Genomic DNA, 56886 nt, shown 5'->3' on the forward strand with positions numbered 1-56886 from the left:
GTGGGAGCCAACTGTCTTTCACCTACCACCGACCAGCGCTTCATCAACGCTCCAGCAACGCCACCATCTCGGCATACCCGAGTGCCCGCGCATGCTCCAGCGCCGTCACGCCATCCTTGTCGGCAATCGCAGGGTCCGCGCCTGCCGCCAGCAGCCGACGCACGATGTCCACATGGCGCGGGCCGCCGTCGCCAAGGATCACTGCCTCCAGCAAGGCGGTCCAGTGCAACCGGTTGAGGTGGTTCACGTCCACGCCCGCGTCGATCAGTATCTGCACCGTTTCCACATGACCACGCTCGGCCGCCGGGATCAGCGCGGTGCCGCCGTAGCGGTTGGTGCTGGCGAGGTCGGCGCCGTGGGCCAGGGTCAGGCGCAGGATCTCGTTCAGGCCGCGGGCACCGGCATACAGGTAGGGGCTGTCGTGGATGTTGTCCTTGGCGTTGACGTCGGCGCCGGCTTCGATCAGCACTTTGGCCGCGTCGATATGGTTGCCGTGGGTCGCCGCCAGCAGGGGCGTGCGCCCTTGGCCATCGCGGCTGTCGAGCGCCAGCGGTTCCTTGAGCAAGCGACGGATGGCAGGTGCATCGCCGCGCTGGGCGGCATAAAGCAGGCGGGTATCCATGGAGGTGGTCTCGGCGTGGGCGGCAAGGCAGGTGAAGGCCAGCAGGCAGGCGGCGAGGATGTGGCGCATGCGTGGGGCTCCTGAGGCAAAACCTCATCCTAGGGAAAAAGTTGCCGGCGACTGAAACGAATTATCTGGATGACCGGTAGTGGATTTCCGAATGCATCAGCGTTGCCCGGCGTGAAGGGCCATGCTAGAAGTCAAGCTCGTCATTTGAAAACCGAATACCCTCATGTCCATCAGCGTAAAACCGAATAGGGCTCTGTTCGACCTCGACCTGTTGCGCGCCATCGTCGTGGTCGCCGATTGCGGCAGCTTCACCACGGCTGCCGCGCGCCTGCATTCGACCCAGTCGACCATCAGCCAGAAGGTGCGACGCCTCGAGGAGATGGTCGGCCATCGCCTGCTGGTGCGTGGCAATCGCGACGTGCTGCCCACCGACGCCGGGCAGACGCTGCTTGGCTATGCCAGGCACATGCTGGCGCTGAACGACCAGATGCTCGAGGCCCTGGCCGGGGCCATGGTTGGCGTCACCGTGCGCCTTGGCGTGCCCGAAGATTTCGTCGGCGGGCGAACCACCAATGCGCTGTCGGCGTTCAGCCGCCTGCACCCGCAGGTCAAGCTGGAAGTCACCAGCGGTCTGTGCCGCGACCTGAGCCAGGCCTACGACAATGGCGAACTCGACCTGGTGCTGCTCAAGCAGCGGCGCAACAGCCGCGAGGGCGTGTCCTGCTGGCCCGAGCGTCTGCAATGGATCGACAGCGTACGCATGCCGGCCTTCGAGCTTGACCCGGTGCCCTTGGTCACCTTTCCGCCGCGCGGGCTGTACCGCGAAGACATGATCCATGCCATCGAAGGCATGGGCCGCCGCTGGCGAATCAGCTTCACCAGCTCCAGCCTGTCCGGGATCCAGGCCGCGGTGGCCGACGGCATGGGCGTGAGCCTGCTGCCGCCGCGCGCGGCCACCGCCGAGCACCGGGTGCTGGGGGCGGCGCAAGGTTTGCCGGAGGTGGACAGCTACGAGATCGTCATCGTCCACCGGCCAACGGCCGACGTGATGGTCAAGGCCCTGGCGCAGGTGCTGACCGAGCTGCTGGCCGGGGATGGCATCTGAAGGCTCCGATCAGCGTCAGACGGTTGACCACCTGCGCACCACTGCGTAGCCTTGCCGCTTCGAGGTTCTCCGGCGCTGCCGGAGCTAAGACGGGAACGCGGTACAAGCCGCGGCTGCCCCCGCAACTGTAAGCACTGAACAGGTTCGACACAGCCACTGCGCCCACGCGCGGGAAGGCGTCGCCCTGACGGCTGGACGTCGTGCAGTGCAAGCCAGGAGACCTGCCTCGCAACGTTTTCGACTTTCAACCGGGCGGGGTGATCCGGTGGCGAGCGAGTCCGGCCGGTCGGCCGCGGCTTTCGTCCCGCATGCCCGCACCATTGCTGCCAAGGGCATCGCCACATGAAAACACTGGCCAAACTTCCCGTCACCATCGTCACCGGCTTCCTCGGCTCGGGCAAGACCACCTTGCTTCGCCACATGCTCGACAACGCCCAGGGGCGACGCATCGCGGTCATCGTCAACGAGTTTGGCGAGTTGGGTATCGACGGCGAGATCCTCAAGCAGTGCAGCATCGGCTGCACCGAGGAAGAGGCCAACGGCCGCGTCTATGAGCTGGCCAACGGCTGCCTGTGCTGCACCGTGCAGGAAGAGTTCTTCCCGGTGATGCGTGAGCTGGTCGCCCGTCGCGGTGACCTGGACCACATTCTCATCGAGACCAGTGGCCTGGCCCTGCCCAAACCGCTGGTGCAAGCCTTCCAGTGGCCGGAAATCCGCAATGCCTGCACCGTCGATGCGGTGATCACCGTGGTCGACAGTCCGGCCGTGGCCGCCGGCACCTTCGCCGCCTACCCGGACCAGGTCGACGCCCAGCGCAAGCTGGACCCCAACCTGGACCACGAATCCCCGCTGCACGAGCTGTTCGCCGACCAGCTGGCCAGTGCCGATCTGGTGGTGCTGAACAAGGCTGACCTGATCGACGCCGAGGGCCTGGCCAAGGTCCGCGCCGAAGTCGCCGAAGAACTGCCGCCGGCCGTCAAGGTGATCGAGGCCAGCAGCGGTCGCCTGCCGCTGGATGTGTTGCTGGGCGTAGGGGCCGAGTCCGAAGTGCATATCGATGGCCGTCGCACCCACCACGATTCGCACCACGACGGCGACGATCATGACGATCATGATCATGACGCCTTCGACTCCATCTCCATCGACCTGCCTGAAGCGGACGAAAGCCTGCTGCTCGATGCCCTGACGCAGTTGGTCACCGAGTTCGGCATCCTGCGTGCCAAAGGTTTTGCCGCGATCCCCGGCAAGCCGATGCGCCTGTTGATCCAAGGTGTGGGCACGCGCTTCGACAAGCACTTCGACCGCGCCTGGCGCAGCGACGAGCCGCGCATCACCCGCCTGGTGCTGATCGGCCAGGACCTCGACGCGGCACAGTTGGAAGCGCGCCTGCGCCAGGCCCTGGGCGCCTGATCCATGCACCTGCTGCGGACCCAGCCCGGCGGCTTCGTGCCGGACGACAGCATTGCCGACCTCGGCCAGACGCCCGCCGAGCTGGTGATTCTCTGCAGCGGTGACTCTCACCTGGCACTGCTCGCCGAAACCGCCGAGCAGCTGCCGGACGATTTCCCCAGCCTGCGCCTGGCCAACCCCATGCAGGTGCAGAACCACGCCTCCGTCGACCTGTACATCGATGAGGTGTTGCGTCACGCCAAGGTGATCCTGGTGTCGCTGCACGGCGGTGTCGGCTACTGGCGCTATGGCGTAGAACAGTTGGTCGAACTCGCGGCGCGTGGCGTGCAGTTGATCCTGGTGCCCGGCGATGACCGCCCCGACCCTGAGCTGACGCAGTTGGGCACGGTGCCGACCGAGCAGGCCGAGCGGCTCTGGCACTACCTGCGCCAGGGCGGCAAGGCCAATGCGGTCAACCTGTTCAATTGCCTGGCCAGCCAGTGGCTGGGGCGCGACTATGCCTGGGACGAACCCCAGCCGCTGCCGCGCACCACGGTCTACCACCCCGGCAAGCCCAGTGCAGGGCTTGAAGACTGGTTCCCCGAGTGGCACCCGGAGCATCCGGTGGCGCCGATCCTGTTCTACCGCTCGCACCTGCAGGCCGCCAACACCGCGTTCATCGATGTGTTCTGCCAGCGCGTGCAGGCGGCCGGGCTGAACCCATTGCCGATCGCAGTCGCCAGCCTCAAGGAGTCGGCCTGTCTGGAACAGGTCGAGGCGTGGCTCGACGAGGTCGGCGCCGAGGTGGTGATCAACACCACAGGCTTTGCCTTGTCCAGCCCGGAGCGGCCCAATCTGCGCCCGCTGCGCCGCGACGTGCCGGTGTTGCAGGCGATCTGCGCCCAGGACAACCAGCCCGGCTGGGAAGCCAGCGAGCAGGGCTTGGGCGCGCGCGACCTGGCGATGCACATCGCCTTGCCGGAGCTGGACGGGCGCATCATCACCCGGCCGGTCAGCTTCAAGGACCTGGCCTGGCGCAGCGAGCGCAGCCAGTCCGATGTGGTCTGCTACAAGGCCCATCCCGAACGCATGGATTTCGTCGCCGAACTGGCGCGGCGCTGGGTCGAGCTGGCGCGACTGCCCAATGCCCAGAAGCGTGTGGCGCTGGTGCTGGCCAACTATCCGACCCGCGACGGGCGTATCGGCAATGGCGTAGGGCTCGACACGCCGGGCGCCGCGCTCAACATCCTGCATGCCCTGCAGGCCGAGGGCTACCCGGTTGCGGGCCTGCCGCAGACGGGCACGGCGCTGATCCACGAACTGCTCGGCGGCGTGACCAACGACCTGGACCACCTCGACCAGCGTCCCTGTGCCCAGAGCCTGTCCCTGGGCGACTACCTCGCGGCCTTCGCCTGCCTGCCCGAGGCCAACCAGCAGGCAGTGCGCGAACGCTGGGGCTCGCCCGAGCAAGACCCGATGTTCCGCAACGGCCGGATGATGATCGCCGGTCTGCGCTACGGCCTGACCTTCGTCGGCATCCAGCCGGCCCGGGGCTACCAGGTAGACCCGAGCGCGGTGTATCACGACCCGGACCTGGTGCCGCCGCACGGCTACCTGGCGTTCCATTTCTGGTTGCGCAACGGCTTTGCCGCCGATGCGCTGATCCATGTCGGCAAGCACGGCAACCTGGAGTGGCTGCCCGGCAAGGGCGTCGGACTGTCCGCCGAGTGCTGGCCGGATGCGCTGCTCGGCCCACTGCCGAACATCTACCCGTTCATCGTCAACGACCCCGGTGAAGGTGCCCAGGCCAAGCGCCGCACCCAGGCGGTGATCATCGATCACCTGATGCCGCCGCTGACCCGCGCCGAAACCTACGGGCCGCTGCGGCATCTGGAGCAGTTGGCCGACGAATACTACGAGGCGCAACTGCTCGACCCGCGCCGCGCCCGCGAGCTGCAGCGCGACATTCTCGAACTGGTCAAGGCCAACCATATCGACCGTGACCTGCAGCTCGAAGGGCAACTGGACGATGCGGCTGTCTGGCTGCCGCGCCTGGACACTTATTTATGCGACTTGAAAGAGTCGCAGATTCGCGATGGCTTGCATGTCTTTGGTCAGTCGCCGCAAGGCCGCCTGCGCAGCGATACGCTGCTGGCGCTGCTGCGGGTCGATCGTGGTGACGGCCGCGGCGGCAACGCCAGCCTGCTGCGCGCACTGGCACGTGCTCTGGAACTGGCGTTCGACCCGCTGGACTGCGACCTTGGTCAGGCTTGGCAAGGGCCGCGTCCCGAGCTGCTGCAGGCGCTGGATGCTGCGTTGTGGCGCACCCAGGGTGATACCCGTGAACGTCTGGAGATGCTCGCCCTGGCCCTGATCGAAGGGCGCCTGGCAGCACCCGATACCGCGCAATGGCAGGCGGTGCATGCCGTGCTGCAGGCACTCGCCGACGAAGTCGCGCCGAACCTGGATGCTTGTGGCGCCGCCGAGATCGACGGCCTGCTCGCGGCCCTGGCCGGGCGTTTTGTGCCGGCAGGCCCCAGCGGCGCACCCAGTCGCGGGCGTCTGGACGTGCTGCCTACCGGACGCAACTTCTATACCGTGGATGTGCGCAACCTGCCCACCACCACCGCCTGGCGCCTGGGCTTTGCCTCGGCCAGCCTGATCCTCGAGCGCCACCTGCAGGAGCATGGTGATCACCTGCGTCAGCTCGGGCTGTCGGTCTGGGGCACGGCGACCATGCGCACCGGCGGTGACGATATCGCCCAGGCCATGGCGCTGATGGGGGTGAGGCCGGTATGGGCCACCGGCAGCCAGCGGGTCGATGACTTCGAAATCCTGCCCCTGAGCCTGCTCGATCGCCCGCGGGTCGATGTAACCTTGCGCGTGTCGGGGTTCTTCCGCGATGCCTTCGGCAACCTGATCCGCCTGTTCGACGCGGCGGTACAGGCCGTGGCGGCGCTGGATGAGCCGGACGACCTCAACCCGTTGGCTGCCCGTGTGCGTGCCGAGCGCGCGGCGCTGCTGGCGCAGGGTGTCGATGTCGAGCAGGCCTCGCGCCAGGCGGGTTGGCGGGTTTTCGGCGCCAAGCCGGGTGCCTATGGCGCGGGTGTGCAGAACGCCATCGACGGACGCCTCTGGCAGGGGCGCGCCGACTTGGCCGAGGTCTACCTCAATCATGGCGGCTATGCCTATGGTGCTGCCGATGAAGGCACGCCGGCACGGGCCCAGTTCGCCCAGCGCCTGGGGCAGGTCCAGGCGGTGTTGCAGAACCAGGACAACCACGAGCACGACCTGCTCGACTCCAACGACTACTACCAGTTCCAGGGCGGCATGCTCGCAGCTGCCGAAACCCTGGCCGGCGCCACGGTCGCCAGCTACCACGGCGACCACAGCCAGGTCGATCGCCCGCGTATCCGCACCCTCAAGGAGGAGCTGAACCGGGTGATCCGCGCGCGTGCGCTGAACCCGAAGTGGATCGACGGGGTCAAGCGTCACGGCTATAAAGGTGCCTTCGAACTGGCGGCGACGGTCGACAACCTGTTCGCCTTCGATGCCACCACTCACCTGATCGACGATCACCATTACCAGTCGCTGGCCGATGCCTACGTGCTCGATCCGGCGACCCGAGCATTCATGCGCGAGCATAACCCGCACGCCTTGCACGATCTGACCGAACGGTTGCTGGAAGCCCAGCAGCGCGGTCTGTGGCAGGCGCCGGGCGATTACCGCGAGGCCCTCGAGCAGCAGTTGCTCGACGGCGAGGAAGAGGCCTGAAATGACCGAACCCCTGCAGTTCCCCCTGGCCGCCGTGGTCGGTGCCGAAGACCTCAAGCTGGCGCTGTGCCTGACCGCCATCGACCCGAAGATCGGCGGTGTGCTGATCGAAGGTCCGCGTGGCATGGCCAAGAGCACCTTGGCCCGGGGCCTGGCCGACCTGCTCGGCGCAGGCCCTTTCGTCACCCTGCCGCTGGGCGCGACCGAAGAGCGGCTGGTCGGTACTCTGGATCTTGATGCTGCGCTGGGGCAGGGCAAGGCACGCTTCTCGGCGGGCGTGCTGGCCCAGGCGGATGGTGGGGTGCTCTATGTGGATGAGGTCAACCTGCTGCCCGACCCACTGGTGGACCTGCTGCTGGATGTGGCGGCCAGCGGCACCAACCGTGTCGAGCGCGACGGCATCTCGCACCGTCACGCCGCGCGTTTCGTGCTGATCGGCACCATGAATCCGGAAGAGGGCGAGCTGCGTCCGCAGTTGCTCGACCGTTTCGGCTTGAACATCGCCCTTGAAGGCGCGCCTGAGCCGAACGACCGTCAGCAGATCATCCGCCGCCGCCTGGCATTCGACAGCGACCCCGAGGCCTTCTGCGCGCAGTGGGCAGCGGCCCAGGCGCAGTTGCGCGACCGCTGCCAGCACGCGCGTGAGCGCCTGCCGGCCATTGCCCTGGACGACCAGGCGCTGGCCTGGATCACCGAGCGTTGTTTCGCTGCGGGTGTCGATGGCCTGCGTGCCGACCTGGTCTGGTTGCGGGCGGCACGCGCCCATGCCGCGTGGCGCGGTGCTGCGGCCATCGGCGAGGAAGATGTAGAGGCTGTGGCCGAATTTGCCTTGCGCCATCGCCGCCGTAGTGCAGAGCCGCCCGCTGGCTCGAACACGCCACCTCAGGGCGGCCAGCAGTCGCAAGACCCGAGTGGACAAGGTGACTGGGGGGCAATGGAGGCACAACCGGTGAGCGCAGGTGCCCGGCGCGAGGTGCCGAACTGGGCAAAAAAGCCCTGAGCATCCGCGCACGAAGTGGTTCAGCGGCGGATGCCAGGCCCCGTGCCGGAAAACTGACAGGTGCCAGCCGTGGACGCGCCCGTGCAGCCGCTGACGGTCGGGTCGCCTGGCTGCCGACCCTGCTCAAGGGGCGGCCGCGCCGTGTCGAGGACCTGTGCTGGCAGCAACGCCGTGGGCAAGCGCCGGAACTGTGGTTGGTGATCGTCGATGCGTCGGCGTCAACCCGCCGCCACCAATCCCTTGCGCAAGCCAAGGGGCTGCTGGAGACCTTCTTCGACCAGGCCTACCGCCAGCGTGCGCGCCTGGCGTTGCTGACCGCCAGCGGCAGCACGCCACAGTGGCAGCGTCATGGCCTGAAGGCTTCGGCTGCGCTTCAGCCCTGGCTGCGTGCGCTCGGGGCGGGGGGCGGCACGCCGTTGCTCGCGGCCCTGGAAGAGGCGCGCCAGTGGTTGCTGCGCCGTGGCAAAGCGCACCCCGGGGAGGTCCAGCGCTGCCTGGTGCTGACCGACGGGCGCCTGCAACGCTGGAAGCCTGTGCAGCCGATGCCCTGTGCCTGCGTGCTGGTCGATATCGAGACGGCGCCGGTGCGCCTGGGGCGGGCACGGCAACTCGCTGCGCAACTGCAGGCGGATTACCAGCATGTCGAGCAGTTCAACGTTGTTGAATAAAGTGGGCGCGCGACAATAAGTCGCACAAACTGAAAGTTGCCGAAGCGGCAGGGGGAAAGTTGCACAAGTGCGCGACAAGACGCGCACCTGTGCGACGGCAAGTTATGCCTTGGGCATGGACCAGGGTTGCAGGTCGTAGCCTTTTTCGAACAGCTCGGCGCGGACTTCCTCGATCAGGCTGGCCCATTGCGCAGGGTCCGAATAGATGCGCGAGGATACCTGCTTGCTGCCGATGCGGGTGCTGGTCCGGTCGATCACTGCCAGGCTCAGTTCACCAGTACCGTTGGGTGCATCCCAGGCAACGCACTGGAAGGGTTCGAAGGCGTGGTCGGCGATCAGCAGTGCTTCGTTGACACGGAGCGGGGCATTCATGGTTCGGTCTCTCTTGTAGTCCCAAACAGCAAATGTGTGTCCGCGCAGGGTAAAGAAATGAACGATTGCAGCGCGGGGTTATTGGTACTGATGCTCCGGGTCGTGGGTGAAGTCACATGGCAGTCGAAAATTTTTTTATAACGGTAAAAGTTATCCGTTGTATGTGCCGCCTGTGACGCCGGTTATTGGCAAAAATTCCAGGTTCGCTTTGTGTGACGGCATTTGGCAGACAAACGGTAGTGGGCACCGTCAGGTTCGTTGCTACTGTTAATTCGGGCGCCGCAACTTACTGTTTCTAATTAAAAAACTGAAAATTGGCGCCAAGGATAGGTCATGCTTGAACCTGCATCCCAACGCCGTCTGCTGATTGTCGACCCCTGCGACGATTGCCACCGTCTACTGCCGGGCCTGCGGGGCGCCGGTTGGGATGTGCGCAGTTGCACCCTGGGCGCTGCGCTCGAACATCCTTGTGACGTCGGCCTGTTGCGATTGCAGGCCTCGCACCTGCGTCACCAGGATGCCGTCAAGGATCTGATCAAGCGCAGCAATACCGAATGGATCGCCGTGCTCAGCGCCGAAGAGTTGCGCATGCAGAACGTCGGCGATTTCGTCTGTGAGTGGTTCTTTGACTTCCATACCCTGCCATTCGATGTTTCCCGGGTGCAGGTCACCCTCGGGCGGGCGTTCGGCATGGCGCGCCTGCGTGGCAAGGGGGCAGTGCGGGTCGATGAGCCCGAGCACGAACTGCTCGGCGAGAGCCGACCCATCCGCGAGTTACGCAAGCTGCTCGGCAAGCTGGCGCCGACCGAGTCGCCCGTACTGATCCGTGGCGAGAGCGGCACCGGCAAGGAGCTGGTGGCGCGTACGCTGCATCGTCAGTCGCAGCGGCATGACAAGCCATTCATTGCCATCAATTGCGGGGCCATCCCCGAGCATCTGATCCAGTCCGAGCTGTTTGGCCACGAGAAAGGTGCCTTTACCGGCGCGCATCAACGCAAGGTCGGGCGTATCGAGGCGGCGCACGGCGGTACGCTGTTCCTCGACGAGATTGGCGACCTGCCTCTGGAGTTGCAGGCCAATCTGCTGCGTTTTCTGCAGGAAAAGCACATCGAGCGCGTCGGCGGCAGCCAGCCGATTCCGGTGGATGCGCGGGTGCTGGCGGCGACCCACGTGGACCTGGAACAGGCGATCGAGCGTGGCAGGTTTCGTGAAGACCTGTACTACCGGCTCAATGTTCTGCAAGTGGTGACTGCGCCTCTGCGCGACCGCCACGGTGACCTGTCGATGCTGGCCAGCCATTTCTCGCATTTTTACAGCCTGGAAACCGGGCGCCGGCCGCGTTCGTTCAGCGACAATGCCCTGGCGGCCATGGGGCGCCACGAGTGGCCGGGCAACGTACGCGAACTGGCCAACCGTGTACGTCGCGGACTGGTGCTGGCCGAGGGACGGCAGATCGAGGCGCAGGATCTGGGGTTGCAGGTGCTGGAGGAAGCCGAGGCGCCGCTAGGGACGCTGGAGGACTACAAGCACCGGGCTGAACGCCAGGCGCTGTGCGATGTGCTCAACCGCCACAGTGACAACATGAGCATCGCGGCGAAGGTGCTGGGGGTTTCCCGACCGACCTTCTACCGCTTGCTGCACAAGCATCAGATCCGCTGAATCCTGCAGGAGCGGCGGTTCGGCGCTCCGACTTGCCCGCGAAAAAGACACCGCGATGCCTGGCACGGATCACGCCCGCTTTTGATTCAACTCGACTGCGCGATGTGGCCGTCGTCCTGTATTTCCTCGATCACGTCCTCTTCTCCCGGCAGGGCGGTGATCACGCTGAAATCGCTGACTTCCACTTCACCCCCGCCATAGCCGAGCAGGTGGAAGGAGAACGCCTTGCGCTCGATGGGGTTGTCGAAGCCGAACTCCAGCTCCATCGGCTGGTCGGCCGTGACCAGGATCTCCTCGGGCAACCCCAGCGGTACGTCCTGTTCCTGCTGCTTGGCCTTGAGCTGGATGTGCGCCCGGTGGGCAGGGTCGAGCGAGCGCACCTTGACCCGCACCCGGGTGTGCGAACCTTGGGGCATTTCCAGGTACTGCGCGCCGATCAGATTGTCGGCCCAGTCGTCACGAATGCGCTTGTGCAGAGGAATGGCCGACGGCCCGCCAAATTGGTAGCGCAGGTTCAACGGGGTTTGCAGCAACGATTGGTCCAGCACGCCGGCCAGCGCTGTGATCTGGCGGCCCAGCGAGGCTTCGCCGCGGCCGAGGAACTGCGCCTGGTCGGCGAGGAATCCCTCGCTTGCGTAGCGTCGGCAGCGTTGCTGGAAGTCGCATTCGCTGAAGGTGCCGCGGCCATCGTGGTAGCGCAGCATGCCGTTGGTGAAAGAGATCATTTCCCGGCCGCTGTCGTAGTCGCGGTACAGCGAGCGACCGGCCAGGGCGGCGGGAATCGGCAGCGCGAAGTAGTCGAGCAGCGATGTGGCCAGGTCGACATGGCCGTAGGTGCCGGGCTTGATCTTCGGCAACTGTGCCTGTTCGGGTGCGAGGGTGAGGTTGAAGCCCCAGGACGAGGCCAGGCGCACACCGTCGATGCCGTGGGACTCGTCCGAAGTGATGACCACCAGGGTGTCCTTGAGCACGCCCTGGCGTTCGAGGGCGTCGAGGAACGCGCCCAGGGCGTCGTCCAGGTAGGCGACCGCCGCCTGTTTGGCGCTGTCGTAGCGTTGCAGGTAATCGTCTGGTGCGGAGTAGGGCTGGTGGGTGCCGACCGTGAGCAGGGTCAGCATCCACGGCTGGCGCTGTTTGCGCAGCTCACCGACATAGCCCAGCGCGCCCTCGAAGAAGGCCTTGTCGTCCTTGCCCCAGGGGAACTCGAGGTAGTTGTCGTTGCGGAACCACTCAAGGCCGTGCACCGAGTCGAAGCCGATGTGCGGCATGATCCGGTCCTTGGCCATGAAGCGCAGGCCGGCGCCCTGCAGGTAGTGGGTGCTGAAGCCGGCCTGGCGCAATTGTGCGGGCAGGCAGGCCTGGTTGCGCAGGTCCTGGGTCAGCAGCTCGACACCCTTGGGCGTGCCGTTGGCGAGCTTGTCGTAATCGCCGCAGAGCATGGCGTACAGGCCACGAATGGTCTGATGGGTGTGCAGGACATAATCGGGTGTGTTCATGCCGCGTTCGGCCCAGCGGCTGAGGTTGGGCATCAGGTCGTCATCGAAACGGCTGTGCAGGGCTTGCCGGTTGGCGCGCACATAGGCGCCGGGGATCCCTTCGAGGGTAATGACCAGCAGGTTGCGTGCGCTGCCGGGGGCTTCGAACAGCCTGCGGCCGTCGAGGTCGGCCTGGGTCAGGCCGGCGCTGGGCAGCGGTGTGACCGTCAGGTCGTGGCCCAGCCAGGCCTGTGCCTTGAGTTGCAGGTCGCTGGTGCCTGCCGAGAGCAGTTGATGGGAGAGATTGTACTGACGCCACTGGTCGGCATCGGAAGGTATCAGGTGCTCGCTGCCCCAGTGCGCGGCGAGCAGTACTGCAGGGGCGGCCCAGGCCGCACGTGGCAACGCCGGGGCGGGTTGGCCGCGCTGCAGCCAGCGGGTCAGCAGCCAGGCTGAAAGGGCGGCACCGAGGGTCCAGGGCAGCCAGGGATGAGCAAGGGCTCCGCCGGTGGAGTTTTCCATGAACTGTGGGTCGAACAGATAGCCCAGATCGCTGCTGTTCGGCAGGCGCCCGACCGCACTGACCAGCTCGGCCGAAGCCACCAGCAGCCCACCCCAGGCCAGCAGCACCGGCAGTGCCAGCCACCAGGGGCTGCGCTGCAACAGCAGTACCAGCAGGATGCCGATCGCCAGGTCCGATAGGTACCCCAGCGGATCGGACCAACCCAGCAGTGCGCGGGCGGCCAGGGGGATCACCACGACCAGCACTGCCAGGGTGGCGAGCCGAGCGCGGGGATGGCCAAGCATGTTCTTCACGAAACGTCCTTCCTTGCCATGAAACAGTCACAAAAATGTGCTGCATCATAACAGCCCCCTCACGGGAAGGCCGGACGCGACAAGGTTGGTTACCAATTGAAGTGCAGGGGCGCGAGGCGCCCCCGGGCTGGATGGATCAGAAGTAGTAGGGGAATTTCAGGCTGAAGGTGAAGTCCGGTGCATCGTCGGTCAGGCCGATCGACAGGTTCGGCACGATGGTCAGGTTGTCGGTGGCCGCGAGGGTCATGCCGACGTTGAAGTAGGCGGCATTGGCATCGCTGCTCTTGACGTCGGCCCAGCTGTCGCCGGTTTCCGCAGACTTGATCCGCGAACGCCGGGCGATCAGGTCCGAGACCGAGAACGACATCGACATCTTCTCGTTGAGGGCGAAGGCCACGCCTGCACCGATCTGGAAGCTGTCGCCGATCTTCACCTTGCCCGGTACTTTCTGGTTGATCGTCGAGCTGACGTCGCTGAACGAATCCTCGAAGGTGTGGGTGTACGACAGGCTGCCGAACAGCACTGCCGGGTCGAAGGTCTTGACCAGCGAGATGCCCGGGGTGATCGACCAGACACCGTTGCCGGTGGGCAGGTCTTCTGGGTAGCTGAGGCTGTCGTTCTCGGTGTCGCGCAGCAGCTTGATACCGAATGGATCCTTGCCGGTCGGTGCCTTGACCCGCACGCTGAACACCGCATCCGGGGTGTTCTCCGACTCGTCGAGGAACTTGTAGGCCACGCCGAAGTTGACGTCGCCAAGGGTTGGGTCGCGGGTAATGGTGCGTTCGGAAATGCCCTGGGCGTTACCGCCGACACCCCCGGACTGGTAGGTCGACTCGCGGTAGACGATCGGCACGTTCACGTCGAACTGCCAGCGGTTGTCGAGGTTGTAGCGCGCGGTGAGGTCGAGCGTCCAGTTGTCGGCCTTGATCCGGTCCAGGTTGATGTTGCCCAGGAAGATCGAGTCCAGCGCGAGGAAGCCGTTGAGGATCAGTTGGCGGGTGTCGTAGCGGGCATAGGTAATGCCGGTCTCGACGCTGAACTTGCCGCCACCGAAGAAGCCACTGGCTTCGTCGTAGAGGTTGGACACACTCTGCGCCGGCTCCGAATCATCCTTGAGCGACTCGCCATAGGATGAACCGCTGCCGCCAGATGCGGCGATCGCCTGGTTGTTGCGCGGCTCGGAGGCCGGCGAGCGGGTCAGGCGCTTGGGGGGTGGGGCGGCGGGCTGCTCTTCGACCTGGCGAACGCGCTGTTCGAGCACCATCAGCGCCTGTTGCTGCGCTTCGTAGCGCTGCTTGAGCGCAGCCAGTTCGGCTTTCAGCGCGTCTACCTGAGGGTCACTGGCTGCGTAGAGCAGTGACGATGGTACCAAGGTCCCCAGGCAGACAACTGCCCCCAATGACAACGATCGATGCATAAGTTAGCCGTCCCTTCCAACTGCGATGATTGAGACGAAGCGTAGATCAATATCCTGAAACACGAAGGCCCTTGAGTTGATCAAGATTGCAGTTCAGCGCACCTGCCGAAGGCAGGTTGTCGCGCAGCACCACATTGAGCTGTGTCAGGTTGCTGACCGCGTTGCTGCCGCCCAGCAAGGTGGTGGCCTGGAGCAGCCCACCATCGGCCAGGCGTTGCAGGCTTTGCCCTTGATTGTTGTTGGCCTGGATGGCCATCTGGATCCCGCTGCCACTGTTCGAGACGCTGAGCGTGCCGGCGTTGTTGCTGGTGCTGAGGGTGGTGCCTGCGGCCAGGACCTGGCCTTGCGGTACGCCGGCATCAGCGACCTGGCTGGCCTCGCGAACATTGATGGCGACATCGTTATAGGCGCTGTTGTTGTCGCCGGCCGCGCGCACCGACTGGGTCACGCCCTGGGTAGTGTTGACCAGGCCTGCGCCGCCGTTGACCAGGCCATTGCCGCGGCCAGGGGCGTTGCCCGAGCCGTTCTCGCCGGTCATCGACACGTAGAACTGCGGTTTGATCACGTTCTGCTGGACCTGCAGGGTCGTCGTGGCGCCGATGCGATCACCGGCGGCGTTCTGCCAGGTGCTGCTCATGACGACACCGAAACTGATGATCCGTCCCGGCATCACGTACTTCCCACGCAGTTGGGCAAGCTCCTGGTCCTTGACCTCGATGGGCTTGAACACCTGTGCGTGGGCGGGGAGGCTGGCAGCCAGGCATGCTGCGACCAGCCAGGTGGTAGTCTTCATCGCTGCTCCCCGGGACTTCGTGCCCCTTGTAATCGTCAGAAGAAATCGCTCTGGATGAAACCGAACTCCATCAGTTGCGCGTCTTCTACCGGATAGAAACCGTTGACGCGGTTCTTCGCGGTCAGAGGTGCCGGCGGGTCGAGCAGGGCGTTGGCCTTGTCGTAGCCGGGGCCGATGACGGCGAAGATGATGCCGTTCCAGCCTTTGAGGAAATCATCGAATTTGTAGCGTTTGTGGCCCAGGACAGGGTCGCCGATATAGGCCCAGCCCTTGTCGATGCGCTGCAGCACCACGAAGTGCTTGTAGCCACGGATGTCCATCAGCACGATCACCGGAATGCTCACCTTTTCCAGGGTGTCGGGTTCGACCCGATAGCCCCGGGCGCGCATGCCGATGCTTTCGACGTAGCGCTTCATGTCGAGCATGGAGAAACCCTGCACCTTGACGGTGTCCTGGTCGGAATGGGCGAGCATGCCTTCGATGACCTGGTGTTCGTCCACGTCGAGCCAGTAGGCCTGCTTGAGGACGGTGGCCAGGGCGGCGGCGCCGCAGCTGAAATCGGTCTTCTGTTGCACAAGGTCGGCGAAGCGCCGCTCACGCAGGCTCTGCACCGGCTTGTAGACGAGGGTGCCGCCTGGCAAGGCGGCAATCGGCATCTGTGCCGCTTCTACGAGACCGGCCAGGAACATGAGTGTGGCAAGCAGGACAATGCGCATGACCTTCTCCACCGGGTAGAGACAGGGAAAGGGGCCCCGAAGGGCCCCGATCGGCTGCTGTTACATGCAGGCTTTGCAACCTGCGGCGATGGACAGCGAGTTGGTCTGCTGGTTGCCGCTGCCTGCCGAGACGTTGGCGCCAACGTTGCCCGACACGCCATTGAGCGAGTTGCTCAGGTTGGCGTTGTTGGTCACAGGGTTGCGCCAGCCGGTGGGGGTCAGGACCTGATAGGAGGCAACGCCGGCCAGGCCGAAGGTGCCTTCTTCGTGGAACTTCAGCGGGTCCTTGTCGACATGGGTGTTGCCATGGCGATCGCGGCTGCTTTCGTCTTCGACGTAGCCGTAGCCATTGCCTTGGTAGTGGCCGTAGGCAGCGAAGGTGGAGGTGAGGGTTTCCTTGCTGTAGGTACGGTCGGCCTTGTTGGTGACGTTCAGGCCGCCGACGTTCTGGTTGGCTGCACCGGTGGCGGCAGCGACACGGCCACCCGACACGGCGATGGCCATGTTGTTTTTCTGTTGGTTGAAGTCCCCGGCGGTCACGTTGATGCCGATGTTGCCGGAGCTGCCGTTGGCCGAACCGGTGAGGTTGGCGTTGTTGGAGGTCGAGTAGTTCTTGACGGTGTTGCCACTGTTGGTCTGAGTGGCTTGAGCCATGGCCACGGCACTGCCGAAGATGAAGTTCTCATCGGCGGTGGCGATCGCGGCAACGTTGTCCTGCTGGTTGCCGTCGCCGGCTGCGACGTTGGCGCCCAGGTTGCCTTGGGAACCGTTGGCCGAGTTGTCCATGCGGGCATCGTTGCGGGTGCCCTGGTTCAGCACACGGTTGCCGGAGTTGTTCTGGGTGTCCAGAACGGTGGCGGCGGAACCGGCGTTCACCAGCAGGGACAGCAGCAGGCTTTCGTTGTTGTTGTGGCCGTTGTTGTGGCCGCCGTGGTTGTCGTTGCCACGGCCGCCGGCTTGTGCAGCAACTGCCATGACCGCAGCGAGGGCGAATACCAGAGGCTTGAGTGCCATTTTTGGTTTCATGGTGTTTCTCCGCTTATATTTTCGTTGTTAAGTGTTGTGTTGCTGATCGGGTCAATCCGCGACCCGGACGCTCAGGGTGTTGGCCATTCGGTTGCCCACCCCGGCGCTCTGATTCAACTGGATCACGCCACGGCTGCCGGTGAAGGCCTGGTCACTGGTCGTGACCTGGCGACTGCCGGGTGTGTGATCAGTTGCGTCGGAGCTGTTGGCCAGCGAGACGTTCTGCTGGCTGAGAATGCTGTCGTCGATGCTCTGTGCAATTGCGCTGATGCTGATGCGCACCGCGTTGGCCTGCTGCGTGGCGGCGCCCGCCGATTGGTTGATGCCCAGCATGCCGTTGCCGTTGCTGAAGGCGTTGCCATTGATGCTGGCGTGGGCGTCGAGCGCACTGTTGGCGCGAAAGTCGCTGCGTTGGCGGATCTGCGTGCTGGCCTGGCCTTCGGTGCCGATGGCGATGGCTTTCACGTTGGCCTGTTGCAGGGCGTCTCCCGCGGCCTGGTTGATGTTGAGGTTGCCCTGGTAGGCGCGGCCACTGGCGTCGAGGGTGGCGTTGTCGACCACAGGGGAGCCGGCGAAGGCGCTGGCGCTGCAGCCCAGGGCCAGGCACAGCAGGGAGAGGTTGAGGGTCTGCATGATCATTGGCCCCGGGTCAGGATCTGCAGCGGCGCCATGCCGCGCTGAACGTTCTGGTTGACCGTGTTGGAGATGCTGTTGGCGCCGGACGCCCCGGCACCCGAACCGCCGGGCATGCCGGGCAATTGCGACTGGGCGGTGCCCATGCCGCGCAGGTTGCCGGAGTTGTCGGGCTGGAAGATGCGGCTGACGGTCGAACCGCTGGCGACGCTGGCGAAGTCGCCATCGGTCAGTTCGTTGTTGGTCTGGGCCTGGATGCGTGCCGACTCGTTGGTGTTGGCGGTGGTCGGGTAGGGGTCTGGCGTGCCGGTTCGGCGATCAGCCTGACGCGGCTGGACATCGCGGTTGAGGACGATCACCCCGTTGCCGCCAGCGAGGGCCGGCGGTGCAATCGATGTGGCGGCAAGGCAAGCCAGAACGAGCAGTGCAGGCAGTGTGTTGTGCTGGTTCCCCACGGCGGTGCTCCCTTTCTGTGCGCTGGCCCTTGAGCGTTGCCAGAACAGAGAGCGAAAGCCGTGCCGGTTTTGCTTTTTGCCGATTTATCAGCGGGTTGTGCGAGGACGGTGGCAGTGCCGGTTTTCTGCTGTATCAGCGTTGATACAAGGTGCCGGGTCGTCGCCCGTCAAGGGCCGAAGCACGGGCGATCTGGCGGGATGCGGAGGGGGTGTATCAGCACTGTGACAGTTCCCACGAAAGTGTGGGAAAGGCCCCGGCAATAGGGGTTTGATGGCGAGTGGGTGTATCAGTGAGTTAACAGCCCGGCCGGGCTGAGGGGCCGGGCTGGGCTCACCCCATGAGCTCGGCCACCGCCGCCAGCGCGTCATCCCGGCGCTGCTGCCAGTCCCCGTCAATCACCCGCAGTGGCTGGCGATGCTGTTGCAGCCAGTGCAGGCTGTCATCGAAGAACGCCTGGCGCTCCTCAAGCCGCGGCTGGCAGCGCTGGCCATCGCCGATCCATTCCACACCCTCGGGACTGAGCAGCAGGTGCAGGTCGTAGTGCCTGGCCAGCAGCGCTTGTTCCAGCCATGCAGGGCAGTCGCCGAACAACACGCGACTCCACAACATGTTGCTCAGCAGGTGGGTATCGAGGATCAGCAGCGAAGGCGAGGCTGCCCGCGCCTCGTCCTCCCAGGCCAGTTGCCCGCGGGCGATGGCCGGGATATCGGCGTAGCAGGTATCGCGCTGCTCGGTGTCGATGAAATGGCGTACGTATTCGCCGACGGTGATGCCACCGAAACGGTGCTGGATCTCGCCGCTGAGCCAGCTCTTGCCACTGGATTCAGGGCCGCACAGGACCAGGACCTTCATGCGCCGGCCAGCGCCGGATCGCGCCGCCACTCCAGCCAACCGCGCACGGCGATCAGGGTGAACAGGGCGTACAACGCGGCGGTCAGGTACAAGCCCTTGTACAGGAACAGTCCGACGAAGATCACATCGACCACGAACCACAACGCCCAGCATTGCAGGCGTTTTTGTGCCATCCACACCTGCGCGACCAGACTGAACCCGGTCAGCGCTGCATCCAGCCAGGGTTGGGCGGCGTCGGTCCAGTGGGCCATGGCGGCCCCCAGGGCGGCGCTCGCCAGCAGGCCCAAGCCCAGTCCGCGCAGCACCGTGGCGGTGTCCAGGCGTGATACCCGGCGCGCGTCCTCGACGCGGTCCGGCCGCGTCCATTGCCACCATCCATAGAGGTTGAGCACGGCATAGACCACTTGCAGGAGCATGTCCGAATACAGCTTCACGTCGTAGAAGATCCAGCTGTAGAGCAGCACCATCACCAGGCCGATCGGCCAGCACCAGATGTTCTGCCTGACCGTGAGCCAGACGGCGATGACGCCGAGCGCGGCGGCGAAGAGTTCGAGGCCGGACATCGGCGATCCTTCGGAAGGGAAAGGGCGCGATTGTAGCTTGAGGGCAGGGGAAGGTGAATCTCTGCAACAAGGGGCGCCGTAGCGCCCCCTGGAGGTCAGACCCTGAATTGACGCAGCAACTGCTCGAGCTCCTCGCTCAGGCGGGCCAGGGCAACACCGGCGTCGCTGGATTGGCGCGCCGCCTCGGCGGTCTGTTGCGAAAGGCCCGCGGTGTCGAGCACGTTGCGGTTGATTTCCTCGACCACATGGGACTGCTGCAGGGTGGCGCTGGCGATCGAGGTGTTCAGCGCTGCCAGGGTATGCAGTGCCTGTTCGATGGCCGCAAGGCTGGTGCCGGCTTCGCGGGCCTGTTCGACGGTCTGGCGCGATGCTTCGCTACTGGTGTCGATGGCCCGGACGGCGGCATCCGACTGGCCCTGCAGATGCTCGATCATGGTCTGGATCTCGGCAGTGGACTGCGCCGTGCGCTGGGCCAGCAGGCGTACCTCGTCGGCGACTACGGCAAAGCCGCGGCCCTGCTCGCCAGCGCGGGCGGCCTCGATGGCGGCGTTGAGGGCCAGCAGGTTGGTCTGCTCGGCGATCGAACGGATCACTTCCAGTACGCCACCAATCTTGGTGCTGTGCCCGGCCAGGTCGCGGATCACCCCCTGGGCCTGATCGATGGTCGCCGACAACCGGTCGATCTGCTGCAGGCTGCCATGGATCGCCTGCTGGCCCTGACCGACCTGCTGCTGCGCGGCGCGCATTTCCACGGCCGCCTGCTCGGCATTCTTCGCCACATCCTGCACCGCGTAGGTGACCTCGTTGACCGCCGTGGCCACCTGGTCCATCTGCAAGGATTGCTGGGCACTGCGCTGCTGGGCGCTGCCGGCGTTGTCGCCGACGTGCCCGGCAGACTGGGCCAAGGCATGGGCTGTGCCCTGCAACTGGCCGACCACGCCCTGCAGCTTGCCGTTGAAGCGGTTGAAGTACTCGCCCAGGTGGGTGATTTCGTCGCGTCCGTGGGTGTCCAGGCGGCGGGTCAGGTCGCTCTCGCCACTGGCGATGTTACCCATGGCCTGCACCGCCTCGTGCAGCGGACGGGCGATGCTGCGGGCGATCAGCCACACCACCAGCCCCATCACCAGGGCAATGACCAGTCCGACCAGCGAGGCCTCGCGGACCTGGCGGGCGAATTCGTCCTGGACGTCGTCGACGTAGACCCCTGAGCCGATGATCCAGCCCCAGGGTTTGAAAAGCTCTATATAGGAGGTCTTGGCCACCGGCTCGCTGGCGCCGGGCTTGGGCCAGCGGTAGTTGACCGGACCTGCGCCCTGGGCCTTGGCCAGGGTCACCATCTCGTTGAACACGGCAAAGCCGTCAGGATCGCGGATCGCCGACAGGTCCTGACCATCGAGCTTGGCGTTGACCGGATGCATGACCATCTTCGGTTGCAGGTCGTTGATCCAGAAATAGTCATCCTTGTCGTAGCGCAAGCTGCGCACCACCTGTAGCGCCTGCTGCTGGGCGCTTTGCCGATCGAGGCTGCCGGCGGCCTCCAGCCCCTGGTAGTAGGCGAGCACGCCCACGGCAGTCTCGACCACGTGCTGGGTCTTCTGCGCCTTGGCCTGGTACAGGTCGCCATGGATCTGGCGCAGCATCAGCAGCCCCAGGACCAACAGCATGGCGACGGCCACGAGCAGGATCAGCCACAGACGACGGCTGATCGACATCGATCTCAAGGTCTTCATCAAAAGGTCACTCCATGTCTTGTTCTTTTTATATGAGCAGCATCCAACCATGACCGGATGCCTGCAACCCAGTCGACCAACGGCTAAGTGCCGGGCTCGACAATCCATGTTGCATCCCGCGCAAGCCTTCGTGCAGGGCCTCTGATAGGATTTCGGCCGCGCAAGATGAAACCTTTAGCCGCGGCGCACTTTTTCGCTGGTGTTGTGACTAACGAAGGCTGTAAAACACGCGTCGCCGCGCGTGCGGTGAATATTTGTAATCGAAAAGAACTAGGGTGCTGCCAGGAGCAGTGTCCATTGGGGGAGTTGATGGATTTTTGGAGTGCCTTCCAGGCAATCATCCTGGGTATCGTCGAGGGCTTGACCGAGTTCCTGCCGATTTCCAGTACCGGCCACCAGATCATCGTGGCCGACCTGATCGATTTTGGCGGTGAGCGCGCGATGGCGTTCAACATCATCATTCAGCTGGGCGCGATCCTGGCGGTGGTGTGGGAGTTTCGCAGCAAGATTTTCGAAGTGGTATTCGGCCTGTCGAGCCAGCCCAGGGCGCGGCGCTTCACGGCCAACCTGCTGATCGCCTTCCTGCCGGCGGTAGTGCTTGGCGTACTGTTCGCCGACCTGATCCACGAGTACCTGTTCAACCCGATCACCGTGGCGGTGGCGTTGGTGGTGGGTGGCTTCATCATGCTCTGGGCCGAGCGCCGCGATCACCGTATCGAGGTCGACCATGTCGACGACATGCGCTGGTCCCATGCCCTGAAGGTTGGCCTGGTGCAGTGCCTGGCGATGATCCCGGGGACCTCGCGTTCGGGCTCGACCATCATCGGCGGCCTGCTGTTCGGCCTGTCGCGCAAGGCCGCGACCGAGTTCTCGTTCTTCCTGGCGATGCCGACCATGGTCGGTGCCGCGGTGTATTCGGGCTACAAGTACCGCGACCTGTTCCAGCCGGCCGACCTGCCGGTGTTCGCCATCGGCTTCGTGGTGTCGTTCATCTTCGCCATGATCGCGGTGCGTGCGTTGCTCAAGTTCATCGCCAACCACAGCTACGCGGTCTTTGCCTGGTACCGCATTGCCTTCGGCCTGCTGATCCTGGCGACCTGGCAGTTCGGCTGGGTTGACTGGGCCACGGCGCACGGCTGATGGCACGTGGGCAAAGTGCCGGGCGGCGCGACGCTGGCCAGGCAGGCGAGGGCGTGCGCAACCTGCGCCTGAAATTGCTGGTGCTGCTGGTCTTGTGCCTGCTACCGGGCGTGGGGGTGGCGCAGATGGCCTGGAGCGGCCAGTCCTGGCTGCCCCTGGCGCTGTATCCGGCGGCCAGCCTGATCTGCCTGTTGTTGTACTGGCAGGACAAGCGGCAGGCCCGCACCCAGGCCTGGCGTACGCCCGAGAAAATCCTCCACGCCAGCGAGCTGCTCGGTGGTTGGCCGGGGGCCTTGCTGGCGCAGCAACTGTTCCGGCACAAGACCCGCAAGCTGTCGTACCAGATGGTGTTCTGGGCAATCGTCGCGTTGCACCAGGTGTTCTGGCTGGATCGTCTGGTGCTGGGTGGGCGCTGGCTGGGGTTGATGGGCTGAGCGAGCGCCGCGCAATCCTCAGTCCGCCAACAAGCCCACCTGCAAGCGCTTGGGCAAGCGTCGCACCACCAGTTGGTGCGAACGCTGCAGCAGATCGGTCAACTCCTCCCGGCCCATGGGGTAGGGAGGCAGCATGCTGATCCAGCGCGCCCTCGCCAGATAAGGCGCCGGCCGTACGCCGGGACGGTCGCAATAACCGAGAAACAGCTCGTCGGCGACCTTGAACATCAAACCTGCTCCCGGCAGGTCAAGCACGGCGAACATCTTGTTGCCGGCCACCGAGAACACCCGGATTCCGCCCCATTTGTAATCTTCCCGCGCGCCGGGCAGGCTCAGGCAGAACGCTGCCACCTGCTCGGGGCTCATGCGTCGTTCAGACATAACGCTCTCCACAGGCCTCGAACGAGGCCGCCAGGTGATCGATCCATACCCGCACTGCAGGCAACACACCCCGTCGGTGCGGATACACTGCCTGCAGGTAACCCCCTGGCAGTGACCACTCCGGCAGCAGGTGCACCAGTTCGCCGCGCTCCAGTTCTTCTTCGCAATAGTTGCTTGGCAGGGCGGTAAAGCCCAGGCCTGCGCGGGCCGAGGCCTTGCGCACAACGAAGTCATCGATGGTCAGGCGCGGTTCCAGGGCGATCTCCTCCTCCTCACCGCCCGGCCCGATGAGGCGAAAGTGCACCAGGCGATCGGCATCCGCCGCTCCCAGCACCGGAAGCCCCGCCAATTGCGACGGGTGCTCGAGCCCGTCGGCGAATCCAGGTGCTGCCACCAGGTACATCTGCGCCTGGCGCAGGCGGCGGGTGGCCAGGGCCGGGTCCTCGTCCCCCAGGTCGCGCACCCGCAGCGCCACATCGATACCTTCGGCGATCAGGTCGACACGGCGATTGAGCAGCACCATCTCCAGTTGGACCAGCGGGTACTGGGCCAGAAAGCGGCTGATGATGTCGGGTAAAAAGGCATGTGCCAGGGCTACCGGGCTAGACACCCGCAGGCGTCCACGCGGCTCGCTGGTCATGCTGGCGACGGCTTCGTCGGCCATCTCGGCCTCCAGCAGCATGGCCTGGCAGTGGTGCAGGTAACGTTCGCCGACGGCGGTCAGCTTCAGTTGCCGGGTCGTGCGCTGCAGCAGGCGCGTGCCCAGGCGCTCCTCGAGTTCCGCGATACGCCGCGACAGGCGCGACTTGGGGATGCCCAACTGGCGCCCGGCGGCGGCGAAGCCACCGGCCTCGACCACTCGGGCGAAGTAGAAGAGGTCGTTGAGGTCTTGCATATGGATATCTCACTGTTCCATCAGTGGAACAAACTAACGCATTTTTGCCGACTAATCAGCTATTCGTCGCCTGTGTAGGATTCTCTCCATCGTGATCGCCCACCGCCGCGGTCTTCATTCACAGGAGAGTCCCATGAAACTGTTGCACATCGATTCGAGCATCCTGGGCGACAATTCCGCCTCCCGCCAGTTGAGCCGCGAAGTGGTCGATGCCTGGAAGGCCGCCGATCCTAGCGTCGAAGTCATCTACCGCGACCTCGCTGCCGATGCCATCAGCCACTTCTCGGCCGCGACCCTGGTTGCCGCCGGCACCCCCGAAGAAGCCCGTGACGCCGCCCTGGCCCACGAAGCCCGCCTGAGTGCCGAAACCCTGGCCGAGTTCCTCGCCGCCGACGCCGTGGTGATCGGTGCTCCGATGTACAACTTCACCGTGCCGACCCAGCTCAAGGCCTGGATCGATCGCGTTGCCGTCGCCGGTCAGACCTTCCGCTACACCGAAGCGGGCCCGGAAGGCCTGTGCGGCGACAAGAAAGTCGTGCTGGTGTCCACTGCCGGTGGCCTGCACCAGGGCCAGCCAAGCGGTGTCGGCCATGAAGACTTCCTCAAGGTGTTCCTGGGCTTCATCGGCATCACCGACCTGGAAATCGTCCGCGCCCACGGCCTGGCGTATGGCCCTGAGCATCGCAGCAAGGCCATCGACGCTGCCCAGGCGCAGATTGCCAACGAGCTGTTCGCCGCAGCCTGATCGAACCCCGAAAAAGCCGGCTGTCGCCTTGTGCGACAGCCGGCTTTTTCATGGATGTTTCATCTGTCGTCCATCGCGTAGCTTCTATGCTTATGCTACTCGTCCGCCTCGAGGGGAGAGACGCTCGCGATGAAAACCCGTGCCCTGTTGACGTTGCTCCTGCTCGGCGGCCTGCTGGCCCGTGCCGAGGCTTCACCCTGGGTGGCCGGCCTGCATCGCCTCACGCTTGCCGACCCGGTGGACGCCCAGCCCATGCAGGCCCTGGTGTTCTATCCCAGCAGCAGCCCGGCGCGGCCTACGCGCATCGAAGGCTACACCCTGCGGGTGGCCGAAGAGGCGCCGGTCGCCATGGGCCAGTTCCCGCTGCTGGTGGTCTCCCATGGCAATACCGGCACCCCGGTGGCGTTGCACGACCTGGCGACCTCGCTGGCCCGCCAGGGCTTCGTGGTGGTGGCCGTCACCCACCCGGGCGACAACCTTCGCGACCACAGTCGGCTGGGCAAGCTCAGCAACCTCTACGGCCGCCCCTTGCAGGTCAGCGCCGCGATCACCGCGGCGCGTGCGGATCACCTGCTCAGCCCCTACCTCAGCCAGGGCAAGGTTGGCGTGATCGGCTACTCGGCAGGCGGGGAGACCGCATTGATCCTGTCGGGCGCCCAGCCAGACCTTGAGCGACTGCGCAACTATTGCCTGGAACGGCCGATGGATGCCGATGCCTGCAAGACCCACGGCGTGTTGATCGCCGACCGCAGCGAGTTGACCCCGCAGTCCGACCCGCGTGTCGGTGCGGTGATGCTGATGGCGCCATTGAGCCTGATGTTTGGCCGCCATGCCCTGGCCGGCGTGCATGTGCCCGCACTGATCTACAGCGGCGACCAGGACCAGTTGCTTGCAGTCGACCGCAACGCCAGCGCCCTGGCGCGCAAGTTGCCGGTCACGCCCGACTACCGTCTGTTGTCTGGCGCTGGGCATTTCGTGTTCATGGCACCCTGCGACGACGAACAGCGCCAGCGCATGGCGGTGCTGTGCAAGGATGCCGACGGCATCGACCGTCGCCAGGTGCACCGGGGCCTGCAGAGCGAGGCTGCGGCGTTCTTCAGCCAGGCGCTGGGAGCCCCGGAGCCCGCCGAGCGTTCAGCGGCGGTCGGCGCGGCGAGCCAGCAGCAGGACCAGGCCCACCCCTGACAGCGCCAGCAGCGCTGCCACGCAGAAGATCGACGCGTACCCCAGGTGCACGGCTACCGCGCCCATTACCGGGCCGGCCAGGCCCAATGCCAGGTCGAAGAACACCGCGTAGGCCCCGAGCCCCGCGCCCCGGCTGGCGCTGGGCACCTGCCTGATCGCCTCCACGCCCAGCGCCGGATACACCAGCGACAAGCCAAAGCCGGTGAGCCCCGCCCCAACCAAAGCCCATCCCGGTGCAGGCGCCAGCCACAGCAGGGTTAGCCCCAGCACTTCGGTGGCCATGCACGCGATCGCCACGTTGTAGCCGCCGAAGCGGTTGACCGCGTTGACGAACAACAGCCGCGAGACGATGAAGCACAGGCCGAAGGCGCTCAGGCACCAGGCCGCGCCGACCCAGCCTTGCTCCAGGTAGTAGAGGGTGACGAAGGTGGTCAGGGTGCCGTAGCCGATCGACGCCAGTGTCAGCCCCATGCCGCAGGGTGCAACGCGGCCGAAGGCGGACCAGAAGGGCAGGCGCTCACCGCGAACCACTACCACGTCCGGGCGGCCGCGCAGCACCCACAGGGCCAGCAGCGCCATCACCAGCAAGGCCGGACCGAGGGCAACGAAGCTCAGTTGGCCGACCATCACCACCCCGGCGGGCGCGCCGATGGCGATGGCGCCATAGGAGGCGATGCCGTTCCAGGAGATCACCCGCGCGGTGTGCTCGGCACCGACCTGGCCGATGCCCCAGCTCAGCGTGGCGACGCCGATCAGGCCTTGGGCGACCCCCAGCAGCACACGCCCGGCCAGCAGCAACGCCAGGCTCAGCGAGGGCAGGGCGAGGGACCAGGCCGACAGCAGGGTCAGTACGCCGCAACCGGCAATGCCATACAGCCCATAGCGAATCGCCTGCTTGCCGCCCAGGCTATCGGCCACGCGACCGGCGAAGGGCCTGCTGAGCAAGGTGGCAAGGTACTGCAAGCCGATGGTCAGGCCAGCGATTACCGCACCCATGCCCAATTGGTCGTGTACATGGCCGGGCAGCACCGCGATGGGCAGGCCGATGCACAGGAAGGCGACGAAGGTGTAGAAGACGATCGAAAGGATCTGCAGGGTCAGGGCGGTGGTGCTGACGGGCGTTGGGTCTGGGGCGGTCATGGCGGTGTTCGCGGGCGGGCGGTGCAGCAATCATGGCTGGCTGGAGGGATAAAAGAAAGCAGCCTAACGATTTTCCCACACGATTCCTGTGCTTGAACCGGTGCCTGAACCGGCGTACCGTCTCCTTCCGTTTCCGCCAAGGAGTGCTCCATGCAAGGCAAGGCCCGCAAGGTCGTCCAGGCCATTCTCTACGAAGTCATCGCCGTGGCGTGCGTGGCGCCTGCGCTGTCGCTGATGTTCGACGCCGGCATGGCTCATTCGACGATACTCTCGATCCTGATGTCGGGCATCGCCATGAGCTGGAACATGGGCTACAACTGGGCCTTCGAGCGCTGGGAAGCACGCCAGGCGCAGCGTACCCGTACCTGGTTCCGCCGCTTACTGCATGCGCTGGGCTTCGAGGGTGGGCTGGTGCTGATCCTGCTGCCGCTGGTGGCGTTCTGGCTGGATATTAGCCTGTGGAGCGCGTTGCTCACCAACCTGGCCCTGTTCGTGTTCTTCTTCGTCTATGCCTTCGTCTTCCAGTGGGGCTTTGACAAGGTCTTCGACGTGCCGCTGTCGGCACAGCAACAGGCGCGCTGCTGAATGTTGACTTCCAACGGTTTGGCGGGATAAGTTCCTACACCATGAATACCTACTCGCCTGTGCGCACCTTCGGCCTGATTATTATTACCGCCATTATCGGATTGGCGGGCTAGCGCGCACTGGCACCGAAACCCGCCCTGGAGGCGGGTTTTTTCTTCTCGACTCCTGGGCATCTGCAAACCCCAGGAGTTATCGATGAGCAATCTGAGCGTCAGCCCCCGTTCCCCCGTCACGCCCCAGCAGCTGCTGTCGGAGCAGGTGCGGCGCATTCTTGCAGCGCCCGTGTACGACCTGGCCATCGAAACCCCGCTGCAGGCGGCCCCGGCGCTGTCCACCAGCCTCGGCAACCAGGTGTTGCTCAAGCGCGAAGACCTGCAACCGACCTTCTCGTTCAAGATCCGCGGTGCCTATACCCGGCTGTCGCGCCTGTCCCAGGTCCAGCGCGAGCGTGGCGTGATCACCGCTTCCGCCGGCAACCATGCTCAGGGCGTGGCGCTGGCCGCAGCGCACCTGGGCATGACGGCGACCATCGTCATGCCCACCACCACCCCTGAACTGAAGATCGCCGGTGTGCGCTCGCGCGGCGGCAACGTGGTGCTGCATGGCGAAAGTTTCCCCCATGCCTTGGCCCATGCGCTGCAACTGGCCGACCGCCAGGGAGCGACGTTCGTACCGCCGTTCGACGATCCGGACGTGATCGCCGGGCAGGGCACGGTGGCCATGGAGATCCTGCGCCAGCACCCGGGCGCCCTGGATGCGATCTTCGTCCCGGTCGGTGGCGGAGGTTTGATCGCGGGGATCGCCGCCTACGTGAAGTACTTGCGTCCGCAGGTCAAGGTGATCGGTGTCGAGCCCGAGGACTCCAACTGCCTGCAGGCCGCGCTGGCCGCTGGCGAGCGAGTGGTACTGGCGCAGGTCGGGACCTTTGCCGACGGCGTGGCGGTGGCCCAGGTCGGTGCCCATTGCTTCGAGTTGTGCCGGCATTTCGTCGACGAAGTGATCACCGTCAGCAGCGATGAGCTGTGCGCGGCGATCAAGGACATCTACGACGATACCCGCTCGATCACCGAACCATCCGGCGCGCTGGCCGTGGCCGGGATCAAGAAGTACGTGGCGCGAGACGGCGTTCGTGGGCAGACCCTGGTGGCCATCGACTCCGGGGCCAACATCAATTTCGACCGCCTGCGCCATGTGGCCGAACGTGCCGAACTCGGTGAGCAGCGTGAGGCGGTGATCGCGGTCACCATCCCTGAGCGGCCGGGGAGCTTTCGCGCTTTCTGCCAGGCCCTGGGCAAGCGCCAGGTGACCGAGTTCAACTACCGCTACCACCCTGGCAAGGAAGCCCGGCTGTTCGTTGGCGTGCAAACCCATCCGCAGCACGACCCGCGCGAGGGCCTGCTGGACAGCTTGCGGGCGCAGGGCTATGAGGTACTCGACCTGACCGACAACGAACTGGCCAAGCTGCATGTGCGCCACACTGTCGGCGGCCATGCTGCGCCGAGCGCCGACGAGCGGGTGCTGCGCTTCGAGTTCCCCGAACGCCCAGGTGCGTTGCTGGGCTTTCTCGAGCGCCTGGGCCAGAACTGGAACATCAGTCTGTTCCACTACCGTAACCATGGCGCTGCCGAGGCACGGGTATTCGCTGCGCTGGAGGTGCCAGCCGACGAGCAGGCCCTCATGCCCCAGGCGCTGCAGGCCATGGGTTATCGCTATTGGGATGAGACGGACAATCCGGCGTATCGGTTGTTTCTGGGGTAAACGAGTGCCGCTCATCGCGGACTGCCTGCGATGTCGACCGTTCAGTCACGGCGGCTTGTCCTGGATCAACATTCGTGTGGCAGTTAGGGCAGATCCTCGAAGGTAGACAGACAACAACCTGAGAGGATCTCGGCCATGAGCAGCACCTTCTTCATTCCACCCGTCAACATCATGGGCCTCGATTGCCTGGACGAAGCCATGGCGGCGATTGCCGGCTACGGCTTGCGCAAGGCGTTGATCGTGACTGACGAAGGCCTGTCCAGGGCCGGGGTCGCCAAGCGTATCGCCGGGCTACTGGCCGAGCGCGACATCGACTCGGCGATCTTCGACGGCGCCAAGCCCAACCCGAGCATCGCCAACGTCGAGGCGGGCCTGGCACTGTTGCAGCGCGAACGCTGCGACTGTGTGATCTCGCTCGGTGGCGGCTCGCCCCATGACTGCGCCAAGGGCATCGCCCTGTGCGCAACCAACGGCGGGCATATTCGCGACTACGAAGGCGTGGACCGTTCGGCCAAGCCGCAATTGCCGCTGATCGCCATCAACACCACGGCCGGTACGGCCAGCGAGATGACCCGTTTCTGCATCATCACCGACGAATCGCGCCATGTGAAAATGGCCATCGTCGACCGCAATGTCACGCCGATCCTCTCGGTGAACGATCCCGCACTGATGGTCGGCATGCCCAAGGGCCTGACCGCCGCCACCGGCATGGATGCGCTGACCCACGCCATCGAGGCCTATGTCTCCACGGCCGCCAACCCGATCACCGACGCCTGTGCACTCAAGGCCATCACGTTGATCAACGACAACCTGCGCCAGGCGGTTGCCGACGGCCAGGACTTGCAAGCCCGGGAGAACATGGCGTACGCCCAGTTCCTCGCCGGCATGGCCTTCAACAATGCTTCGCTGGGTTATGTGCATGCCATGGCGCATCAGCTCGGTGGCTACTACGACCTGCCGCATGGGGTCTGCAACGCGGTGTTGCTGCCGCATGTGCAGCGCTTCAATGCCCAGGTCAGCGCTGCGCGTCTGCGCGATGTGGCCAAGGCCATGGGCGTGAAGGTATGTGGGCTGACGGCAGAGCAGGGCGCGGGGGCGGCGATTTCGGCGATCGAGCATCTGGCCGTGGCGGTAGGGATCCCTTCCGGCCTGGCAGAGCTGGGGGCCAAGCGCGAAGATGTGCCGGTGTTGGCGGCCAATGCGTTGAAGGATGCCTGTGGGCTGACCAACCCGCGCAGTGCCAGCCAGGGGGAGATCGAAGCGATTTTCGAGGCGGCGTTCTAGTTGACTCAAGGAACAGACGGCCTGGGCAAGCAGCACAAGGCCGTGCTTCAGCGCTCACGCATGAAGAACCCCGCCACGTACTTGCGGAAGGTTTCCGGGCTCTTGAAGTCTGCGTAGCGCTTGAAGTTTTCCGTATCGGGCTCCGGGCCGAGCGGCTTTTCCAGCAGCGACACCGACAGCACGCGGTCCTGGTCGGAAGTCAGTACCAGCTCGTCCATCACCTCGCCACCGATCACCGGGCGGCGCATCAGCACTTTGACCCCCTTGCCCGCCATCCAGTCGATCAGCGAGACCAGGGCTTTCAGCGGTTCGCGCTCCTCGTCACGGTATACCGGGAACAAGTGCACGCGTGACAGCACCGGTACGCTGGCGACATGGATCAGTTCGTAGTAGTGGCTGCCGGCGGTGGCGGGCGAGTACAGCGCCAAGGCCAGCAGCGGGCCGCCGGTCTTGCTGCCACCCCAGAGCAAGTGATGGCCCTGGAAGTCGAAACCGTCTTCGCTACGGGCATTGAGCAGCTTGCGCCCCTTGATCTGCTCGACGCAGTCCAGCAACAGACCGTGGCGGCGGTGGTTGCCGAATACGGTGGATTCACGCAGGCGCGCCTTGAGCATCATCATGTGCTTCATGTCCAGGCGCGTTTCCAGGTAGTTGCTCGCCGGGACCCGCTCGAGCAGCGGATAGCGGCCAGCGACCCCGCGCAATTCGGCGAACTGCGCGGTCAGGTCCTTTTTCAGGTGCGTGGCGTAGACGTTCAGGCCGCTGGCCTCGATCCAGGTCAGCAGCAGCGACAGCAGGCGCTGTTGCTCGCGGCGCTCCCCGGCCTCACCGCCGATTCCGTTACCCGTGGTGGCGCGGTGGAAGTCGCCGAGCAGACGCAGCGGCGTGTCTGGTGGTAGCCAGGCGGCGGGCGGCGGTACGTCCTCGCTGCGCTCCATGGCTTCGCGCTCGTCCTTGGTGAAAGGGCAGCCGGGAGCATGCTCCGGGGTGTCGGGGTTATTGCGCAGGAACAAGGTGCCAGTGTTGCCGTTGAGGCTGACATTGAGCACCGGCAGGGCATCCTTGCGGCAATCGCAGGCCAGCCATTGATTGGCGCTGCGCACCTTCATCAGCCACTGGTTGGCTTGCAGCAGGCGCGGGCCAACCAGCGTGGCACTGGCAAACCCGGCCAGCAGTTCTTCTTCGGCCGGGGTGAGGGTGCGCACCTGCGCGCCGTTCTTTTCGATGATTCGCATTCAATAGCAGCTCCGAGCTACAAGCCTCAAGCTTCAAGCAAAGCCGCGGCGCTTTCAACTTCAAGCGTGCGGCTTGCGACTCCTCGCCCGTTCAGTTGCCGCCGAACAACTTGGCTGCGCGGGCGTGGATCTCTTCGGGGCTCAGGTCTTCCTTGTGGGTGGACACGAACCAGAGGTTGCCGAACGGGTCTTTCAAGGTACCGCTGCGATCGCCGTAGAACTGGTCCTGCACCTCTCGCAGTGGCGTGGCGCCGGCAGCGACGGCCTGGGCATAGACCTTGTCGCAGTCCTCGACATACAGGTGCAAGCCGATGGCAGCCCCTGGCAGCGACTGGCTGGCGGTGAGGCCACCGTCCATGTCGCAGGGGTCGGCGAGCATCAGCGAGGAGTCGCCGATTTTCAGCTCGGCATGACCGACGCGACCGTCGGGGCCGTCGAGGCGAAACATCTCGACGGCGCCAAAGGCTTGCTTGTAGAAGGCGATGGCCTTGGCGGCATCCTTGATACCCAGGTAGGGCGTGATGCTGTGCTGGCTTTCGGGGATGGGTTTGGCTGGCATTGCGCATACCTCCTGTGGAAGGTGGTCATTCGTCGAAACTGTATATTTGTACAGTTTCGACGAATGCGCAAATGCCGTTTTCCGATTAGGCGGCCCCTGGCTAGAAGATGTAGTCGGTGGTCAGGAAGCTGGACTGGCGATTGCGGATGATCTCGCTGATCAGCGTCTTGTTGGACTCCTGGAACTTGGTGGCCACCAGGGTACGGATCGAGAATACCCGCAGCGCGTCATGCACCGACAAGGTCCCTTCGGCGCTGTTCTTGCGGCCGTTGAACGGATAGGTGTCCGGGCCGCGCTGGCACTGGGCGTTGAGGTTGATGCGCCCGACCTGGTTGGCGAAGGTGTCGACCAACGCACCGACGGTCTGCGGGTCGTTGCCGAACAGGCTCAGTTGCTGGCCGTAGTCGGAGTCGAGCACATAGTCGATCACCGTCTGCAGGTCGCGATAGGGCACCACCGGCACCAGCGGGCCGAACTGCTCTTCGTGATAGACGCGCATCGACGGCGCCACCGGGTACAGCAGGGCGGGGTAGAAGAACGACCCCCGGCTCTGGCCGCCGCCCGGGTTGAGGATCTTCGCGCCGTGCGCCTGCGCGTCGGCGACCAGGCCATCGAGGTAGTCGACCTTGCCCGGCTCCGGCAGCGGCGTCAGTGCAACGCCGGGCTCCCAGGGCATGCCTGGCTTGAGTGCCGCAAGCTTGCGCTGGAATTTCTCGAGGAACGGCTCGACCACATCCTCGTGCACGAACAGGATCTTCAGTGCCGTGCAGCGCTGGCCGTTGAACGACAGGGCGCCGGTCAAGGCTTCATCGACGGCGTTGTCCAGGTCCACCTCGGGCAGCACGATCCCCGGATTCTTGGCATCCAGGCCCAGCGCCGCCCGCAGTCGATGGGGGCGCGGATGGAGCTTTTTCAGGTCGCTGGCGGCCTTGTGCGTGCCGATGAAGGCGAACACATCGACCTTGCCGCTGGCCATCAGCGCGCTGACCGTCTCGCGGCCGCGACCATAGATGACGTTGATCACTCCTGGCGGGAAGCTGTCGCGGAAGGCTTCGAGCAGTGGGCGGATCAGCAGCACACCGAACTTGGCCGGCTTGAACACCACGGTGTTGCCCATGATCAGCGCCGGGATCAACGTGGTGAAGGTCTCGTTGAGCGGATAGTTGTACGGTCCCATGCACAGCGCCACGCCCAGTGGTGCGCGGCGTATCTGGCCGAGTGTGCCCTGTTCCAGCTCGAAGCGGCTGGAGCGGCGGTCCAGGTCCTTGAGGGCGTTGATGGTATCGACGATGTAGTCGCAGGTGCGGTCGAACTCCTTTTCCGAGTCCTTGAGGTTCTTGCCGATCTCCCACATCAGCAGCTTGACCACGGCGCTGCGTTGTTCGCGCATGCGCGCCAGGAAGGCTTCGACATGCTGGATACGTTCGGCCACACGCATGTTCGGCCACACGCCGCGGCCCTTGTCGTAGGCTTGCACCGCGGCATCGAGGGCGGTGAGGGCGGTGTCGGCGTCGAGCAGCGGTGCGCTGCCGAGGATGACCTGGCGTTCCTGATCGCCCTCCTTGAGCCACACCGGGCTGCGCACCGTGGCCAGCGGCCCGTCCCAGCGCCTGAGCTGCCCTGCCACCAGATAGTCGCGTTGCTCCAGTGGCTCTCCCAGGCGCCAGGCCTCGGGGATGTCTTCTGGGGTGGGAAACAGCGAATCGAGCAGACGGTCCATGGGTACTGCACCTCACTTTTAGCTGATCAGGTGAAACGCTTCAGCCGAGCATGCACCTGCTATCGGAAATATTCCAGTCTGGTTGAAGTGCGATGATTCGCCATCGCCAAGCCGTCGGCGCCTGACAGGCGCCGACGGGTGGCCACGGTGTCTACTCTTCCGGTGACGGCGGCTCAGGCGACTCGGCGAGCTCGGCTTCGGGCGCCGGTGGGAACGGCAGTTCCAGCAAATGCTCGGCCCCCGCGGCAATCGCTTGCTCGCCCAATACCGCGTCTTGATCCATCAGGTGAAGGCGTCGCCAGATTTCCGTGAGGTTCGCCTCGGGGGCCGCATTGAACTGATCATCCTCGATCAGCGTCCTCAGGTCCCTGCGGTACTGGAGGGGCAGGCGATTCCAGACGCTGAAGTCTTCGTCGCTGGCCGTGGACAGCAAGGCTTCGTATTCATGCTCGGCGACCATCAGGTCTACGCCGAAACGCACGTAATAGGCATTGATCTGCGCAATCATGCCGTCGTCCATGTGTTGGCTTTCCAGCCTCATCACTTGGGCGAGCGGACGCGGCAGAGGTTGCGGCTGCGGCAGTTCGGTGAAGCGGTTTTCCGACAGGTTGACGATGTACGGGTTGCGCATGTTCGCCAGGCCAGCGGGCATTTCGGTCAGTTCGCAATTGCCGAGCTGCAGCGATTCCAGGTTGGGCAGGGCTTCCAGACCAGGGCTTGTCTGCAGCGGATTGTTGGTGAGGTCCAGAGTGCTGAGATTGACCATCTGGTTCAGCCTTTGCTGTGCCTGTTCGTTCCAGATCAGGTTGTTTCCCTCCAGGTCGAGCAGGCGTAGCGTTTGCGGGTTGCGCAGTTGCGGAAAGTGTTGCAGCGAGCACGCTTCCAGGCTCAGCGCATGCAGATTGGGCAGGCGTTCGAGCAACGAAGCGGGAAGGGTGCTGATTTGCGGGTTGCGGGCCAGGTCAAGAAGCTGGACGTGCGGGAAGTGGTGGGGGAGTTCCAGGCTGGCGAGGTCGGCGTCGGTGAGATCGAGGTCGGCCAGCTCCAGTGAAAACAGCCACTGTTCGCCCAGCGCTTGTCGACTCATGCCGCGCCAGCTGTTCAGCAGTCGTGTCATGGCCTGGGTTCGGGCAGGTGAGCCCTCGGCCCAGGCAGCGAAGTTGGCCGTCACTACTTGGTACTGCGCGTTCAGGGACGCCACGGCCTGATCCGGGCTCACTCCTTGCTCGCGACTCGCGGCAAAGAAGGCTTCGACGCCTTCGTCGTTCATGGCGGGGTAGATCTGCTGCACCTGGCGGTAAAGCGCCCGGTCGATCGGTTCGAGAGGTGGCGCAGGGACGACTGCCGGCTCAGGCTCGATCCCGGGTGCAGGGTTCGGATCCATCGGCGTTCCTCCACGAAGCCCCTGTTGCCTTAACCAGGCGAAGTCGCCGAATGGGCGCAGTTGCCGGGCCCAGGCCTGGCGGTCGGCGTCGACCAGGGCTGTCAGGCGCGCTCGCAGGCTGTCACCGGTGCTGGCCTCAAGTGCCAGCGCTGCACGCTCATTGGCTGACAGTATTTTCACCGCAGCCTGGCACAGATCGGCAGTGGCGGGTGTGGGGGCGGGGCGCTCGCCCAGATAGGGCTCGTACCCCTGAGCAGACTTGATGATGACCCGTATGCGCGTAGCGTAGCGGCTGCCAGCTACGGCAAGGGTGGGCCCATGGGGGCTGTCCGCTCGCAGCTCGATGCGCACATCCTGTGGCCAGCCTTTCAGCGCGGTCATGGCTTTGAGCGCAAGGCGTTCGCTGCGCGCGCTGGCCAGCTCGGGCAGGTACAGGCCTTCGAGGCCGCGGACAACCGGCAGCTGCGCCTCAAGGCCCTGCGCAAGTCTGGCCAGGCGTGCGGGGAGGGCTTGCCCTGTGCTCCAGGCCGCTTGCTCGGTCGTGGTCATCGAACCGAGCAGGCGCCTGCACAATGGCGCACCGAGTCTGGGGTAGTCCTGCAGCATCCGCGCTTCGTCGACATGGGCCGGCACACTGGCCTCGTAGCCTTCGGCGAACAGCCTGTCACGCTCGGCGGCGCTCGCTGTCGGATAGTGTTGTCCGACCTGCCGTTGCACGCGCAGGCGTGCCAAGGTGTCGGCCAGCAGCGGTAGGGTCTTGGCGTGGGTCAGGTGTACCTGGCGCAGCTGTGCTTCGTCCATGCCGCTGATACGTGCTGCCTGCTCCAGCTGCGCCGGGGTGAAGGCTTCGAGACGGCTGTCCAGGCGCCTCACCAGTGTCGCCAGTGGCCAGTCGCGTGGTTGTTCGTGCTCGGCGCGCCAGGCGCCTTCGTCATTGTGCTCCAGCAGCGGCTGGTAGGCCTCAGGTTCATCAGGATGAACGAGTCGCCAGCGCTGCAGCTGTGCGTCGAAGCGCCGCAGATATCGGTGGCCGTCCATGTGCACGGACTCCGGCGTGGCCTCGGAGGCCTGGACACGGTAGGGCGTCAGGTCGCCGCGCCAGAGGCGTTGGCTGCCATCGGCGCGGGTGATCGGATCGAGGCTCTCGAGCAACGGTGTGCGGGTAAGCGTGCGTACTACCTGTCCGCCGACATACAGCCCGGCGATCACTGCCAGGTTGAGGCCTACCACTTTCAGGTGCTGGAACGCCTCGTCGCGATCACCGACCTCCCAGGCCTCGTACCCTTCGTAGACTTCATGCAGCAATTGGCAGGCCGTTACCGCGACCATCAGTACACCCACTGCGGGGATGAACATGCCGATGGTCATCAGGGCATTCAAGCCCAGGCTCTCCCACATCTGCAGGCGCTTCTTGCGCGCCTGTTCGTCGGCTTGGGCCGTGGGCACGGCGAACAGCATTGCCTCGGCCTTGAGCCAGGCGAGATGGTCGGTGTACAGGAAGTCGAACAGCGGCCCTTCGATATCGTGCCGCTCCAGGTGCAGATCGGCGCCATCAGGCAGTGTCCAGGTCTGCTCATAGCCTGCGTGCGCATCGCTGCTGAGGTTCTGCCGGGCACGATCGAGGAACTGCAGGCGTTCTTCGCTGGCGATCAGCGCCAGGCAGCGTTTGCGAAAGGCGGGGTCGCAAAGGTCGGTCTGCAATTGCACCACCAGCGCCTGGTCACTGCTGAAGACACGGACGGCGGCTTCCTGACCTGGCAGATACAGCAGTCGACCGGCTTCACCCGCATCGACCAGCAGGGCCTCGTGCAGCGTCACGCCGAACAGTTGCAACTGTTGGCAAGGCAGGGCCGATCCGTCATCGAGCAGTTGCTGGATGCAATCTCGTGCGTTGCCGCCGATCCGATGCTGCAGTCGCGCCAGGTCTGCCGCCAGTTGCAGGTTGCTTTGGTAGAGCCTGATCGCGGCGGGGCGGACACCGGGCGGGCTGAACCTGGCTTGCAGGTGCTCCTGGTAGCGCTGACCCAGGTCGAGATTGCGGCAGGTGCTGGCGAACGCTTCGGGTGAAAGCGGCAATGCTTTGATGCTGAACGCTTTGGAGGCCATGGGATAGGGCACTCGGGTTTCGCTGTCACCGAGGGTGGTGGTGCCCGTTACCGTGATGTCGGTGATCTCGGTATCACCCTTCAGGGCCAGTGCGCTCTTGATGTTGAAACTGATGCCATCGACGAAGTTGTGCAGGGCAGCCTCGAGCAACGTGCGACGCTCGTAGGTGCTCACGTAGACCTCATGGGTGTAACGGTCATGCACATGGATCAGCTCCGCTGTGCGCAGCGGGGCCTGGAACCCGTGCTCGGCTTTCAATTGCGCGGCGAGCAGTGGCTCGGCGAATTCGTCGATCTGCTGGAGGCCCTTGAGCGTCCGGGCCAGGCGCTGCTGCGCCGTGGCCAACTGCGCCTGGCTGGCCAGCACGGCCTCACGCAGTTCGGGCAAGGCGTTTTCGAAGCCGTCGGCGTGCTGCCCTGGCAGGCCCTGCAGAGGCAGGGTGCTGGCGCGCAAGGTTTGCCATTGTTCTTCACTGAGTCTTGACGCCCATGAAGGCAAGCGCTGGGTGATGAGGTGCTGGTGGGTGGAGGGGAGAGTTGAAGGCATGGCTGTCGCTCCTGTTGTGGAACGCAACAGCAGGCGCCATCGATGGCTGATTCGGGTGGTAGATAGATGCAGACCGTGGTGCTGTTTTCTTTGGACTGCCCGCGAAAGAACACCACGCACACGCGCACCGGGCATGCCAGTGCGCAGGCGTCAGGACATGTTCAACTCGGTATAACCCACCCGTTCAACCCCCTGCAACTGGCGGTCGACCAGGCTCTTGAGCGATTCCCCGGTTGCCAGGTAGGCATCACCGAAGTCGTGGCCGCCCAGGGCGCTGGGATGGGCCACCACCTCCAGTACGCCATGCGCCGGCGCCAGTCCGGCCTTGAGATCCAGCGGGGTGCAGACATAGTCGGCGGTCACGCCGCAGAGCTGTTTCAGGCGCCGGTTGAGCAGGGTCTTGAAGACCCGCTTCAGTGGCCCGATGTTGGCCCCGACATTGCGCGCCAGACGTACCGGTATGGCGTGTTCACGGGCAAACCGTGCGACCACCTCACCGACCGGCCAGATGTTGTGCACATGCTGGTGCGAGTCCAGGTGGCTGGGAATGACGCCATGGGCCACACAGCGTTGCCATTGGGTCTCGAGCTCCTCGCGTACCGCCTCGCGCTCACTGCGTGACAGGCGCAGGGTGCGCTGGCGCAGCCCGAGGTCGAACTCGCCCTGGGCGGTGCAGAAGCGCGGTTCGGCGAGGATCGCCTGGCTCAGGGGGCGGCCGTAGGTCAGGTTGAAATGCAGGCCGATGCGGCCCTTCAACACCGGCTGCTGGGCCAGTACGCACGCGGCCTGGAACGCCGGCATGTTGGCCATCAGTGTCGCCGAGCTGATCAGCCCGGCCTGGAACGCGTGCAGGATCACCGCGTTGATGGGGGCACTGAGGCCGAAATCGTCAGCGTTGACTATGACCTGGGATGGCATCCGTTCGCTCCTGTGTGGGGTTCGGGGTGACGGTGGCTGCACTGTCGGCCTTGCGCAGGCGCGGCTTGAGCCAGCGCCAGCAACGCAGGGCCAGGCCCAGGGCGATGCCGTCGGGGCGCCAGCTGTAGCCGCTCAGGCGCCATTGTTCGACCTGGCCGGTCTGGCGTTCATGCAACTGGTGGCTGGAGTTATCAAGGCTTACCCGCGAGGCGTCGACCCAGCTCCAGCCCTCGTCGAGGCCCCAGTGGATCCACTCTTCGAGCAGCACCCGGCCACTGCCCAGCTCGCGCTGTTCGGGTACGAACGCCAGGTTGTAGTCGTAGATGCGACCGTGTTCGAGCAGGCCCAGGCGGTAGCTGATGCAGCGCCCGTCCAGCTCCAGCAACACCAGGCACACCAACCCTTCGCCAGCCAGTTCAGTGAAGGCCTGGTACATCCACTCGCGGCGCTGGCTGCCCGAGAAGATGCCGACGTCGTCGTCGCCTTTCCAGCTCGCCGCTTCCACGGCGCTGATCGCATCGAGCAGGGCGGTGATGTTGTGGCGGTCGGCGACCACCCTGCGCACCTGCGCGCCGCAGGCTGCAATGCGCTTGCGTGCACGGCGCAGCTTGTAGCGTGGGTCGCCACTGACCTCCTGGCGGTCGGCTTCACTGATGCGGTGCACCGGTACACGGCAGGTCAGGCGGCGCTCGAAGGTCGAACAGGCCGCAGCCCATTGGCGCAGCCAATCCTCATCGCCACCTTGCACCACTTCACTCAATTGCAGCAGCGCATGGGGCAGGTGCTTGCGGATGGCTTGGAGCACTTGTGTGGCGTGGTGCGCTGGCAGGTCGAGCAACAACGCGATGCGGTCGCTCAGCGGATGGCCCAGGTGACGCACCACCGGGACATTCAGTGGCCCGACCGCCTGGCGCTCGCGCACCAGCGGCAGGCACAGGCACAGGCGGCCATCGAGGTGGCCGAGCAGGATCTGCAGTTGCTGGCCCGGCAGCAGTGCGGCCTCGGCGGCGCGCAGCCAGCCCAGGTGATTGAACGGGGTGCTGCCGGCCACGCGCTGGCGCAGCGCCTCATAGCCGGCGGCGGGGAAGCTGGGGGTGCGCAGCGAGGCGCACCAGCTCAGTTGCAGGGCCATGGGGTCAGGACGCCGTGGCCGTGGCGCTTTCGGACGCCGGTTTACGCAAGGTTTCCAGGCGCGACTCGCTGTAGCGGCTCTCGCGGAAGAACTTCCAGCGCCCGAACAGGCAGTAGACATTCATGATGCGCCCTTGCTCCTGGTAGCCCATGCGCAGGTGCAGCTTGAGCGCCGGGATGTTGTGTTGTTCGCAGACGTCCACCACCTTGGTGCAACCCTGCGCGGCCATGGCCTTCCACAACGCCACTTGCAAGTCCACCGACAGCTCGCTGCCCCAGTACTTGCGGATCAACTCGCCGCCGAATTCGAAGAACTCGCCCGGGCCTACCGGGAACCAGCACCCGTAGTAGTGGCGGTCGTGGTAGTTGCGCGCGCTGCCCCAGATGAAAGCCACGGTGTCACCTTCGTCATCTACGAACATCAAGCCTGTGTAGCCCTCGGCGGCCAGCTCGCGCATGGTCTCGACCCGGTCGCCGAAATGCCGAGTGAAGGCCTTGACGTTGTTCACGGTGATGTTTTCGAGGCGCAGTCGCGCATAGGGTTTGAGGCGGTGCGGGGGCACCGGGGTTTCCAGGTCACGTTCCATCCACACCAGCTCCCAATGATAGAAGACGTAGTGTCGCCAGGCGCTGCTCAAGGTGTTGCGCAGTCCCTTGCGCTTGATGCGATCCTGGATCTTGCTCAATGCACGCATGGTGCCTCCTGTTCATGGCAGATCGAGGTGCGTTTCATGACGCACTCCAGGTCAGGGCAAACAAGGTCTGCCCTGGCAGTTGAAAACGGATCTGTCCCTGCTGGCAGCTGACGCGGGCAGGGCGCGGCTGATTATCGGGGCCGAACAGCTCGAGCCGGGCGGCCGGGCAGTCGCCGAGTGCCAGCTCGACCTGCTGCACGCGCTCGGCCTTGTTGACCCCCAGCAGGCTGCGCTGACGGCCGTCGGCCATGGCCAGGACGTCGACCTCGAAGGCGTCGTTGTCCAGGGCCAGCACCTGGCGCAGCCAGTGGCGCTGGATGAACTGCTGGGCAAGGCCCACCGGCTTGAGCTCGAAACGCTCATCGCCCAGCACGCGGATCATGCCCTTCGGCCATTCGGGCTCGTCGGCGACATGGAACCAGTTGAGCATGTCCAGCAGGCCGTCTGCGGAGGCGTTGATCACCACCGACGCCCACCACAGGCCAGCGTAGTGGGTGTTCTGGTCATAGGGGCTGAGGCTGGAGCCGCTGGACAGGTTGGTCTGGTCGAGCAGCAGCGCCTTGCGCGGGCGGCCCTGGTTGTCGAGGCCGACCAAGGCCGCGGCCTGGCGCACGCTGTCGCGGTAGCTGCGAGTGGCGAGCAGGTCGCGGACCATCCATTCGTGCCAGGCCAGGGCATCGATCTGCGCACCGTGCTCCTGGAGCAGGCGCCGGGCCCAGTCGATGCCGCGCAAGTCCTTGCTGCCCTGGGTGAAGGGGCCGCCGAGCAGGCGTGATGAGGCGGGCATGGCGATCCGCACGCCTGCCTCCCGAGCGCCCGGCCAGGCGCTTACGCGCTGGGCCATGCCGGTGAAGAAGTCGCGGTAGCTTTCATAGTTGCGGTAATTGAGGTTCGGCTCGTCGGCGAAGGCCAGGTAGTGCAGGCCCTTGCCGCCCAGGCGCGCGGTGCCGGCCAGCCAGGCATTGAGGCCATCGTGGCTGGTGCGATCGGCGGCCAGGTCCGCGCGCCTACCGGTGCCGGCGAGCAGGGTGATGTCCTGGGTGATGCCGAAGCGCTGCTGGTACAGGCGTCGCCAGGCGTCTTCATAGCCGGGTTGGCGGGCGAGCACGTCCATGAAGCTGTAGTAGCCGGCCGCCTGCGGGCGCAGGGCGTCCAGGGCGGCGAAACTCGACGGCGGCGGCAGTACGTAGGGCAGGTTGACCCCCAGCAGCGGCGTAGGGCCGAGCACCTTGGCCTGGAGCTTGAGCCGCACCTGCCCTTCAAGGTTGGCGACATCGCCCAGTTGATCGGCGCGCTGGGCGAACAGGTTGGCGCTGCCGTCGAGCCAGAATGCCGCCTTGCCGCGCCCCTGCAGGCGCAGGCGCCAGGTTTCGTCACGGGTGCTTTTCGGCAGCGCCTGCTGGTCGAAGCGCCAATAGGCCGGGTAGGGCTTGAGCGCCACCTCGACCTGCTGGCCGTCGCTCAGGCGTTGCGCCGAAAGCCCGCGCACACCGCCGTGGAACTTGCCGGCCAGCGTCGCCTGCTCACCGGCCTTGACCCGGAAATACAGCTCGACCCGTGGTCCGACTTCGGCGCTGAAGTGCACCTTGGCGGGGGCGAACAGGGCGCGCGTGGTGTCGCTGTGCTCGATCTGGTAGCCACGGAAGCTGTAGCCAGGGACTTCCAGGCGATAGGGACCGGCGTCGGCGCTCAGTGGCCAGCGCTGCTCGCCGCGCAGTTCCTCGGCCTTGATCGCCCGCTCGCCGCGCAGTTGGCCGCGGCCGTCGAGCAGGAAGATGCGCTCGGCATTGGCGTCGGCCTGCCAGGCCGGGTGCCAGCGCAGGCGCAGTTCATCGTTGCGTCCTGGTTGCAGGTACAGGCTGCCATCGCGGATATCGCCCCATTGCAGGGGTGCCGCAGGTGCCAGCGGCACCCACAGGGCACAGAGCAGCAGCCAGCGTTTCATGCTGGCCTGCGCTGCAGCATCTGGCGCAGCGGCGCGAAGTCGCTGGGCAGGATGATCAGGGTGTGCAGTACCGGCACGCCACTCAGGCGGCAGTACAGCACCAGCATGGCCACGGTCACCGCCAGGTAGGCGATCGATGACGCCGCGGCGGCGCCGACGATGCCCCAGGTCGGAATCAGCAGCACATTGAGCACCAGGTTCAGCGCGGCGCCTGCACCCATCATCAGCGATACCGTGCCGGGGCGATTCTTGCCCAGCAGGTCCAGGCGCAGGATGCTGGCGTAGCACAGCCCCAGCAGCCCTGGGAGCAAGGTCAGCAGGGCCGGGTAGGCCGGTTGGTAGGCCATGCCGAACAGGGTGACGATCAGCCAGTCCCCGATCACCGCCATGCACAGGCAGGCGCCGAGCATCACCGTGGCGGTCAGGCGCAGTGCCAGGGGGGTGAGTTTCTCCATGCCGGCGTCCTGCTGGAGCAGGCGCTTCATCAGCGGTGTGGTCACCGCTTCCGGGACGATCAGCAGCAGTTCGGCGGCGGCACTGGCCATGGCGTAGTGGCCCAGTGCAGTACTGCCGAGCATGGCGCCGATGAACAGGTAGTCCGAGCGCAGGATGACTTGCTGGAACAACAGGTCAGGATGGCTCTTGGCGCTGTAGCTGAGCAGCTCGCGCTGGCCGCCGCGGTCCCAGCGCAGGGCCAGCGGATGCTGGCGGCGCAGCCACCACAGGCCCAGCACCAGTACCAGGGCGATGCCCACCAGCCAGCTGATCAGCGCCGCCTCCAGCGCCTCTTCACGCCACATCCAGAACAGCGCGAGAAACAGCAGCAGCGGTGCGGCCGATTCGGTCAGGCGCAGCACGTTGAACGCGCCGACGCCACCGCTGGCGTTGTGCAGTGTCAGCAGGCCGCTCTTGAGCACGGTCATCGGCACCGCCAGCAGCAACAGCCAGGCCAGCAGGCCCAACTGCAGGGTGATGTCCAGGTCGGCACCGAACGCGCGCACCAGCACCACGCAGACCAGCGTCAACAGCCCCGCCAGCAGGCAACCGTAGACCAGCACCTGGGTCAGCAGCAGGCCCATGTCACGCTGCTTGGCCGCCTGGTAGCCAACGGCGCTGTTCAGTCCGCCGCTGGTGGCGGCGCTGATCAGGTCGGGCAGGGTGCTGAGCAGGGCGAACAAGCCCCGCTCGCTGGGGCCGAGGATGCGCGCCAGCAGCACGTTGCGCAGCAGGCGCAGGCCGATCATCGCCAGCTTGGTGCCCATGCTCAGCGCCAGATGGCGCAGGTAATGGTTGCGGCTCATGAGCAGCCCCCGCGGCTGATGCGCCAGGCCAGCAGCGATGGGCGGCTGGCATTGCGCTGGCTGACGCCGATGCGTGGCAGGGCCAGCGGATCGTCATGCCCCTGGCAGATGCCGGCGCGCGTGCTCAGGGCGAAGGGGTAGCGGTGCGCCGCCACGCGGGCGCGCACGCGATCGTCATGATCGCCATTGGGGTAGCAGTACACCGGCAGGGGGTGCTGGCAACCGTGCTCCAGGGCGGCATGGCTGCGTTGCAGTTCCTCGTCCAGGCGCCGGTCGTCGAGATAGGGCAACAAGGCGTGGCTGGCGCCGTGCGGGCCGAAGCGCACCAGGCCCGAATCCTCGAGCTCGCGCACTTGCTGCCAGTCCATGGCCTGGGGCAGCGATTCGGCCGGGCAGGCGTCGGTCAGTTGCTGCAGCGCCTGCGGGCTGAGGCTCTTGAGGCTTTGCAGGTAGTGCGCCAGCACCTGGCTGCGCGCTTGCGAGCGGTCGTTCATGAAGTAGGCCGCCGGCAGCGGTCGGCCGAGCTTGCGCAGGTACTCGATGAGGTTGTGCCGCGCAGGTTCGCCGTGGCTGCCCCACAGGGTCTCGCCGACGCTTTCCCACCAGAAGCGCTGGCGGCTGCCGATGTAGTCGGTGGACAGGAAAATGCTCGCCGGCACCTGGTGCTTGCGCAGCAGCGGGAAGGCGTTGCTGGCATTGTCGCGCCAGCCGTCGTCGAAGGTCAGGGCAACCTTGGGGCGCTGGTTGCTGCGGGGTGTCTCATGGTCCTTGAGCAGATCCATGAGGCTGACGCAGTCGAAGTGCCGCGGCAGCCAGCGCAGCAGCCCTTCGAAGGCGCGTGGCCCGACGCACAGCTCGTTGCGGTGCGGCAAGGCGGCGCTGGCATCATCGGCCAGTACTCGATGCAGCATGAGGATCACCCCGGCGCCGCGCAATTCGGCGCGGCCCTTGGGCGACTTGAAATACAGCCAGCCACTGGCCTGTTTGATCGTCGTCTTGATCGGCATGTCCATCGCTCATCGATTCTGGTCGGGATTCCATTGGCTGTAGCTGTGCCCGCGCAGGAATTGCCACAGGCCGACACTCATGCCCGCCAGCGTCACCAGCACGAAGGCGGCCAGGCGGAATGGCCTGGGCAGGCGGTGGCCAGCATCGAGCAGGCCGGCGATCGCGGCCGCATAGCCGAGCAGTTGCGCGGCCAGGGTCAGGTGGTAGAAGTGCGATTCACCCACCAGCCACAGGTTGGCCAACAGCAGCGGCAGCAACAGTACCGGCGCCAGGCGGCGGATCAGCTTGTGGCTGATCAGGGCAATGGCGTACAGGCCGTGACGCATCGGGTTGAGCAGTTCGCTGCGCGCGGCCAGGCTCTGCAGGCCACCGACGGTGACGCGTTGGCGACGGCGGAACTGCTTGTCGGCCTCGTCCACGCCCTGGTCGAGGACGACCGCCTCGGGCACGTAGACGATGCGCTGGCCGGCGGCCGGGGCGCAGGTGCTGATGTAGAAGTCGTCGTTGACCTGTTTGGGAATCGCCTGGTACAGCGGGCGGCGCAGGGCGAGCAGGGCGCCGTCGGCCGAGACCATGCAGCCGGTGCGGTTCTCGACCTTGCGCACCCAGGCTTCGTAATGGCGATACAGGCTGTCGCCCAGGCTCAGGCCCTTGCCTGGGTCGGGGATGATCATGTGCCCGGCAGTCCCGCCGACATCTGTGTCGGCGAAGGGCGCCAGCAGCAGGCCCAGGGTGTTGCCGGCCCACTGGTTGTCAGCGTCGGTGAACACCAGGATATCGCCGCGGCAGACGCTCACCGCAGTGTTCAGCGCGCCGGTCTTGCCCAGGCGCGGCAGGTCCAGCACCTGTACCCGTGGATCGTCCACGGCGCGGGCCAGCGCCACGGTGCGGTCGCTGGAGCCGTCGCTGGCCACCACCACCTGCAGCTCGGCGGCCTGGTAGTCCTGGGCCAGCACGCTGGCGAGCTTGGCTTCGATATGCCGCTCCTCGTTGTGCGCGGCGATCACCACGCTGACTCGCTGCGGTGCCAGCGGGCCGGGTGTGCGCACAGGGAAGAACGGCGCAGCCAGGGTCAGCAGCACGGGATAGCCGACCCAGGCGTACAGCGGCAACAGCAGGCACAACCAGAAGATGATCTCAGCCACGGGCGGGCCTCCTTGCGGTGCGGTTGAACAGGCTGAGGACGAACGCGGCGCCGGCCAGGTGCAGGCGCAGCCAGTGCAGGCCCCAGAGCTGCAGGGTCAGCAACATGTCGTGGTGCCTGAGGCTCTGGCGCAGGCTCAGCGCCAGGGCAGGCAGGGCGCTGATCAGCAGCAGCACCAGGGCCACATGGGGGAAACCGTCGAGCAGCGTCGACAGCGCCATGGCGTCGAGTACCCAGGCACCCACCGACAGCAGCGGGAAGCGCAGCAGGCGCAGGCTCAAGCCATGACTGCGCAGCAGTTGCAAGTGGCTGCCCTGGCGCCACAACTCCTTGCCCAGCCACTCACCCCAACTGCCCTCGAAGCCCCAGTGCAGCACCACCGGCTGGCGCAGCACGCGCAAACGGGCGCCGGCTTCGTGCAGGCGCAGGGTGAAGTCCTTGTCCTCGCCGGTGCGCAGGCGCTCGTCGAAGCCGCCAACCTGGTCGAACCAGGTGCGGCGCATCAGCAGGTTGGGCGTGGGCAGCCAGGTGCAGTCCTGTACCGTCTGCCCGGCGCGCAGGGTGCGGCGTTGCCAGGCGTGGGCGAACCACGGCGCCTGGCGCGGGGTGTCACAGTCAAGGGCGAAGACGTCGCCTTCACCGCGGCGCTGCAGGCCCAGCAGCAGGTCGAGCCAGTTGTCCGGCACCTCGATGTCGGCATCCAGAAACGCCAGCCATTCACCGTGGCTGACCTGCGCGCCCTGGTTGCGCAGGGCGCCGATGGCCACGCCGGGGAGGCTCAGCACCTGAGCGCCATGCTGGCGGGCAATGAGCGGGCCGTCGTCGCTGGAGCCGTTGTCGACCACGATCAGCTCGCAACCGAGCCCCGCGCAGTGGGCGGCCTTGCGAGCGGCATCGAGGGTGCGGCCGATATGCCGGGCTTCGTTGAACATGGGGATGACGATGCTCACCAGGTTCATGGCTGCGCCTCCACGTCTCGCGACTCGGTGGCCTGGCGCAGCAGCACGCTGGACAGCGCCAGCATCAGCCACAGGTACTTGTGGCTGGGGGCACTGAGGAACATCAGGAACAGACCGATGGCCAGCATACTCATGGTCAGATGGGTCATCAGGTCGGCGTTGTCGTGCTCGCCGGTGGCACGCCAGGCCGCGCGGGCCTGCCAGAAGTTGCGCAGGGCCAGGGCGATCATGCCGACGAAGGCCAGCCCCGCCGGCACTCCGGTTTCGCTGAACAGCTCGAGGTAGGTGTTATGGGCGCGACGATAGAGGTCGGTGGTCTTGCTGTTGACCGGCGCGAAGGCCTTGGAGAAACCGGTGTCGGCATAGTGCAGCGGGAACGTGCCGGGGCCGGTGCCGAGCATCGGGCTGTGGCTGATCATCTCCTTGCCCACCACCAGGTACGAGGCGCGTCGGCCGAGGGATTCGTCCTGGTGCGCATTGACCCCGGACTTGAGCAGCATCAGCGACTGGATGCGATCGGCGTAGCCGGCCGGCATCAGGGCCGCGCCCAGCGGCAGGACAATGGCCAGGCCGAGCATGGCGAAGCCCAGGTGACGCGGGCGGATCCGTGTCAGTTGCTCGCGGTAGTTGTACAGCACGATGCCCAGGCTGATCAGCAGCACCACCAGGCCTGAGCGCGACTCGGTCTTGGTCATGCCCACCAGCAGCAACAGGCAGCAGCCGGCCCAGAACAGCTTGAGTGGAATCTGCCGGGTCTTGATCGCCAGCCACAACCCCAGCGGCATGGCGATGGTGATCAGCAGGGCGAAAGCGTTGGGGTCGAGCATGGCCGAGGCGCGACCCTGCTCCTGGTACTTGGTGGAGAAGATGGCGAACAGGCAGGTCACGCAGACACTGACGGTGATCAGCCGCGCCAGCATCCGCAGATTGAGGTCGCGCCCCACCAGCAGGGTGATGACGAACACCACCAGCCCCACCAGCAGTTCACGCAGGTGCAGCACCGACAGCTCGACGCTGTCGCTGGTCCACAGGCTCAGCAGGTACAGGGCCATGAACGGGATCAGCAACCGCCACTGGTTGCTGCGCAGGCGCTCGGCCGGCAACTGACGCACGGCCAGTTGCAGCGTGAGGATCAGCACCAGGCCCAGGCCGATCAGCTTGGCGCCGGAGACCATGCTGTCCTTGAGCAGCCCTTCGAGCGGCACCAGCGCGGCGATCGCCAGCAGGCCCCAGGCTGGCTTGCGGTACAGCACCAAGGCACCGGCCAGGCCGACCACGGCGCCAGGGGCCAGGTAAGGGTAGGGGCTGGCCAGCAGTCCCAGCGACAGCAGGGCCACCAGGCCCACCAGCGACAGGGGGATGATCATGCGACAACCTCCATGGCCGTGCCCTGGTACACCAGGGCCCAGCGTTGTGCCAGGGTCGGCAGGTGGTAGCGTTCGCGCTGGGTCTGGCGGGCGCGGGCCACCAGTTCTTCAGCCTGTTGCGGATCGTCCAGCAGCGCCTGCAGGTGGGCAGCAAGTTCATCGACCGCCAGCGGTGCGGCAAGCAACCCGCTGCGGCCGTGTTCGATCACATCGGGAATGCCGCCGACACCGAAGGCCACCACCGGTACGCCGTCCTGCATGGCTTCGAGCAGGATCATTGGCGTGCCTTCGGTGCGTGAGCTGATCACCAGGGCATCCAGTCGGGTCATCCAGGCTTGCATGTCGCGCTGGAAACCCGGCAGCGTGATGCGTTCGGCCAACCCAGCGGCATCGATGCGCGCCTGCAGCGTGGCGCGTTCGGGGCCGTCGCCCAGCATCACCGCGTGCAGGTGCGGGTGGCGCTGGCACAGCGGGATCAGGGTGTCGAGGAACAGGTCGGGGCCTTTTTCGCTGGACAGCCGCCCGACATAGCCTGCCAGCCAAGGGGCTTGGCGCGATCCCTGGCTCTGTACCGCGGTGTTGCCATCGCGGGACGAGCCCGCTCCCACAGGAGGTGTTGCGGCCTGCAGCGAACCCTGTGGGAGCGGCCTTGTGCCGCGATCACCGGCGCAGCCGGTGCCCTGCACTGCGGTGTTGCCATCGCGGGACAAGCCCGCTCCCACAGGGGCAGATTGCACAGATGCCACAGGCTCCGGCAGGCCGTTGGGGATCACCTGCAACTTGCTGGCTGGAACACCCGCCTGGCGGTGGATGCGGGCAATGCTCTCGGCCACGCACACCACGGTCGCCACCGTGGGTGTGCGGCACAGTTGCAGGCTCAGCCAGGTGTAGAAGCGCTGCTTGGTGCTGCGCGGCGTGAAGCCGTGCTGGGTGGTCACCAGTGGCAGGCGCCACAGTGTCGCGGCCAGCCAGCCGAAGACCATACCCTTGAAGTTGTGGGTGTTGATCAACGGCCGCTCGCCACGCATGGCCGCCACTTGCCTGAGCAGTGCGCCCAAGCCATGGCAGCTCTGGCAGTCGATGCCGGCTTCGCGAAAGCGCATCACCAGATCCTGCGGCGCGTCGAGGAACAGCACCCGGTGCCTGCCAGGGGTTGCCTGGCAGTGGTCCAGGAGCATGCGCTCGGCGCCGTAGAATCCGCCGCTGCTGAGCAGGTGCAGGATCAACTGGCCGGTAGCGGGCACGGCAGCGTTCAATTGCGCACCCAGTGCATCAGGCGAGGCAGCGACCACGACTTGTGCGGGTTGGGCAGCGCCGGGGTCTGGTCGTTGATCACCAGCAGCACCGGCAGGCCCAGCTCATGGCTGATTTGTGCAGGGTGCTTGAAGCGGTGGTCGAAGAACTCCTTGACGTAGACCAGCGCGATGGCCAGCAGCAGGCCGGTGACCAGGCCGAACGGGATGATCAGGCCAGGTTTGGGGAACGACGCGGTGGCCGGCTCATAGGGTGCGCTGAGAATCCGCGCGTTGGACTGGCTGCCATCGAGCAGGCCCTGGCCGCGGCTTTCCTCATAGCGCTGGGCATAGGTGGAGAAGGCCTTGTGCAGGGCATCGATCTCGGTGTCGAGCTGGCGGGTCTTGCTCTGGGTCTCGCGCAGCTCGGTGATGCGGTTCTTGTATTCACCGATGCGTTGGGTCTTCTGGTCGATCACCTGCTGGGTCACGGCCAGGTCCTGCTGGCGTTCGCGGATACGGTTCTCGACGATCTTGAGGAACTGGCCGCGCAGCTGGGCGATCTGCTGGCGTGCCAGGACCATCTGCTCGGCCCCGGGCTGGAACACCGTGGCATCGCCGTTGTAGCGGGCCAACAGGGTGGTCAACTGCTCGCCCAGTTGCTTGATCTCGCGGTCTTCGAAGGCGACGTTATCGACCGTGGTGGTGAAGGTGTAGGGGAAGGCATAGTCGGCCATCTTCGCCTTGCTTGCCGCGGCCAGGCTGCTCTGCAGGTAGTCGAGCCACTGCTGGTTCTCCAGCTTGCGGTCGCGCTGCAGGTTGAGTGCCTGTTCCTCGGTGTTGATCGCATTGAGGCGGAAGGTGATCTCTTCTTTCGGATCGGACGAGCCGATCGCCGTCAGCAGGGCCAGGCGTTGGCCCTCGAGGTCGCCCAGGCGCGCCTGGTAGTGCAGTTTCTTCTGCTCGTAGAAGGTCTCGGGCAGCTCGTTGGACTGCAGGTCCTGGCGGTTCTTCAGGAAGTTGTCCAGCAGGCGGGCGACGAACAGGGTGCCGAGGCGGGCGTCATCGGCGCTGTAGGTGACCGAGATGACGTTGGAGCCGGGCAGGGTCTCGATCTTGAGGTCCTTGACCGCCTGATCGGTGAGCTCGTCGAGTTGGGTATCGCGCTCGTCGGCCACCGACTTGCCCAGCAGGCGATGCAGCGGATCGACGATGCCATGGCGCAGCGGGTCGATCACGGTGCGTCGCAGCAAGCCGGGTTCGGCCTGGTACTGGCCTTCCTGGCGCAGTTGGCTGATGGTCTGGCGGATCAGCGTGGGCGAGCGCAGGATGTTGCTCTCGGTCTCCATGTCGGCCAGCGACGGCGGGATGAACTGGTCCGCCTGCTGCGCCAGCGAGGAGCTGGTATCACTTTGCGAGAGCTTCTTCGATTGCACGATGACTTCGGCGGTGATGTCGAAGCTCTGCTTGAGCACCAGCGGCAGAATCACCGCGATCACCGCGAAGATCAGGAACACCCGTTTCACCAATTGACGGTTGGCGAAGAAGATGCGGAAGAACTCATGCACATAGTTTTCTTTCGGTTGCGTGGTCATGGTCCGTCCCCTGGTCAGTCGTTGCTTTCTTTGTTGTCGACGCGGTAGCTGAAGCTGAAGCCAAAGCCCTGGAACAGCACCACGTCAGCCAGTTGCCGGGACAGCTCGGCAGCGCTGGCAAGCTTGGTCTTGGGTACATAGAGCATGTCTTCGGGCTGCAGGTAGGCGAGCTTCTGGCTACCGCCGGAGAGGGCCTGATCGACGTCGTAGTTGACCGCATGCACGGTGTTGCCTTCGCGGCGCATGATCACCACCGAGCCGAGCTTGGCCTTCAGGGTCGGGCCGCGGGCCAGGGTCAGGGCCTCGAGCACCGACACCGGACGACGGATCTGGAAGGCGCCCGGCTGGCCGACTTCGCCGAGCACGTAGATCTCGTTGGCGGCAGTGGACTTGAGCAGCACATCCACGCTCATGCGCCCCGGCAGGCTGGCGTAACGCTCGTTGAGGTAGTCACGCAACTGGTTGACGGTCATGCCCTGCAGCGGCACCGAGCCGATTTCCGGGAAGGTCGCGCGGCCGTCGTTGCCCACGGTGATGTCGCGGCTCATGCCGGTGCCGGGGTGGCTCAGGGCGTTCTTCAGGTTGACCTCGTCGGTCATGGGGCTGAGCACGCGCACCGTTACCTGGTCGCGGTTGGGCTTGAACACGCGCTTGTCGTTGTAGGCCTGGCGAATGGCGCTCTCCGCTTCGCTCGGGGTCAGGCCCTCGACGCGCACCGACGCGTTGGTGGATGGTAGGGTGATGCTGCCGTCGGGCTGCACCAGCTGCTGGCCGTTGAGGCCGCTGGCGGCCATGAAGTTGAGGTCCAGGGTGTCACCGGACTGGATGCGGTACACCCCGGCAGAACGGTTGCTGACGTGGAAGATCACTTCCAGCACGTCCTGTGGCCGCAGCACCTGTTCGCGGCGGGCGACTTCGGTGGCCTGGCTCTCGGCCGCTGGTGCGGTGAGGATCTGTACCGGCATTTCGCGGCTTTCCTGGCTGGCGCAACCGGCCAGGGCGAGCACGCACAGGGCAATCGAGGGGTATCTCATGGCGATCATGGCGTGCGTCCTCTCACAGGTTGTCGTACAGCCACTTGGGCATGTAGTACTTGCGCTTGTTGAACACGCTGCCGATCAGCCGCGCGCCAGCTTGCGTCAGCCGTTGGGCGGCAGCCTGGGCCACTTCCCAGCGGGTTTCCTCGGCGCACACCACCAGGATCACGCCATCGACCAGGGTGCCGATCACCAGGCTGTCGGCGCTGGCATAGATGGCCTCGCCGTCGATCACCACGAAGCGGTAGTGGGCGGCGAACTGGCGCAACAGGATGCGCAGGCGTTCGGGGTCGAGGCGGTCGCGTCCGCGCTTCCAGGTGCCCGCCGGGAGCACGTCGAATGGTTGGTCGGACAGGTGCACCACGCAGTCCTGCGCCAAGGGTGGGGTGTCCTCGTCGAACAACAGATCGGTGTAGCCGCGGAGCTTGTTCAGCCCCAGTTGCTGGCTCAGGCCATTGCTGCTGGAACTGCCGTCGATCAGCAGCACCGCACCCGCGCTCATCAGCGCCAGCTGGCTGGCGAAGGCCAGGGCGCTGGTGCTGGTGCCGGTTCCGGTGTTGGCCGCGGTCAGCAGCAGGGTGCGCTGGTCGAGGTCGAGGACAGTGGCGGTCAGGTTGGTCTCGCTCGGGTTGGCGATACTCAGGCTTCTAGAAGTGGAACCGTCCATCTCAACTTGCTCCGTGGCCAGTGAAAACCTTGAACGGGGTCTTGAGCAGGATTTTCAGATCCAGCAGCAGGCTCTGTTCGTTGATGTAGCTGAGGTCAAGCTCTACGCGTTGGTCGAAATCGATGTTGCTGCGTCCGGAGATCTGCCAGAGGCCGGTCATGCCGGGGTAGATCGACAACCGTGCCAGGTGGTTGTCCTTGTAGCGGTAGGCGTTGAACGAGGTAGGGCGCGGGCCGACCAGGCGCATGTCGCCGGTGACCACGTTGATCAGGTTGGGCAGCTCGTCCAGGCTGCTGCGCCGCAGCCAACTGCCCACCGAGGTGATGCGCGGGTCCTTGTCGATCTTGAAATCGATGGAGTCGGCGCCGTGCTTGTTCAGGTGGCGTACCGAATCTTTCAGCGCCTCGGCGTTGGCGACCATGGTGCGGAACTTGAACATGCCGAACAGGCGGCCGCGGTAGCCGGTGCGTTTCTGCACGAAGAACACCGGGCCCGGGCTGGACTTCTTGATCATCACCGCCAATGCCAGGAATACCGGCGACAGCAACAGCAGCAGGTTCAGCGCCGCCAGGCATGACAGCACGCGGTTGGTCCGCGACAGCGTCCAAGGGCGCCCGCCGACCCGCCCGGTCATCCAGCCACGGCCTTGCATGTGGATGGCGGCATCGATGCGCTGGCGGTGCGCCGGATCCATGCGTTTATCCTGGTACAGCGCCTGCAGCTGGGCGCTTTTCGGTTGTCCTGTCATATCACCCTCCGTTGTTTCGGCTGCTCGCCTGCAGGTTCGCCATCTGTGGCACCGTGCGAGTAGTAGTGCTTGAACCAGGCGACGAATCGCCCGAGCCCTTCATCAAGGGAAATCGTTGGGGTAAAGCCGGTGACCCGGGCCAGGGCGCTGGCATCGGCACAGGTGGCCAGCACATCGCCCGGTTGCAGCGGCATCAACTCGATCACCGCATCGCGCCCCAGGTGTTTTTCCAGCAAGGCCAGGTAGTCGAGCAGTTCCACCGGGCGTTGGCCGCCGATGTTGAACAGGCGCCAGGGCGCTGCGCTGCTGGCCGCGTCGGGGCTGAAGGCATCCCACTGCGCATCGGCGCGGGGCGGGTAGGGCAGCAGCCGCGCCAGGCTTTCGACGATGTCGTCGATGTAGGTGAAGTCGCGCTGGTGCCGACCATGGTTGAACAGCTGGATCGGCCGGCCTTCGCTGATGGCACGGGCGAACTGCATCGGCGACATGTCCGGGCGGCCCCAGGGGCCATAGACGGTAAAGAAGCGCAGGCCGCTGCAAGGGATGCCGAACAGATGGCTGTAGCTGTGCGCCATGGCCTCGTTGGCTTTCTTGGTGGCGGCGTACAGCGACAGCGGATGATCGACTGCATCCTGCACCCGGTATGGCGTGCGCTGGTTGGCGCCATACACCGAGCTGGACGAGGCGTACAGCAGGTGCTGCACCGGGTGGCGCCGGCAGCCTTCGAGAATGTTCAGGAAGCCCGCCAGGTTGCTGTCCAGGTAAGCCTGGGGATTCTGCAGCGAGTAGCGCACACCGGCTTGCGCAGCCAGGTGCACCACCACCTCGGGGCGCTCCTCGGCGAACAGCCGGGCCATGGCGTCGCGGTCGGCAAGGTCCAGGCAGTGCAGGGGGAAGTCACCGACGTTCTGACGCACCCAGTGCACGCGAGCATGCTTGAGCGACGGATCGTAATAGTCGTTGAAGTTGTCCAGGCCCAGCACCTCATGACCGTCGCGCAGCAGGCGCAGGCAGGTGTGGGCACCGATGAAACCGGCCGCGCCGGTGACCAGCACTTTCATGGCGCGCCGACCTGCGGGGCGCTCTGGTCGGGCGCGACCTGGCGCAGGCCGATGCCACTGTAGTGCAGGCCGTGGGCGGCGACCTGCTCGGGGTTGTACAGGTTGCGGCCGTCGATGATCACCCGTGCGCGCAGCTTGCTGGCCAGCAGCGAGAAGTCCACCACGCGGAAGTTCTTCCACTCGGTGCAGATCACCAGGGCGTCGGCGTCCTGCAGGGTGTCGTCGCGGGTGGCGCACAGTTGCAGGTCGTCGCGGTAGCCGTACAGGCGTCGGCATTCGTCCATCGCTTCGGGATCATAGGCCCGTACCGTGGCGCCTTCTTCCCACAGCGCTTCCATCAGGTAGCGGCTCGGTGCTTCGCGCATGTCGTCGGTATTGGGCTTGAAGGCCAGGCCCCACAGGGCGATGGACTTGCCGCGCAGCCCGCCCAGGCGCTGCTTGAGCTTGGCGAACAGGATGCGCCGTTGCTGGTCGTTGACTTCGTTGACGCTCTGCAACAGGCGCAGGGGCATGCCGCTGTGCTCGGCGGTGTGCAGCAGGGCCTTGATGTCCTTGGGGAAGCACGAGCCACCGAAACCGCAGCCGGGGTAGATGAAGTGGTAGCCGATGCGTGGGTCCGACCCGATGCCGCGGCGCACCGCTTCGATGTCGGCCCCCAGGTGTTCGCTGAGGTTGGCCAGTTCGTTCATGAAACTGATGCGCGTGGCGAGCATGGCGTTGGCGGCGTACTTGGTCAGCTCGGCGCTGCGGTTGTCCATGAACATCAGCTTCTCGTGGTTGCGGCAGAAGGGCGCGTAAAGCTCGGCAAGCTGGTCATGGGCGACGTCGTCATGGGTGCCGACGATGATCCGGTCGGGGCGCATGCAGTCGGCCAGGGCGCTACCTTCCTTGAGAAATTCGGGGTTGGACACCACGCGCACCTGCAAATGGCCCTTGCCCAGGCGCTGCAGTTCGTCGCGGGCCAGGGTCACGACCTGGTCGGCGGTGCCGACCGGTACCGTGGATTTGACGATCAGGGTGCGGTCGGCCTCCATCAGCTCGGCAATCTGTCGGGTGACGTTGAGCACATGGCTCAGGTCGGCCGAGCCGTCCTCGTCGGGTGGGGTGCCGACGGCGATGAAGATCAGCTCGGCATGGCTGACCGCGTCGCTGGCCTGGGTGCTGAACAGCAGGCGACCTTCCTTGATGTTGTCTTCCAGCAGGCCCGACAGGCCCGGCTCGCTGATCGGTGGGACGCCCTGACGCAGTTGGTTGATCTTGTGGGCATCCACGTCCACGCACAGGACCCGGTGGCCGACGTCGGCAAGTGCCGCCGCTTGTACCAGTCCTACGTAGCCAGTGCCAAAAACGCTCACGTCCATGTCGGCGTGCCTCGTATGGATGAGTAAGGGGTATGAAACAGTGGTGTGATTTCTGTATAGCTCAGCTCGCGGGAAATGCGTCAAACCAATGGCATGTTTCGTCGCATTTACAGACGCTAAACAAAACGGCCATTGGCCACCAACCCTTTGCCAATCCGGGGTTTAGCGTTGAAAGCTACTGGCATTTGGCCGTTCGATGAACCGATGAACGGTTGAAGGCCACGAATAATGCGGGGTCGTGACGATAGAGCGTCTCAACCGCGATACGTTTTTTGCGCCAGAATATGGCGTTGAGATGCCGTCGGAAAATTGACTTTTCCGGCTTGTGATTTGTTTCAAGACTGCTACGGTTTGAATGAAAACCCCTGACCGGAGTGGTCGAATCATGCGCGGATGGATCAAGCTGGCCCTGTTGTTCCTCTACCTGGCGAGCTTCCATGGCTATTACCGGGAGCGGATAGAAGCGCTGGGTCTTGGCCTGCCGTTGCTGCTTTACCTGGGCGTGGCGGGGGTGCTGGTGGTGGGGCTGCTGCTGGCGGCGTGGA

At 65.3% G+C, this 56886-nt stretch carries 49 protein-coding genes, 1 pseudogene and 1 riboswitch (1 of these 51 only partly in view); of the genes and pseudogenes, 14 read left to right on the top strand and 36 right to left on the bottom strand.

Annotated features, from left to right (window positions below; all coding sequences use genetic code 11):
- Positions 1-43: 43 nt before the first annotated feature.
- Entirely contained in the window at positions 44-691 is a 648-nt protein-coding gene (locus APH44_RS18460; RefSeq protein ID WP_054893918.1) for an ankyrin repeat domain-containing protein, read from the bottom strand.
- Positions 692-854: 163 nt separating this feature from the next.
- Between APH44_RS18460 and APH44_RS18465 the strand changes: the two genes are divergently transcribed.
- The 5 genes from APH44_RS18465 to APH44_RS18485 all read left to right on the top strand — a co-directional run bounded on the left by APH44_RS18465 (position 855) and on the right by APH44_RS18485 (position 8567).
- Positions 855-1736 carry a LysR substrate-binding domain-containing protein gene (locus tag APH44_RS18465; RefSeq protein ID WP_054893919.1) on the top strand — a complete coding sequence of 294 codons (882 nt, stop codon included), beginning with the start codon at positions 855-857 and terminating at the stop codon, positions 1734-1736.
- Positions 1737-1781: 45 nt separating this feature from the next.
- Positions 1782-1980: riboswitch (cobalamin riboswitch) on the top strand.
- Positions 1981-2078: 98 nt separating this feature from the next.
- On the top strand, positions 2079-3146 hold the full coding sequence (gene cobW, locus APH44_RS18470) for a cobalamin biosynthesis protein CobW (RefSeq protein WP_054893920.1): 1068 nt from the start codon (positions 2079-2081) through the stop codon (positions 3144-3146).
- A 3-nt stretch (positions 3147-3149) separates the two neighbouring features.
- Positions 3150-6899 (top strand): cobaltochelatase subunit CobN, encoded by a 3750-nt coding sequence (gene cobN / locus APH44_RS18475; RefSeq protein WP_054893921.1) that lies wholly within the window; start codon positions 3150-3152, stop codon positions 6897-6899.
- 1 nt (position 6900) lies between these two features.
- Complete coding sequence (locus APH44_RS18480; protein ID WP_054893922.1) at positions 6901-7899, top strand: ATP-binding protein; 999 nt, start codon at positions 6901-6903, stop codon at positions 7897-7899.
- Positions 7900-7952: 53 nt separating this feature from the next.
- Positions 7953-8567, top strand: a complete 615-nt coding sequence (locus APH44_RS18485; RefSeq protein ID WP_054893923.1) for a VWA domain-containing protein — start codon at positions 7953-7955, stop codon at positions 8565-8567.
- 102 nt (positions 8568-8669) lie between these two features.
- Here the strand turns inward: APH44_RS18485 and APH44_RS18490 are convergent, their stop codons facing one another.
- Positions 8670-8939, bottom strand: a complete 270-nt coding sequence (locus APH44_RS18490) for a hypothetical protein (protein WP_054893924.1) — start codon at positions 8937-8939, stop codon at positions 8670-8672.
- 333 nt (positions 8940-9272) lie between these two features.
- Between APH44_RS18490 and APH44_RS18495 the strand changes: the two genes are divergently transcribed.
- Positions 9273-10598: a sigma-54 dependent transcriptional regulator gene (locus APH44_RS18495; RefSeq protein WP_054893925.1), complete on the top strand. Its 1326-nt coding sequence runs from the start codon at positions 9273-9275 to the stop codon at positions 10596-10598.
- Between the two features lie 86 nt (positions 10599-10684).
- Here APH44_RS18495 and APH44_RS18500 read toward each other — a convergent pair whose 3' ends face one another.
- The 11 genes and pseudogenes from APH44_RS18500 to APH44_RS30715 all read right to left on the bottom strand — a co-directional run.
- Positions 10685-12880: an LTA synthase family protein gene (locus APH44_RS18500; RefSeq protein WP_371105615.1), complete on the bottom strand. Its 2196-nt coding sequence runs from the start codon at positions 12878-12880 to the stop codon at positions 10685-10687.
- Positions 12881-13025: 145 nt separating this feature from the next.
- Positions 13026-14306 (bottom strand): transporter, encoded by a 1281-nt coding sequence (locus APH44_RS18505; RefSeq protein ID WP_054893927.1) that lies wholly within the window; start codon positions 14304-14306, stop codon positions 13026-13028.
- Positions 14307-14352: 46 nt separating this feature from the next.
- Positions 14353-15099 (bottom strand): hypothetical protein, encoded by a 747-nt coding sequence (locus APH44_RS18510; RefSeq protein ID WP_054893928.1) that lies wholly within the window; start codon positions 15097-15099, stop codon positions 14353-14355.
- Between the two features lie 35 nt (positions 15100-15134).
- Positions 15135-15815: a C39 family peptidase gene (locus tag APH44_RS18515; protein WP_054893929.1), complete on the bottom strand. Its 681-nt coding sequence runs from the start codon at positions 15813-15815 to the stop codon at positions 15135-15137.
- A gap of 60 nt (positions 15816-15875) precedes the next feature.
- Complete coding sequence (locus tag APH44_RS18520; protein ID WP_054893930.1) at positions 15876-16841, bottom strand: hypothetical protein; 966 nt, start codon at positions 16839-16841, stop codon at positions 15876-15878.
- A 51-nt stretch (positions 16842-16892) separates the two neighbouring features.
- A complete protein-coding gene (locus APH44_RS18525; RefSeq protein WP_054893966.1) occupies positions 16893-17474 on the bottom strand; it encodes a hypothetical protein in 582 nt (193 codons plus the stop codon).
- 2 nt (positions 17475-17476) lie between these two features.
- Positions 17477-17929, bottom strand: coding sequence for a hypothetical protein (locus APH44_RS18530; RefSeq protein ID WP_054893931.1), 453 nt, complete (start codon positions 17927-17929; stop codon positions 17477-17479).
- A gap of 331 nt (positions 17930-18260) precedes the next feature.
- Positions 18261-18782, bottom strand: coding sequence for an AAA family ATPase (locus APH44_RS18535; protein WP_054893932.1), 522 nt, complete (start codon positions 18780-18782; stop codon positions 18261-18263).
- Positions 18779-19345, bottom strand: coding sequence for a nicotinamide riboside transporter PnuC (gene pnuC / locus APH44_RS18540; RefSeq protein WP_054893933.1), 567 nt, complete (start codon positions 19343-19345; stop codon positions 18779-18781). Before pnuC ends, APH44_RS18535 begins: the two co-directional genes overlap by 4 nt.
- 95 nt (positions 19346-19440) lie before the next feature.
- Positions 19441-20175, bottom strand: coding sequence for a methyl-accepting chemotaxis protein (locus tag APH44_RS30710; RefSeq protein ID WP_370671098.1), 735 nt, complete (start codon positions 20173-20175; stop codon positions 19441-19443).
- A 138-nt stretch (positions 20176-20313) separates the two neighbouring features.
- Positions 20314-21183: pseudogene (locus APH44_RS30715) on the bottom strand (cache domain-containing protein); the annotation flags it as partial.
- A 201-nt stretch (positions 21184-21384) separates the two neighbouring features.
- On the opposite strand from APH44_RS30715, the gene APH44_RS18550 reads away from it, so the two are divergent.
- Entirely contained in the window at positions 21385-22215 is an 831-nt protein-coding gene (locus APH44_RS18550; RefSeq protein WP_054893935.1) for an undecaprenyl-diphosphate phosphatase, read from the top strand.
- Positions 22215-22649, top strand: coding sequence for a DUF1294 domain-containing protein (locus tag APH44_RS18555; protein ID WP_054893936.1), 435 nt, complete (start codon positions 22215-22217; stop codon positions 22647-22649). Before APH44_RS18550 ends, APH44_RS18555 begins: the two co-directional genes overlap by 1 nt.
- An 18-nt stretch (positions 22650-22667) precedes the next feature.
- Here APH44_RS18555 and APH44_RS18560 read toward each other — a convergent pair whose 3' ends face one another.
- Together APH44_RS18560 and APH44_RS18565 are read right to left on the bottom strand one after the other, a co-directional pair.
- Positions 22668-23030, bottom strand: a complete 363-nt coding sequence (locus APH44_RS18560; protein WP_054893937.1) for an MmcQ/YjbR family DNA-binding protein — start codon at positions 23028-23030, stop codon at positions 22668-22670.
- Positions 23023-23925, bottom strand: coding sequence for a LysR substrate-binding domain-containing protein (locus tag APH44_RS18565; protein ID WP_054893938.1), 903 nt, complete (start codon positions 23923-23925; stop codon positions 23023-23025). The genes APH44_RS18560 and APH44_RS18565 overlap by 8 nt, the downstream gene beginning before the upstream one ends.
- A 133-nt stretch (positions 23926-24058) precedes the next feature.
- On the opposite strand from APH44_RS18565, the gene APH44_RS18570 reads away from it, so the two are divergent.
- Complete coding sequence (locus APH44_RS18570) at positions 24059-24670, top strand: FMN-dependent NADH-azoreductase (RefSeq protein ID WP_054893939.1); 612 nt, start codon at positions 24059-24061, stop codon at positions 24668-24670.
- Between the two features lie 129 nt (positions 24671-24799).
- Positions 24800-25855: a dienelactone hydrolase family protein gene (locus APH44_RS18575; protein WP_054893940.1), complete on the top strand. Its 1056-nt coding sequence runs from the start codon at positions 24800-24802 to the stop codon at positions 25853-25855.
- Here APH44_RS18575 and APH44_RS18580 read toward each other — a convergent pair.
- Positions 25805-26995, bottom strand: coding sequence for an MFS transporter (locus APH44_RS18580; RefSeq protein ID WP_054893941.1), 1191 nt, complete (start codon positions 26993-26995; stop codon positions 25805-25807). The genes APH44_RS18575 and APH44_RS18580 overlap by 51 nt on opposite strands.
- A 150-nt stretch (positions 26996-27145) precedes the next feature.
- On the opposite strand from APH44_RS18580, the gene APH44_RS18585 reads away from it, so the two are divergent.
- The 3 genes from APH44_RS18585 to yiaY all read left to right on the top strand — a co-directional run bounded on the left by APH44_RS18585 (position 27146) and on the right by yiaY (position 30622).
- Entirely contained in the window at positions 27146-27580 is a 435-nt protein-coding gene (locus tag APH44_RS18585) for a PACE efflux transporter (protein WP_054893942.1), read from the top strand.
- A gap of 195 nt (positions 27581-27775) precedes the next feature.
- Positions 27776-29338, top strand: a complete 1563-nt coding sequence (gene ilvA, locus APH44_RS18590) for a threonine ammonia-lyase, biosynthetic (protein WP_054893943.1) — start codon at positions 27776-27778, stop codon at positions 29336-29338.
- Positions 29339-29473: 135 nt separating this feature from the next.
- Positions 29474-30622 (top strand): L-threonine dehydrogenase, encoded by a 1149-nt coding sequence (gene yiaY, locus APH44_RS18595; RefSeq protein ID WP_054893944.1) that lies wholly within the window; start codon positions 29474-29476, stop codon positions 30620-30622.
- A 47-nt stretch (positions 30623-30669) separates the two neighbouring features.
- On the opposite strand, the gene APH44_RS18600 is transcribed toward yiaY, so the two are convergent.
- The 20 genes from APH44_RS18600 to APH44_RS18695 form a co-directional block, all read right to left on the bottom strand.
- Positions 30670-31857 carry a hypothetical protein gene (locus APH44_RS18600; RefSeq protein ID WP_054893945.1) on the bottom strand — a complete coding sequence of 396 codons (1188 nt, stop codon included), beginning with the start codon at positions 31855-31857 and terminating at the stop codon, positions 30670-30672.
- A 91-nt stretch (positions 31858-31948) separates the two neighbouring features.
- Entirely contained in the window at positions 31949-32416 is a 468-nt protein-coding gene (locus tag APH44_RS18605; RefSeq protein ID WP_054893946.1) for a VOC family protein, read from the bottom strand.
- A 100-nt stretch (positions 32417-32516) separates the two neighbouring features.
- On the bottom strand, positions 32517-34136 hold the full coding sequence (locus tag APH44_RS18610; RefSeq protein ID WP_054893947.1) for an NADP-dependent glyceraldehyde-3-phosphate dehydrogenase: 1620 nt from the start codon (positions 34134-34136) through the stop codon (positions 32517-32519).
- A gap of 151 nt (positions 34137-34287) precedes the next feature.
- Complete coding sequence (locus tag APH44_RS18615; protein WP_156343770.1) at positions 34288-38172, bottom strand: leucine-rich repeat domain-containing protein; 3885 nt, start codon at positions 38170-38172, stop codon at positions 34288-34290.
- Between the two features lie 150 nt (positions 38173-38322).
- Entirely contained in the window at positions 38323-39090 is a 768-nt protein-coding gene (locus APH44_RS18620) for a ChbG/HpnK family deacetylase (protein WP_054893949.1), read from the bottom strand.
- On the bottom strand, positions 39062-40222 hold the full coding sequence (locus APH44_RS18625) for a GNAT family N-acetyltransferase (protein ID WP_054893950.1): 1161 nt from the start codon (positions 40220-40222) through the stop codon (positions 39062-39064). Before APH44_RS18625 ends, APH44_RS18620 begins: the two co-directional genes overlap by 29 nt.
- Before the next feature lie 4 nt (positions 40223-40226).
- Positions 40227-40916, bottom strand: coding sequence for a GNAT family N-acetyltransferase (locus APH44_RS18630; RefSeq protein ID WP_054893951.1), 690 nt, complete (start codon positions 40914-40916; stop codon positions 40227-40229).
- Positions 40917-40950: 34 nt separating this feature from the next.
- Entirely contained in the window at positions 40951-42861 is a 1911-nt protein-coding gene (locus tag APH44_RS18635) for a hypothetical protein (protein ID WP_054893952.1), read from the bottom strand.
- Positions 42858-44162 carry a lipopolysaccharide biosynthesis protein gene (locus APH44_RS18640; RefSeq protein WP_054893953.1) on the bottom strand — a complete coding sequence of 435 codons (1305 nt, stop codon included), beginning with the start codon at positions 44160-44162 and terminating at the stop codon, positions 42858-42860. The genes APH44_RS18635 and APH44_RS18640 overlap by 4 nt, the downstream gene beginning before the upstream one ends.
- Positions 44159-45169: a polysaccharide deacetylase family protein gene (locus APH44_RS18645; protein ID WP_054893967.1), complete on the bottom strand. Its 1011-nt coding sequence runs from the start codon at positions 45167-45169 to the stop codon at positions 44159-44161. The genes APH44_RS18640 and APH44_RS18645 overlap by 4 nt, the downstream gene beginning before the upstream one ends.
- A gap of 9 nt (positions 45170-45178) precedes the next feature.
- Entirely contained in the window at positions 45179-46315 is a 1137-nt protein-coding gene (locus tag APH44_RS18650) for a glycosyltransferase (protein ID WP_054893954.1), read from the bottom strand.
- Positions 46308-47273, bottom strand: a complete 966-nt coding sequence (locus tag APH44_RS18655) for a glycosyltransferase family 2 protein (protein WP_054893955.1) — start codon at positions 47271-47273, stop codon at positions 46308-46310. Before APH44_RS18655 ends, APH44_RS18650 begins: the two co-directional genes overlap by 8 nt.
- Positions 47270-48640 carry an O-antigen ligase gene (locus APH44_RS18660; RefSeq protein ID WP_054893956.1) on the bottom strand — a complete coding sequence of 457 codons (1371 nt, stop codon included), beginning with the start codon at positions 48638-48640 and terminating at the stop codon, positions 47270-47272. The genes APH44_RS18655 and APH44_RS18660 overlap by 4 nt, the downstream gene beginning before the upstream one ends.
- Complete coding sequence (locus APH44_RS30450; protein WP_054893968.1) at positions 48637-49896, bottom strand: glycosyltransferase family 4 protein; 1260 nt, start codon at positions 49894-49896, stop codon at positions 48637-48639. Before APH44_RS30450 ends, APH44_RS18660 begins: the two co-directional genes overlap by 4 nt.
- On the bottom strand, positions 49893-51467 hold the full coding sequence (locus tag APH44_RS18670) for a Wzz/FepE/Etk N-terminal domain-containing protein (protein ID WP_054893957.1): 1575 nt from the start codon (positions 51465-51467) through the stop codon (positions 49893-49895). Before APH44_RS18670 ends, APH44_RS30450 begins: the two co-directional genes overlap by 4 nt.
- Before the next feature lie 14 nt (positions 51468-51481).
- Entirely contained in the window at positions 51482-52501 is a 1020-nt protein-coding gene (locus tag APH44_RS18675; RefSeq protein WP_054893969.1) for a polysaccharide biosynthesis/export family protein, read from the bottom strand.
- Positions 52502-52523: 22 nt separating this feature from the next.
- A complete protein-coding gene (locus tag APH44_RS18680; protein WP_054893958.1) occupies positions 52524-53171 on the bottom strand; it encodes a CpsD/CapB family tyrosine-protein kinase in 648 nt (215 codons plus the stop codon).
- A 1-nt stretch (position 53172) separates the two neighbouring features.
- Positions 53173-53919 (bottom strand): sugar transferase, encoded by a 747-nt coding sequence (locus tag APH44_RS18685; protein WP_054893959.1) that lies wholly within the window; start codon positions 53917-53919, stop codon positions 53173-53175.
- Complete coding sequence (locus APH44_RS18690; RefSeq protein ID WP_054893960.1) at positions 53916-54980, bottom strand: NAD-dependent epimerase; 1065 nt, start codon at positions 54978-54980, stop codon at positions 53916-53918. The genes APH44_RS18685 and APH44_RS18690 overlap by 4 nt, the downstream gene beginning before the upstream one ends.
- On the bottom strand, positions 54977-56341 hold the full coding sequence (locus tag APH44_RS18695; protein ID WP_054893961.1) for a UDP-glucose/GDP-mannose dehydrogenase family protein: 1365 nt from the start codon (positions 56339-56341) through the stop codon (positions 54977-54979). The genes APH44_RS18690 and APH44_RS18695 overlap by 4 nt, the downstream gene beginning before the upstream one ends.
- Positions 56342-56726: 385 nt before the next feature.
- Here APH44_RS18695 and APH44_RS18700 point away from each other — a divergent pair, with 385 nt between their 5' ends.
- Positions 56727-56886, top strand: partial view of a sulfatase-like hydrolase/transferase gene (locus APH44_RS18700; protein ID WP_054893962.1) — the 5' end (the start) only. Its footprint extends 1541 nt past the window's final position; only the first 160 of its 1701 coding nucleotides appear in the window; it begins with the start codon at positions 56727-56729; its stop codon lies beyond the right edge, outside the window.

It is taken from the genome of Pseudomonas sp. NBRC 111143, from assembly GCF_001320965.1.
In the GTDB taxonomy this organism is placed as follows: Bacteria; Pseudomonadota; Gammaproteobacteria; order Pseudomonadales; family Pseudomonadaceae; genus Aquipseudomonas; species Aquipseudomonas machongensis.

What these genes read in the sequence shown, in the direction of transcription:
- APH44_RS18565 (WP_054893938.1), bottom strand. Translation starts at nt 23,925, where the DNA reads ATGCAAGACCTCAACGACCTCTTCTACTTCGCCCGAGTGGTCGAGGCC.
- APH44_RS30710 (WP_370671098.1), bottom strand. Translation starts at nt 20,175, where the DNA reads ATGGACCAGGTGGCCACGGCGGTCAACGAGGTCACCTACGCGGTGCAG.
- APH44_RS18675 (WP_054893969.1), bottom strand. Translation starts at nt 52,501, where the DNA reads ATGAGATACCCCTCGATTGCCCTGTGCGTGCTCGCCCTGGCCGGTTGC.
- APH44_RS18655 (WP_054893955.1), bottom strand. Translation starts at nt 47,273, where the DNA reads ATGAACCTGGTGAGCATCGTCATCCCCATGTTCAACGAAGCCCGGCAT.
- APH44_RS18490 (WP_054893924.1), bottom strand. Translation starts at nt 8,939, where the DNA reads ATGAATGCCCCGCTCCGTGTCAACGAAGCACTGCTGATCGCCGACCAC.
- APH44_RS18460 (WP_054893918.1), bottom strand. Translation starts at nt 691, where the DNA reads ATGCGCCACATCCTCGCCGCCTGCCTGCTGGCCTTCACCTGCCTTGCC.
- APH44_RS18550 (WP_054893935.1), top strand. Translation starts at nt 21,385, where the DNA reads ATGGATTTTTGGAGTGCCTTCCAGGCAATCATCCTGGGTATCGTCGAG.
- APH44_RS18465 (WP_054893919.1), top strand. Translation starts at nt 855, where the DNA reads ATGTCCATCAGCGTAAAACCGAATAGGGCTCTGTTCGACCTCGACCTG.
- APH44_RS18695 (WP_054893961.1), bottom strand. Translation starts at nt 56,341, where the DNA reads ATGGACGTGAGCGTTTTTGGCACTGGCTACGTAGGACTGGTACAAGCG.
- APH44_RS18510 (WP_054893928.1), bottom strand. Translation starts at nt 15,099, where the DNA reads ATGAAGACTACCACCTGGCTGGTCGCAGCATGCCTGGCTGCCAGCCTC.
- APH44_RS18535 (WP_054893932.1), bottom strand. Translation starts at nt 18,782, where the DNA reads ATGAAGGTCCTGGTCCTGTGCGGCCCTGAATCCAGTGGCAAGAGCTGG.
- APH44_RS18615 (WP_156343770.1), bottom strand. Translation starts at nt 38,172, where the DNA reads ATGCCTTCAACTCTCCCCTCCACCCACCAGCACCTCATCACCCAGCGC.
- APH44_RS18515 (WP_054893929.1), bottom strand. Translation starts at nt 15,815, where the DNA reads ATGCGCATTGTCCTGCTTGCCACACTCATGTTCCTGGCCGGTCTCGTA.
- APH44_RS18670 (WP_054893957.1), bottom strand. Translation starts at nt 51,467, where the DNA reads ATGACCACGCAACCGAAAGAAAACTATGTGCATGAGTTCTTCCGCATC.
- APH44_RS18520 (WP_054893930.1), bottom strand. Translation starts at nt 16,841, where the DNA reads ATGAAACCAAAAATGGCACTCAAGCCTCTGGTATTCGCCCTCGCTGCG.
- APH44_RS18630 (WP_054893951.1), bottom strand. Translation starts at nt 40,916, where the DNA reads ATGCGTGCATTGAGCAAGATCCAGGATCGCATCAAGCGCAAGGGACTG.
- APH44_RS18620 (WP_054893949.1), bottom strand. Translation starts at nt 39,090, where the DNA reads ATGCCATCCCAGGTCATAGTCAACGCTGACGATTTCGGCCTCAGTGCC.
- APH44_RS18505 (WP_054893927.1), bottom strand. Translation starts at nt 14,306, where the DNA reads ATGCATCGATCGTTGTCATTGGGGGCAGTTGTCTGCCTGGGGACCTTG.
- APH44_RS18500 (WP_371105615.1), bottom strand. Translation starts at nt 12,880, where the DNA reads ATGCTTGGCCATCCCCGCGCTCGGCTCGCCACCCTGGCAGTGCTGGTC.
- APH44_RS18570 (WP_054893939.1), top strand. Translation starts at nt 24,059, where the DNA reads ATGAAACTGTTGCACATCGATTCGAGCATCCTGGGCGACAATTCCGCC.
- APH44_RS18585 (WP_054893942.1), top strand. Translation starts at nt 27,146, where the DNA reads ATGCAAGGCAAGGCCCGCAAGGTCGTCCAGGCCATTCTCTACGAAGTC.
- cobN (WP_054893921.1), top strand. Translation starts at nt 3,150, where the DNA reads ATGCACCTGCTGCGGACCCAGCCCGGCGGCTTCGTGCCGGACGACAGC.
- APH44_RS18635 (WP_054893952.1), bottom strand. Translation starts at nt 42,861, where the DNA reads ATGAAACGCTGGCTGCTGCTCTGTGCCCTGTGGGTGCCGCTGGCACCT.
- APH44_RS18580 (WP_054893941.1), bottom strand. Translation starts at nt 26,995, where the DNA reads ATGACCGCCCCAGACCCAACGCCCGTCAGCACCACCGCCCTGACCCTG.
- APH44_RS18480 (WP_054893922.1), top strand. Translation starts at nt 6,901, where the DNA reads ATGACCGAACCCCTGCAGTTCCCCCTGGCCGCCGTGGTCGGTGCCGAA.
- APH44_RS18555 (WP_054893936.1), top strand. Translation starts at nt 22,215, where the DNA reads ATGGCACGTGGGCAAAGTGCCGGGCGGCGCGACGCTGGCCAGGCAGGC.
- pnuC (WP_054893933.1), bottom strand. Translation starts at nt 19,345, where the DNA reads ATGTCCGGCCTCGAACTCTTCGCCGCCGCGCTCGGCGTCATCGCCGTC.
- ilvA (WP_054893943.1), top strand. Translation starts at nt 27,776, where the DNA reads ATGAGCAATCTGAGCGTCAGCCCCCGTTCCCCCGTCACGCCCCAGCAG.
- APH44_RS18660 (WP_054893956.1), bottom strand. Translation starts at nt 48,640, where the DNA reads ATGATCATCCCCCTGTCGCTGGTGGGCCTGGTGGCCCTGCTGTCGCTG.
- APH44_RS18685 (WP_054893959.1), bottom strand. Translation starts at nt 53,919, where the DNA reads ATGACAGGACAACCGAAAAGCGCCCAGCTGCAGGCGCTGTACCAGGAT.
- APH44_RS18600 (WP_054893945.1), bottom strand. Translation starts at nt 31,857, where the DNA reads ATGCGAATCATCGAAAAGAACGGCGCGCAGGTGCGCACCCTCACCCCG.
- APH44_RS18560 (WP_054893937.1), bottom strand. Translation starts at nt 23,030, where the DNA reads ATGTCTGAACGACGCATGAGCCCCGAGCAGGTGGCAGCGTTCTGCCTG.
- APH44_RS18495 (WP_054893925.1), top strand. Translation starts at nt 9,273, where the DNA reads ATGCTTGAACCTGCATCCCAACGCCGTCTGCTGATTGTCGACCCCTGC.
- APH44_RS18645 (WP_054893967.1), bottom strand. Translation starts at nt 45,169, where the DNA reads ATGCCGATCAAGACGACGATCAAACAGGCCAGTGGCTGGCTGTATTTC.
- APH44_RS18625 (WP_054893950.1), bottom strand. Translation starts at nt 40,222, where the DNA reads ATGGCCCTGCAACTGAGCTGGTGCGCCTCGCTGCGCACCCCCAGCTTC.
- APH44_RS18525 (WP_054893966.1), bottom strand. Translation starts at nt 17,474, where the DNA reads ATGCAGACCCTCAACCTCTCCCTGCTGTGCCTGGCCCTGGGCTGCAGC.
- APH44_RS18680 (WP_054893958.1), bottom strand. Translation starts at nt 53,171, where the DNA reads ATGGACGGTTCCACTTCTAGAAGCCTGAGTATCGCCAACCCGAGCGAG.
- APH44_RS18575 (WP_054893940.1), top strand. Translation starts at nt 24,800, where the DNA reads ATGAAAACCCGTGCCCTGTTGACGTTGCTCCTGCTCGGCGGCCTGCTG.
- APH44_RS18640 (WP_054893953.1), bottom strand. Translation starts at nt 44,162, where the DNA reads ATGAGCCGCAACCATTACCTGCGCCATCTGGCGCTGAGCATGGGCACC.
- cobW (WP_054893920.1), top strand. Translation starts at nt 2,079, where the DNA reads ATGAAAACACTGGCCAAACTTCCCGTCACCATCGTCACCGGCTTCCTC.
- yiaY (WP_054893944.1), top strand. Translation starts at nt 29,474, where the DNA reads ATGAGCAGCACCTTCTTCATTCCACCCGTCAACATCATGGGCCTCGAT.
- APH44_RS18690 (WP_054893960.1), bottom strand. Translation starts at nt 54,980, where the DNA reads ATGAAAGTGCTGGTCACCGGCGCGGCCGGTTTCATCGGTGCCCACACC.
- APH44_RS18605 (WP_054893946.1), bottom strand. Translation starts at nt 32,416, where the DNA reads ATGCCAGCCAAACCCATCCCCGAAAGCCAGCACAGCATCACGCCCTAC.
- APH44_RS18610 (WP_054893947.1), bottom strand. Translation starts at nt 34,136, where the DNA reads ATGGACCGTCTGCTCGATTCGCTGTTTCCCACCCCAGAAGACATCCCC.